This is a genomic window from Bradyrhizobium sp. Leo78 (genome assembly GCF_059512425.1).
This window is the reverse complement of the sequence record NZ_JCAMOT010000053.1, coordinates 1-43849: the sequence shown is the minus strand read 5'-3', so window position 1 is coordinate 43849 and position 43849 is coordinate 1. Positions and strand designations below refer to the sequence as shown.

At 59.1% G+C, this 43849-nt stretch carries 40 protein-coding genes; 21 read left to right on the top strand and 19 right to left on the bottom strand.

Annotation, left to right across the window (positions count from 1 at the left end):
* Both AC5ZG1_RS38345 and rfbA read right to left on the bottom strand, forming a co-directional pair.
* Window positions 1-383, bottom strand: a 383-nt coding sequence (locus AC5ZG1_RS38345) for a GDP-mannose 4,6-dehydratase (RefSeq protein WP_496135991.1), incomplete at its 3' end; no start/stop codon positions are given.
* A 12-nt stretch (window positions 384-395) separates the two neighbouring features.
* Window positions 396-1271, bottom strand: coding sequence for a glucose-1-phosphate thymidylyltransferase RfbA (rfbA, locus tag AC5ZG1_RS38340; protein WP_130229139.1), 876 nt, complete (start codon window positions 1269-1271; stop codon window positions 396-398).
* 308 nt (window positions 1272-1579) lie between these two features.
* Here rfbA and AC5ZG1_RS38335 point away from each other — a divergent pair, with 308 nt between their 5' ends.
* Window positions 1580-1813, top strand: a complete 234-nt coding sequence (locus AC5ZG1_RS38335; protein WP_456642950.1) for a hypothetical protein — start codon at window positions 1580-1582, stop codon at window positions 1811-1813.
* Window positions 1814-1823: 10 nt separating this feature from the next.
* Here AC5ZG1_RS38335 and AC5ZG1_RS38330 read toward each other — a convergent pair whose 3' ends face one another.
* Window positions 1824-2903, bottom strand: coding sequence for a hypothetical protein (locus tag AC5ZG1_RS38330; RefSeq protein WP_456642949.1), 1080 nt, complete (start codon window positions 2901-2903; stop codon window positions 1824-1826).
* A 796-nt stretch (window positions 2904-3699) separates the two neighbouring features.
* Here AC5ZG1_RS38330 and AC5ZG1_RS38325 point away from each other — a divergent pair.
* Together AC5ZG1_RS38325 and AC5ZG1_RS38320 are read left to right on the top strand one after the other, a co-directional pair.
* Complete coding sequence (locus AC5ZG1_RS38325; RefSeq protein WP_456642948.1) at window positions 3700-4083, top strand: hypothetical protein; 384 nt, start codon at window positions 3700-3702, stop codon at window positions 4081-4083.
* 180 nt (window positions 4084-4263) lie between these two features.
* On the top strand, window positions 4264-4698 hold the full coding sequence (locus tag AC5ZG1_RS38320) for a hypothetical protein (protein WP_456643048.1): 435 nt from the start codon (window positions 4264-4266) through the stop codon (window positions 4696-4698).
* Between the two features lie 83 nt (window positions 4699-4781).
* On the opposite strand, the gene AC5ZG1_RS38315 is transcribed toward AC5ZG1_RS38320, so the two are convergent.
* A complete protein-coding gene (locus tag AC5ZG1_RS38315; RefSeq protein ID WP_496135990.1) occupies window positions 4782-5648 on the bottom strand; it encodes a VOC family protein in 867 nt (288 codons plus the stop codon).
* Between the two features lie 862 nt (window positions 5649-6510).
* Here AC5ZG1_RS38315 and AC5ZG1_RS38310 point away from each other — a divergent pair.
* From AC5ZG1_RS38310 to AC5ZG1_RS38295, 4 genes are all read left to right on the top strand, one after another.
* Window positions 6511-8757 (top strand): TOMM precursor leader peptide-binding protein, encoded by a 2247-nt coding sequence (locus tag AC5ZG1_RS38310; RefSeq protein WP_496135989.1) that lies wholly within the window; start codon window positions 6511-6513, stop codon window positions 8755-8757.
* Between the two features lie 94 nt (window positions 8758-8851).
* A complete protein-coding gene (locus tag AC5ZG1_RS38305; RefSeq protein ID WP_496135994.1) occupies window positions 8852-10225 on the top strand; it encodes a SagB/ThcOx family dehydrogenase in 1374 nt (457 codons plus the stop codon).
* Between the two features lie 140 nt (window positions 10226-10365).
* Window positions 10366-10995, top strand: a complete 630-nt coding sequence (locus tag AC5ZG1_RS38300; RefSeq protein WP_496135988.1) for a DUF1326 domain-containing protein — start codon at window positions 10366-10368, stop codon at window positions 10993-10995.
* 49 nt (window positions 10996-11044) lie between these two features.
* On the top strand, window positions 11045-11866 hold the full coding sequence (locus tag AC5ZG1_RS38295; protein WP_496135987.1) for a DUF2182 domain-containing protein: 822 nt from the start codon (window positions 11045-11047) through the stop codon (window positions 11864-11866).
* A 31-nt stretch (window positions 11867-11897) separates the two neighbouring features.
* Here the strand turns inward: AC5ZG1_RS38295 and AC5ZG1_RS38290 are convergent, their stop codons facing one another.
* Entirely contained in the window at window positions 11898-12209 is a 312-nt protein-coding gene (locus AC5ZG1_RS38290) for a hypothetical protein (protein WP_496135986.1), read from the bottom strand.
* Window positions 12210-12617: 408 nt separating this feature from the next.
* On the opposite strand from AC5ZG1_RS38290, the gene AC5ZG1_RS38285 reads away from it, so the two are divergent.
* Window positions 12618-12950 carry a hypothetical protein gene (locus AC5ZG1_RS38285; RefSeq protein WP_496135985.1) on the top strand — a complete coding sequence of 111 codons (333 nt, stop codon included), beginning with the start codon at window positions 12618-12620 and terminating at the stop codon, window positions 12948-12950.
* A gap of 383 nt (window positions 12951-13333) precedes the next feature.
* On the opposite strand, the gene AC5ZG1_RS38280 is transcribed toward AC5ZG1_RS38285, so the two are convergent.
* Together AC5ZG1_RS38280 and AC5ZG1_RS38275 are read right to left on the bottom strand one after the other, a co-directional pair.
* The gene (locus tag AC5ZG1_RS38280) at window positions 13334-13963 is read right to left on the bottom strand and encodes a hypothetical protein (protein ID WP_496135984.1); all 630 of its coding nucleotides are present in this window, start codon (window positions 13961-13963) and stop codon (window positions 13334-13336) included.
* 97 nt (window positions 13964-14060) lie between these two features.
* Complete coding sequence (locus tag AC5ZG1_RS38275; protein WP_464349686.1) at window positions 14061-14798, bottom strand: metallophosphoesterase family protein; 738 nt, start codon at window positions 14796-14798, stop codon at window positions 14061-14063.
* 268 nt (window positions 14799-15066) lie between these two features.
* Between AC5ZG1_RS38275 and AC5ZG1_RS38270 the strand changes: the two genes are divergently transcribed.
* Window positions 15067-15684: a transglutaminase-like cysteine peptidase gene (locus AC5ZG1_RS38270; RefSeq protein ID WP_496135983.1), complete on the top strand. Its 618-nt coding sequence runs from the start codon at window positions 15067-15069 to the stop codon at window positions 15682-15684.
* A 7-nt stretch (window positions 15685-15691) separates the two neighbouring features.
* Here AC5ZG1_RS38270 and AC5ZG1_RS38265 read toward each other — a convergent pair whose 3' ends face one another.
* From AC5ZG1_RS38265 to AC5ZG1_RS38255, 3 genes are all read right to left on the bottom strand, one after another.
* Window positions 15692-16876 (bottom strand): hypothetical protein, encoded by a 1185-nt coding sequence (locus AC5ZG1_RS38265; RefSeq protein ID WP_496135982.1) that lies wholly within the window; start codon window positions 16874-16876, stop codon window positions 15692-15694.
* 195 nt (window positions 16877-17071) lie between these two features.
* Complete coding sequence (locus AC5ZG1_RS38260; protein ID WP_496135981.1) at window positions 17072-17347, bottom strand: hypothetical protein; 276 nt, start codon at window positions 17345-17347, stop codon at window positions 17072-17074.
* Window positions 17348-17420: 73 nt separating this feature from the next.
* On the bottom strand, window positions 17421-17966 hold the full coding sequence (locus AC5ZG1_RS38255; protein WP_496135980.1) for a hypothetical protein: 546 nt from the start codon (window positions 17964-17966) through the stop codon (window positions 17421-17423).
* Window positions 17967-18279: 313 nt separating this feature from the next.
* Between AC5ZG1_RS38255 and AC5ZG1_RS38250 the strand changes: the two genes are divergently transcribed.
* The 9 genes from AC5ZG1_RS38250 to AC5ZG1_RS38210 all read left to right on the top strand — a co-directional run bounded on the left by AC5ZG1_RS38250 (window position 18280) and on the right by AC5ZG1_RS38210 (window position 29122).
* Window positions 18280-19479, top strand: coding sequence for a polysaccharide biosynthesis/export family protein (locus tag AC5ZG1_RS38250; RefSeq protein WP_028168372.1), 1200 nt, complete (start codon window positions 18280-18282; stop codon window positions 19477-19479).
* A 100-nt stretch (window positions 19480-19579) separates the two neighbouring features.
* On the top strand, window positions 19580-20182 hold the full coding sequence (locus AC5ZG1_RS38245) for a hypothetical protein (protein ID WP_496135979.1): 603 nt from the start codon (window positions 19580-19582) through the stop codon (window positions 20180-20182).
* A gap of 22 nt (window positions 20183-20204) precedes the next feature.
* Window positions 20205-21683, top strand: a complete 1479-nt coding sequence (locus AC5ZG1_RS38240) for an O-antigen ligase family protein (RefSeq protein WP_496135978.1) — start codon at window positions 20205-20207, stop codon at window positions 21681-21683.
* 120 nt (window positions 21684-21803) lie between these two features.
* Entirely contained in the window at window positions 21804-22424 is a 621-nt protein-coding gene (locus AC5ZG1_RS38235) for a hypothetical protein (RefSeq protein WP_496135977.1), read from the top strand.
* 328 nt (window positions 22425-22752) lie between these two features.
* On the top strand, window positions 22753-25059 hold the full coding sequence (locus AC5ZG1_RS38230; protein ID WP_496135976.1) for a polysaccharide biosynthesis tyrosine autokinase: 2307 nt from the start codon (window positions 22753-22755) through the stop codon (window positions 25057-25059).
* Window positions 25060-25192: 133 nt separating this feature from the next.
* Window positions 25193-25831, top strand: a complete 639-nt coding sequence (locus tag AC5ZG1_RS38225) for a hypothetical protein (RefSeq protein ID WP_496135975.1) — start codon at window positions 25193-25195, stop codon at window positions 25829-25831.
* A 427-nt stretch (window positions 25832-26258) separates the two neighbouring features.
* Window positions 26259-27119 (top strand): glycosyltransferase family 2 protein, encoded by an 861-nt coding sequence (locus tag AC5ZG1_RS38220; RefSeq protein WP_496135974.1) that lies wholly within the window; start codon window positions 26259-26261, stop codon window positions 27117-27119.
* 38 nt (window positions 27120-27157) lie between these two features.
* A complete protein-coding gene (locus tag AC5ZG1_RS38215) occupies window positions 27158-27811 on the top strand; it encodes an acyltransferase (protein WP_496135973.1) in 654 nt (217 codons plus the stop codon).
* On the top strand, window positions 27812-29122 hold the full coding sequence (locus tag AC5ZG1_RS38210; RefSeq protein WP_496135972.1) for a hypothetical protein: 1311 nt from the start codon (window positions 27812-27814) through the stop codon (window positions 29120-29122). It begins immediately after the preceding gene.
* Between the two features lie 52 nt (window positions 29123-29174).
* Here the strand turns inward: AC5ZG1_RS38210 and AC5ZG1_RS38205 are convergent, their stop codons facing one another.
* The 7 genes from AC5ZG1_RS38205 to AC5ZG1_RS38175 all read right to left on the bottom strand — a co-directional run bounded on the left by AC5ZG1_RS38205 (window position 29175) and on the right by AC5ZG1_RS38175 (window position 36452).
* A complete protein-coding gene (locus AC5ZG1_RS38205; protein ID WP_496135993.1) occupies window positions 29175-30557 on the bottom strand; it encodes a glycosyl hydrolase family 28-related protein in 1383 nt (460 codons plus the stop codon).
* A gap of 72 nt (window positions 30558-30629) precedes the next feature.
* On the bottom strand, window positions 30630-31268 hold the full coding sequence (locus AC5ZG1_RS38200; protein ID WP_496135971.1) for a glycosyltransferase family 4 protein: 639 nt from the start codon (window positions 31266-31268) through the stop codon (window positions 30630-30632).
* A 531-nt stretch (window positions 31269-31799) separates the two neighbouring features.
* Window positions 31800-32522, bottom strand: coding sequence for an FkbM family methyltransferase (locus AC5ZG1_RS38195; protein WP_496135970.1), 723 nt, complete (start codon window positions 32520-32522; stop codon window positions 31800-31802).
* 42 nt (window positions 32523-32564) lie between these two features.
* The gene (locus tag AC5ZG1_RS38190) at window positions 32565-33293 is read right to left on the bottom strand and encodes a class I SAM-dependent methyltransferase (protein WP_496135969.1); all 729 of its coding nucleotides are present in this window, start codon (window positions 33291-33293) and stop codon (window positions 32565-32567) included.
* The gene (locus AC5ZG1_RS38185; protein ID WP_496135968.1) at window positions 33271-34755 is read right to left on the bottom strand and encodes an oligosaccharide flippase family protein; all 1485 of its coding nucleotides are present in this window, start codon (window positions 34753-34755) and stop codon (window positions 33271-33273) included. The genes AC5ZG1_RS38190 and AC5ZG1_RS38185 overlap by 23 nt, the downstream gene beginning before the upstream one ends.
* Window positions 34756-34818: 63 nt before the next feature.
* Window positions 34819-35070 carry a sugar transferase gene (locus tag AC5ZG1_RS38180; RefSeq protein ID WP_496135967.1) on the bottom strand — a complete coding sequence of 84 codons (252 nt, stop codon included), beginning with the start codon at window positions 35068-35070 and terminating at the stop codon, window positions 34819-34821.
* Between the two features lie 14 nt (window positions 35071-35084).
* Window positions 35085-36452: an undecaprenyl-phosphate glucose phosphotransferase gene (locus tag AC5ZG1_RS38175; protein WP_496135966.1), complete on the bottom strand. Its 1368-nt coding sequence runs from the start codon at window positions 36450-36452 to the stop codon at window positions 35085-35087.
* A gap of 316 nt (window positions 36453-36768) precedes the next feature.
* On the opposite strand from AC5ZG1_RS38175, the gene AC5ZG1_RS38170 reads away from it, so the two are divergent.
* From AC5ZG1_RS38170 to AC5ZG1_RS38160, 3 genes are all read left to right on the top strand, one after another.
* Window positions 36769-37860 carry an ABC transporter substrate-binding protein gene (locus tag AC5ZG1_RS38170; protein WP_496135965.1) on the top strand — a complete coding sequence of 364 codons (1092 nt, stop codon included), beginning with the start codon at window positions 36769-36771 and terminating at the stop codon, window positions 37858-37860.
* Between the two features lie 715 nt (window positions 37861-38575).
* Window positions 38576-39553, top strand: a complete 978-nt coding sequence (locus AC5ZG1_RS38165) for a GDP-L-fucose synthase family protein (RefSeq protein ID WP_496135992.1) — start codon at window positions 38576-38578, stop codon at window positions 39551-39553.
* Between the two features lie 65 nt (window positions 39554-39618).
* Window positions 39619-40938, top strand: coding sequence for a WcaI family glycosyltransferase (locus AC5ZG1_RS38160; RefSeq protein ID WP_456642940.1), 1320 nt, complete (start codon window positions 39619-39621; stop codon window positions 40936-40938).
* A 73-nt stretch (window positions 40939-41011) separates the two neighbouring features.
* On the opposite strand, the gene gmd is transcribed toward AC5ZG1_RS38160, so the two are convergent.
* Window positions 41012-42103 carry a GDP-mannose 4,6-dehydratase gene (gmd, locus tag AC5ZG1_RS38155; RefSeq protein ID WP_028168355.1) on the bottom strand — a complete coding sequence of 364 codons (1092 nt, stop codon included), beginning with the start codon at window positions 42101-42103 and terminating at the stop codon, window positions 41012-41014.
* A 260-nt stretch (window positions 42104-42363) separates the two neighbouring features.
* Window positions 42364-43368, bottom strand: a complete 1005-nt coding sequence (gene galE / locus AC5ZG1_RS38150) for a UDP-glucose 4-epimerase GalE (RefSeq protein WP_496135964.1) — start codon at window positions 43366-43368, stop codon at window positions 42364-42366.
* Window positions 43369-43849 lie beyond the last annotated feature (481 nt).

Genomic DNA, 43849 nt, shown 5'->3' with positions numbered 1-43849 from the left:
CGCTTCTCGGGCGAGAGCGTGCGCCAATGGCGCAGCGCTTCCTGCAGGATGGTGAAGGTGCCGACGATGTTGGTCTGGATGAATTCGCCGGGGCCATCGATCGAGCGGTCGACATGGCTCTCGGCGGCAAGGTTCATCACCGCGTCGGGCTGGTATTTCTCGAACAGGCGGCGGAGCCCCGCGCCATCGCAAATGCATTGCTTCTCGAAGCTATAGTTCAGGTTCTGAGCGGCGCCGGGCAGCGAATTGGGGTTCGCCGCGTAAGTGAGCTTGTCGATATTGACGACGCGGGCATGGGTGTCACGCAAGAGATGACGCACGACGGCGGAGCCAATAAAACCTGCGCCGCCGGTGACAAAAATAGTCGAGCCCTTGAAACGCATGATGAGCTGCCTCTAATGCTCAAACGAACGATAAACCGACATTAAATATTCGCCGTAGCTGCTCTTGGCGGTCTTCTGCGCCACCCTGGCGAAGGCCTGGAGCGAGATGTAACCCTGGCGCAGCGCGATCTCCTCGGGGCAGGCGATGCGCAGGCCCTGGCGCTGTTCGAGGATCTGGACGAAATAGCTGGCATCGACGAGGGATGCGTGCGTGCCGGTGTCGAGCCAGGCAAAGCCGCGGCCGAGCACCTCGACGTAGAGATCGCCGCGATCGAGATAGGCGTTGTTGACGTCGGTGATCTCGATCTCGCCGCGCGCCGATGGCCTGACCTTGGCGGCGATGTCGACAACGTCGTTGTCGTAGAAGTACAGCCCGGTGACGGCGACGTTGGATTTCGGCTGCTTCGGTTTCTCCTCGATCGAGAGTGCGCGGCCTCTATTGTCGAGCTCAATCACGCCGTATTGCTCGGGCGTCTTCACGACATAGCCGAACACTGTGGCGCCCTTCTTGCGCTGCGAGGCCGCGGACAGCATCTCCGGCAGACCGTGGCCGTAGAAGATGTTGTCGCCCAGGATCAATGCGACGGGGTCGGTGCCGATGAACTCCCGGCCGACGATGAAGGCGTCTGCAAGTCCCCGCGGCGTCTCCTGCGTGGCGTAGGAAAAACGGACGCCGATCTCGCTGCCGTCGCCGAGCAGCCGCTGAAACAGCGGCTTGTCCTGCGGAGTGGAGATGATCAGGATGTCGCGGATGCCGCCCAGCATCAGCGTCGACAGCGGATAATAGATCATCGGCTTGTCGAAGACGGGCAAGAGCTGCTTTGAGACCACCGTCGTCGCCGGGTAGAGGCGCGATCCCGTCCCGCCGGCGAGGATAATGCCCTTCATGATCAATCCCGATTTAAATATAAAGCGGGTTATAAATAATCCGATCTCATTATAAAAATAAAGCTGGATATAATATTAATATTTATTGCCCCGATTAATCATGCGGTATTATAATACGGGCGCTCATCGAGCGCGGCTTCCCGCCGTGCCAACCTGGCGCGTTTGCGTGGTGATTTCGGAGTTGATATGCCACTCGTGGGACGTGGCGCTGGACCAGGAACGCGCTGACCGTTGACCAGATTTCAACCGGTCCCGGACCGGTAAGACACGTGGGTTGCGCTATGATGGCCAGGGCTAATCTCGTCGGCTTGATCACCGCTTTTGTTGTCTTGTGCGCATGCAATACGAAGGCGCATGCGATTTCCGTCGAGGTGGCGCGGGCCTGCGATGCCCTGGTGGCCAAGACGTTTCCTCCGCGCCAGATCGGCAATCCGGCCGCCGGCAGCGCCAAGGGGACGGGCAAGGATCAGCGGGAATTCTTCAACAAGTGCGTCGCGAACGGCGGCAAAATGGACGCCGAGCCTGCGAAGGACACGAAATAACCAATCCCTTTCAGCGCTTGGAGGGCTTTTGCTCGCGCGTCGGGCAGGGCGAATAGAAGGCGCCGTTCGCGGCGTTGACGCGCTCGACGCATTGATTGGGATCGGTCACCTGTCCCGACACCGAAAAGTCATATCCGACGCCTTTGACGACCAGGACGTATCGGCCCGGTGAAAGCACCAGGCCCTCGTTCTCCGGTTGTATCAGCAGCATCTTGGGCTGGTCCTCGACGGGGCCGATCTTGAACGGAAAGGACGCGCTGCGAATAACCCAGGAGTCGCCGCCTGGCGTCATCTTCGCCGTGCCGGTGCTGTCGACACCCATCGTCCGCGAGACTTTGGCGACGACGCGGACTTCGACCGGGCCGGCGGAATCCGGCCCCAACTCCGGCCTGAACGTAATGAATTTGACATCTCCGCTCGGAACGCTGGTTTGGGGTGGGATCGGGATCGCGGCCGAAATGGCAACCCGGCGGTCCGGGACCTTGCCCGGCAGCAGCTTCAACTCCTGCAGTTGCCCATCGCTCAGGACAAAAACGCCGAACGTGCTGGGAAGCGGAAACCTGGGCTCCGCCGCGGGGGCAGGGGGAGCGGCCGGTGCCTCGGCCACCGCCTGCGGACGCTCGATTGGCGCGGCTTCGCGCGGCGCGGGTGGCGAGCTCTGGAACGCAGTGACAAGTGATCGCGCCGATTGCCAGTAGAAGACGGCTGCGCCAGCGATTGCGAGAACGAGGAAGAGCGCTGCCAGCCAGATGGCTGTACCGAATACACCCGATCGTTTTGATTGCTTGAAAGGAGAGGGCGCCGCCGTCGGGCGCGGCGCTCTTGCCGGGGGCGCCGCTTCGGCCGCCAAGGACGGTGGAGGGGGCGGCGGCACGATGTCCTGGCTTCGCTCGGCGAAGATGCGTTCGACCTCGCCGATTGCGCTTTCGAGCATCTCCATGGTCTGCCGCGAATACCTGGCGTCGCCATGTCCGAATTGCTCGAGCAGCCGGATGCGGGCCAGTTCATAGACCAGCTCGCGCATTTGCGTCGGATCATTGGCGACGGACTGCACCCGCGCGGAGAGAATGCGAATGAACTCCGTCCTCATCGCCGAATTTTGTGCAGTGTCAGACGGGTCGCCGGAAGCAGTCATTGCAATTGATCAAACATCTTCCCTCTGCCTAGCAGCAAGAGCGCGGACCTCAAAGGCCGATGCATGATCTGTGGATGCCGCCACCGCTCGCCCGAGAGCGGATGGCCATAAGGCGCTTGCTTTTGCCGGAAAACCTGCAACATTCCGGGTAGTCATTCTTTAGTTGGTACTTGATATGCGCGGCGTCCTGCCAATTCTGGGTCTTTCAGTCGTTTTGATGCAACCGGCGCTGGCGCAGGGCATCAAGGATCCACCGAACTACCCAATGTCGGCTTCGCAGCGCGCGCAGAAGGCGCAGACAAGTCAGAGCGCGTCACGGCCTACGACGATTCGCAACGTTGCAACCGGCAGCCTGCCCGCGGGCATGGCCGTGCAGCGCGTGTATCGGGACGGCAAACTTGTCGCACTCCCGCGATATTAGATTCGGGAACCGCAGGCGGGCTTAAGCGTTTCTCGTCGCTCAGGAGGCAAGGCGATGAAGGGCGTATTGTTGTTCGCGGTTGTACTGATTGTCCCATGCGCCGCTGCGGCGCAGGGGGTGAGAGACCCGTCGACCCCGAATGCGAACTCGGTCATCGTCGTAAATCCGCCCCAGCAGCCCGCGCGTCCGACCGCGACGCCCAACGTGCCGACGTACATACCATCGCCACCGCTTGGGGTACGGCGTGCGTTTCCCGCTCGAACAGGCGCTCGGGGAAGCGGCAGCCGGTATTAAGCGCACTTATCTCCGGTTGCGCGCGGTGGCAGCAAAATGAACGGATTGAAGACGGCGGCCACCATTGTTCTTGCGCTCAGCATCCTCGATGGCGCAAGCCTCTCCCGGGCTCAGGAAGATATCGCGGCCAGCGTCACGGATGATGGTCCGCCGCCTGAAATATCCCGCAACGCGTGGCGGCAGAGGATCGAGGACGCGAAAAGAAGGGCGCGGGAAGTCGCGCGCGAGAGGCGGGAGCACCCCGAGCTCTACATGCCGATTCCCGAAGATCCCGACCTCATCGCCACCGAGCGCGTGCTCAACGACGAAAGCCTGCAGACCGGCGACATCGTCTCAACCAACAAGGGACTATTTGTCTTCCGCGGCCGCATCGACCAGCCGCGGCGCCAGGAAGATTTCGTCCCTTTGTCCGCGCGATGAGCCCGGTGGCTGCGACCGGGTTGGCTGGCTAGCCCGGGTTTTGCCGGCCGGTGTGGCCTGCGCATAAAGAACCCAAAGCGGGTGCTTGACGCGGGCCCGGACAACTCGCACATCCGAGCGAACCGTCCAACGGACGCCATCAATGCCCGCGATTTTGCGCTGCAAATCGGTCAGAAAATTATGGCCCCACGCCCGAGCACCCGCATCGCCCGAAAAGCCCGCCACAAGGCTGAGGCGGATTTTGCCACCTGGCTCATGATGGCCAAGCTCGGTAGCTTCGATGACTTACCTCCAAATGCGCAAGCGTTCCTGCTTGACTATCGAGCCAGGCTTGAGCGGATGAGCGAGGCCGAGTCGAAGGTGGTGGCAGTTCGCGAAGTCTACGCCAGCTACTATGGCGAGATGGGCGGCCTTGGCCCGGCGCCAGAACTGGAAGCCCTCGTGACGTCAGTAGATAACGGCGCCGTGCGGTCGCAGGGACAGCGTAAGCCGCAGCCCGCTCGGCTGGCCGCGTCGGCCCCCAACAGGCCAGCCGTCCGAAAATCCGTGCCGGCCCTGCTGATTTTCGCAGCCATGGTGGCTTTGATCGTCGCCTACAAATTTCTGATGAATTAGAGCGTTTTCGAGCGAAGCATGCCCTCGGACTTGATCCGAGGGTGGACACCGGTTCGCGCGAAGAAAACGCGTCAAAAAACAATCTAACGCTTCGGCTTGGGAAGTACCATCCTGCCCTGGGAAACAACGCCACCCCACTTGGCGGACCAAGCGACTTCCGAGGCGGAGGGTCGCTCGGCGACGTGCCCCCGAGCACCCTGCAGCGCAAACAGCGCGCCCTGGGGATCGACACATCGCGCGATCCAGCAGCCATCGGGCAATTCGATCGGCCCCTGGAGAACCCGGCCTCCGCCAGCATTCACGCGCTTGGCAGCCGCGCCGATGTCGTCGACATTGAAGTAGTAGAGCCAAAACGGTTGCGACACGCTCGGAAGCTTGGTGAGCATGCCGCCGATCGTCTGCCCGGCCGCCGAAAACAATTGATACAAATCTGCGGGGTCGGTTTCAGCGTTGGCTTTCCGCCAGCCAAAGAGCGCGCCGTAAAAATCAAAGATCTTGTTCCGGTCTTCGGCCAGCAACTCGTGCCAGCCCACGCGCCCGAGCTCGTCCAACGCGACGGGTTGCCGTTGGCCATATGTCAGCCCAGTGACCAGCGCAAAAGTCGCCTTTTGCGGATCGGCGACCACTGAAATTCGGCCGATATTGCTGCCCGTTGGCGGTAGCAAGACTGCGCCTCCAAGACGCCCGATCTGTGTGGTTGTCGCATCGATGTCATCGACTGCGACGTAGCCGACCCATCTCGGCGTTGCCCCCAATCGCCGCCCTTCCTCCGGCAGCTCCATAAGCCCGCCAACCGGAACGTCGCCGGCGCTGAGCACCGTGTAGGCCAGTTCCGGAAGCGACGCATCCTTCACACCCCAGCCGACGACCTCGCCATAAAAGGCACCTGCTGCCGCGAGGTCCGTGGTCAGGAGTTCATACCAGGCGAAGCGTCCGAGTTGATTGATCAAGCCAATTCCTCCGCTCACGCCTGGCGACGATTGCGCACTGCATCAAGTCGCGCTCTTTGCAATCCGCGTTACGGCGCGGACCTCGTTGCGATGGACGAAAATGCACCGGCTTCGTTCATGAAGATGAATGCTATCTGAACGAGTGTCGTTACATTTTCGTGTGTGCATCAATCTTGCCTGCCTTATTTGCTCGGCGTAGGATCACTCCAACGAAGATCCTTCTTGCAACATCGGAGGATGCGACCATGGCGCGGGTGAAGCAAGCTTCGAAAAAGAGGCGAGTAACCAAAACCGCCGTACCGGCGTTGGGAGTCGCTGGACTAACTTTTTCGCTAGCCGGGAGCGCATCGGCAGCAGCCGTACCGACGGGCGACGTTCAACAGAGGCCGAATTTCTCACCTGGCATGGTGATCACGCTCGGTGAAGAGGAGCTGGCCGACGTCAGCCTCGCCACCTTCCATCTCTTCGACAACGAAAACCTCGGCAGCGGCGTGCAGCTAGCCCAGCGCGGATGCGGTGGCTGTCGTGGATGTGGTGGCTTCCGGGGATGCGGTGGCTTCCGCGGATGCGGTGGTTGTCGCGGCTGCGGAGGCTGTGGATGCAGAGCCTGCCGATGCGGCGTCGGGTGTGGTGGCTGTGGCATTGGTTGGATAGGCATAGGAGTGCCGTGGGTCGCATGCGCAGGTTGCTGTGCATCCTGGGGCCGGTGCCGCTGGTGCTAGGCTGCGGCACGTACTGATTGTGTACCGACAAGCCAGGAATTCATTGGCCGGGCTCGCGATCGACCCGGCCATTTCTGTTTTCGTTGCAACACTTGCGGGCGATCTGAAATGGCAAATAACAAGATCCGCGTGCTGACCCGATGACAGCCAATCGCAAGACTCCTGTTACGAAGCAGACCCGCAAAGACATCCTGCAGTTCGCGCCAAACTTCACCGCCTATGTCCTGCCTCCCGATGCGGTTTGCCTCTATTCCGAGGATCGCAAGTTCTTCCTGCACGGCGAACTCTATTGTGCGCTGGCCACGGCGATCGGAAAAAATGGAAAGGCTGCGCCAGAGCTCATCCGCCAGCTTTCGAAGAGCTTCCCGCCCGACAAGATCGAGGAGGCGATCAAGCGGCTGATCGAGCGCCGATATGTCGTGACGGCAGCATCGCACGGATTCGCAGGCGCCGTCGCTGGATATTGGGCGAGCCTCGGCCTGCCTCTCGAACTCGCGGAGCAGAATCTCCGCAATTGCCCGGTGCAGGTGGAATCGATCGATGTCAAAGGCGCGAGCGAACTTACCGCTGCCTTGAGCAAACTCGGCGTTCGCTTCGCCAAGCGTTCGCCTAAGCTCGTGATCACGCTCGTAAGCGACTATCTTGACCGGCGATTGGCTGAGATGAACCGCGAGCGCGTGTCTGACAAGACGCCCTGGCTGCTGGTGCAGCCGTCGGGCGTGTTTCCACTGGTGGGACCCGTGTTCAAACCGGGCGAGAGCGCCTGCTGGACTTGTCTGTTTGATCGCATGATACGCAATCGGGAGATCAAGGGGTTTCTCGACCGCGGACAGGCGCGTGCGGTCGCCGTATCGCCTCTGGTCAGCGACACCATCGGGCAGACCGCCATCCACTTTGCTGCCGTCGAAATTGCGAAGGCGATTGCCTCCGGCTTTCGCACAGATCTGCGCGATCACATTGCAAGCTTCGATCTCACTGGTGCGGTCGTCGCCAAGCACTATGTCGCGCGGCGCCCGCAATGTCCCACCTGCGGCAACAAGAAGCTGCAGAATCCGCGCCGGGCTGCGACGCCGATCGAGATTGCCGAGGGCACAAAGCTCATCATGACCAGCGGCGGATACCGCACCGTGACGTCGCGAACCACGGTGGCGCGGTTCCGCAAGCATGTAAGCCCGCTGACCGGAGTGGTGACGCGGCTCGAGCGGATCGAGGCTGATCTGCCGATGAACACCAATTTCTACGCCTATCACAATTTCTCTGCGCCGGCCCAAAGCCTCGATCAGCTCAGGTCGGGACTGAGCGGCGGCAGCTTCGGCAAGGGCTCCACGGCCGAGCAGGGCGAGGCCAGCGCGTTGATGGAAGCAATCGAGCGCTACTCGGGCATTTTCCAGGGCGACGAGATCACGACGGAGCGCCGCTTTATCGATTTCGCTCCCGGCGACGCCGTTCTTCCCAACGACGTCCAGCTTTTCAGCGAAACACAGTTTCAAAACAGACATGCCCCGTCACCGGACGATTCACATCCGGTCCCTGAGCCGCTCGATCCCTCGACCAAGACCGAGTGGTCGCCGGTCTGGTCGTTGCGCGACAAGCGCTTCAAATATCTTCCGACCGGCCTCTTGTACTTCTTCTATGGCGGCTTCCATACCGATTCCAACGGATGCGCGGCCGGCAACACCCGCGAGGAAGCCATTGTCCAAGGCTTCCTCGAACTGGTCGAGCGCGATGCCTATGCCATCTGGTGGTACAACCGGGTGCAGCGCGCCGAGGTCAACCTCAAGCAATTCGACGATTCCTATGTGCAGGATCTGCAAGCGCAGTTCGCTGACGCCGGGCGCAGGCTCTGGGTGCTCGACATCACCAGCGATCTCGGCATTCCCGCTTACGTGGCGATCACGCACTGGATGCAGAACGGACACGAAAATATCGAGTTCGGCTCCGGCGCGCATTTCGATTGCCGCATAGCTTTGCTGCGTTCGCTCACCGAGCTGACCCAGTTCATGTCAATCGGCATGATGGGCGGCGGAAGCGGCGAGAAGCCGACGCTTGACGGTGTCACGCCGCTGCGCCTGGAGGATTATCCGTTCCTGATCCCCAGCGACGATCCGATCGTCCCGCCGGCGCCGAGCCTTAAGGTTCACGACAATACGCGCGACCAGGTCAATGCCTGCGTCGAGATCGCCACCAGCGCCGGATACGATTTCCTCGTGCTCGACCAAACGCGGCCCGATGTCGAGGTCCCCGTCGTCAGAGTGCTCGTTCCAGGCTTGCGGCATTTCTATCGCCGCTTCGCACCGGGCCGGCTTTACGATGTTCCGGTGAAGCTTGGACTATTGGATCGCCCGCGACAGGAAAGCGAACTCACGCCGTTCCTACCACACACCTGAGGCTCGGTCTTTCGTGCGCGCTCCCCGGAAAAAGCCAGCCAGGAAGATCGCGCCAGTCATTGCTATCAGATTGAACGGTCGTTTTTCCCTTCAGATGCAGGCGGACGGAAGCATCGCCGCCGCCCTGGGCGACTACTCGGTCAGTCTGGGACCATTCAGCGCGGCCGCGATGGATCGCGCGGGACATCTGGCTGCCGGCCTGCCGCTCGCTTCCTTTGCCGGCAAGAGCGCCGTCGCCAGGGAAGTCGACATCCTGGTGCATCGACTGGCGCGGCACGGGCTTGTCGAATACCGCCTGTACTCTCCGCGTGACGAGCAGGATCTCGTGGTCATCGAGCCGCAGGTCCCTGAATACTGGCCGCAATGCGCAAAGCTGGGCGATCGTGACATCGTCGTGTTGTCGCGCTTTGCCTATCTGCGCCGGCGCGGCAATGAGATGGTGCTGGAATCGCCGCGCGCCGGCGCGCTGTTTCGGATCGGCGATCCCGCCATCGCCGCGACGATCGCTGCACTGTCTCGACCGCAAAAGATCAGCAAGCTTCGGCGCGAGGCGGCCTTCTTCAACCTCGATCTGCTCGGACTGCTGCTCGACAGCCAGATCCTGCTCAAGCTCGACGCGAAGAGCGGCGACGGCCTTCGGTTGAATGAAGGCGACGGCAATCTCGTTCTGTGGGACTTTCACGATCTCCTGTTTCACACGCGGAGTACAGAGGGCCGGCATGCCAATCCAGTTGGCGGCACCTTCGCCTATGCGGGCGCAGTTGCACCGCTGCCGGCGGTGCGTCCACCTTGGTCCGGCAAGACCATCGACCTGCGCAAATTCTCCACCCCGGGGCCGGTCTCACCCTTCGCGAAGCTGTTGCGCGAACGCCATTCGATACGGGATTTCGACGACGAGCACCCGATCACGCTCGCCGAACTCGCGCAGTTTCTCGACGCTACAGCCCGCGTGCTGTCGGAATGGAAAAGCGATGCGAATTCTGGCGTTCCTGAAGTGACCTACAGCACAAGGCCCTATCCGTCCGCGGGCAGCGCCTACGAGCTGGAATTATACCTCGCGGTGTCAAACTGCGAGGGGCTCGACCGCGGACTTTACCACTACGACGCGGGTGGCCACGCACTGGTCGCGATCGGCGCCTCCGCCCAGCAACTCCATGCGCTCTCGACGGCGGCCGAGTTTGCCATGGACGCGGCCGGTGCGCCGCAGGTCCTGATCACGATCGCCGCGCGCTTTGGGCGGATTTCCTGGAAATACAGCTCGATCGCATATTCGCTGATCCTGAAGGACGTTGGCACCCTGATCCAGACGTTCTACCTGGCGGCGACCGATATGGGACTTGGCGGCTGCGCCATCGGTACGATCAACATCGATCTGTTTGCAAAAATGACGGAGCTCGAATTTCATGTAGAGAGCCCGGTCGGCCAATTCGCACTCGGACGCGGCAGGAAACCGCTGGCCGCAAGCTAGAGAGGCAGTGGAAGGAAGCGAACTCCTTCTTGAGCCGGGAGTGGAATCGGCTTGCGGTTCCTCTCCGCGCAGCGTAATTTTCAACCATACGTAGATCATTCGGAAGCAATCTGTCGGGTTCGGCCTAGCGGGAGAGAGCGATGGCGGACGTCCCATGGCACCTTTCCGGTGACTATTTCGAGAATTGCAGTTGCAGCCTCGTGTGTCCGTGCCTTGTGTCAGCGGCTCCCCCGTTGACCTCGCGACCGACCGAGGGCTTTTGTAATGTACCGCTGATCTTCCACGTCGAGAGTGGCCGCTATGGCGACATCGCGCTCGATGGACTCAATGTTCTGGTTATCCTCCACGCACCTGGGGTCATGGCAGACGGAGACTGGTCGGTGGCCGCCTATATCGATGAGCGCGCCGACGATGAGCAGACCGAGGCCCTGGCTGCGATCTTCACCGGTGCCGCCGGCGGTCCTATGGCCGCGTTCACACCGCTGATCAGCAAGAACCTTGGGGTGAAGAAAGCCCCGATCACATTCCGGATCGACGGCAAGACGCGGTCCGCGGAAATCCCTGATATTCTGCACATGTCCGTCGATCCGTTGCCGACCATGCATCCGAGCGGGGAAATGTGGGCGAACATCGGCCATCCGGTCAGCCCCGACAGGATGGTGTTGGCGGTTGGCGCCTCCGGCAATACGTTCACCGATCATGGCATGCGCTGGGACAATTCCGGCAAGAACGGCCTCTATGCGCCGATCAGCTGGTCGAACCAGCCGTGATGCAGCGCCTGACACGGCGCTTCGACAAGACCGGACGCACTCCTCGCAAATGATCGACAGCCGCCTGGAAACGGTGCTGCGGCGCGATCGCTGGATCGTCGGCGGCGCGATCGGGATCATTGCCGCGCTGGCATGGGGCTACGTGCTCTGGCTCGCCAACGACATGGACATGGGTGGCATGGACATGACCGGCTTCCGCATGATCCCGGCCGGGATCGGAATCATGTTGCCGGCCAACGAGCCATGGCGAGCGGTCGAGTTCGCGTATGTGTTCCTGATGTGGGCGGTGATGATGGTCGGAATGATGGCACCCTCGGCAGCTCCCATGATCCTGATGTACGCCCGCGTCGGTCGACAGTGGAAAGCGCAGGGCAAGCCGTTCGCTGCGACCGGTTGGTTTGCGGCCGGCTATCTCCTCGCCTGGAGCGGCTTTTCGCTGGCAGCAACCTTTCTCCAATGGGTGATCGAGCGGATAGCCCTGCTGGATTCCCGGATGGTGATCGCCAGCAACCTTTTCGGCGCAATCGTGCTGATCGCGGCGGGAGTCTATCAATGGACACCGCTCAAGGACGTCTGTCTTGCTCAATGCCAGTCGCCGTTTCTGTTCTTGATGCGCCACGGCGGCTTTCGCGACGACCCGCGAGGCTGCCTGCTGCTGGGGCTTCGGCACGGAGGTTATTGTGTCGGCTGCTGCTGGGTCTTGATGGCGCTTTTGTTCGTAGGCGGGGTGATGAACGTGCTTTGGATTGCGCTCCTGGCACTGCTTGTCCTTTTGGAGAAACTTACGCCGGTCGGACGATGGATCGCGCGTGCTGCCGGCATTGCATGTGTGGCCGCGGGCGCTTGGCTGCTGGTGTCCTTGCCGCAGTGATGAGCAGTTCGACCTTAAAACTAATTCTTTCTCACACCAATCGCCGAGCGCCGCCGTTGGCCAGGCCATGTGCGGACAACCGTCTCTTCATAAAGAGGGGCTTCGCGTCAGGTCGATCCGTGCGGTAAAAACCCGCTATTTTGAAACAAAAATTGATCGAATGCTCCAAGAAGAGCGAGGATATTTCCCAGAAATGGCTTGATTTATCCGTTCGGTAGTTCGTGCCGGTATTTATTTGTTTGATGAGTAACCAGCCATGACTGATCAACAATTGAAGGCAATTGGCGAAGCCCAACTCATTTTGGAAGAAGACTTTCGGTCGTACCCCAAGGATGATGTCCATATCCTTGGAATACTCGAACGCCCCGACTTGATCGTTGCCGTAAGCCGATTGCGGCAACGAAGCGGTTGGGTGCGCTTATGAGACAGCCGCTACAATCGTTAGCTTTGACCGCTTGCATTTCTGTGCTCCCGTTGATCGGGATGTCAAATGCACAGGCAACGCAACAATGCAGCGCCGCGATGCCATCAAATCCGCGAGGGCAGTGGTGGTCCTATCGTCTCATCGACGGAAGAAAATGCTGGTATGCGGGCAAGCCCATGCTTTCGAAATCGTTGCTCGCGTGGCCCAAGGAGGCATCTGCCGCACCGCGTTCTCCAGAAGCTGACGGCGTCCTCATAGCGACTGGAGATCCAATAGACGCACAAGCGGTGCCACTGAAAGACTCTGACACCTTCGAAGCGCGATGGCGTGCCCGGATATCTATTTGCGGCGCATGCAACTGACCAACAAGGACACGCCGCGGCGAAGATCGAGCACGAATTCGAGCTGCGCGTTCGGTTATTGCGTCCAAGATACTGGGGGGAGCGAAAAGAGGCCGCCAACTCCTGCAGCCCCTTTCTTTGGCCTGAGGTGAAAGTCACCGCCAATGGTGATGATGCCGCCAGCCATGGTGGTGGCCGCGGTACCAACCGTGGTGATGGCCCCTATGCCAACCGTAGTGATGGCCCCGGTGCCAACCGTAGTGATGGCCGCGACCGCCGTGATGGCCCCACCCATGCCCGTGCCCATGACCGCCTCTGACCTGAATGACCGCCTCATCGGCTCCGCCCAGCGTATAGGGTGTTGCTGCGGGCATAGCCGACGCCGACATAGTTGGCGCAAGCGCAAAAGCACAGCCGGTAAGTCCGATGATCAGAAGCCGTTTCATTTTGGTGCCTTCTCCTTTGTGGCAAATGCTTCTGCAGACTAAGAGCTCTGTTTTGAATGTTGACTGAACGGTGCATTAAACGCCCGTTCAGCACCGTTGCGACTGACTTGCGGGATCGCAATTGGGTCATCTGTTCTTGCTTCGACCAATGTCCTTGACGGGTCACCCGGCTCACACCCGGCAGGGCTCGGATCGAGCTAAATGGGTTCTGCTCAAGAAGCCGACATGTCAGCGTTCATGAGCACCCTGCACGAGTCTAGTAACGCCGCAGCAGGTTGCCGAACTTCGGATCCAGGGCCTGCGCGGATTCCATCAGCAGGGTTTTGCCGGGCGGTGTGGCCTGCACATAGGCTGCGATGAGCGGGGCTTCGAAACGGGAGCGGTTCGAAAGCACGGAGCGAATATCCGACAAGGCGAGCAGGCGCATCTCTTCATCCGATGCGGCCGAATTCGACGTGACGGCCTGAAGTCTCATGAACGCCACATCGGACGACACTGGTCCCGTAAGATAGGACGCCTTCAGCGCGGGAAGGGCGGTGCCATCGGTCCGCGCTTTCAACGTTGCAAGCGTCAACCAAAGCACCGGCCTGATCGGCGAAACTTTCAGCGCGGCCGCGACGGCGCCCTGAGCGGCCTGACTGTCCTCCGCCCGGGTGGCAGGATCGAGTGCGGGTTGATTCAGAACCTGCGCTGCCTTCGCGATCGCATGATCAGCGAGAAAATCCCCGTCGAGTGGAAACAGCGCGGCGAGGATGGTGGAGGCAAAGCCTGTTGTCGCGGCCTCGCCGTGAAGTCTGCCCGTCAACAAGTCGTCTGCACGAAGCTTCGACCGACTTAGGTCCGCACAGAAGCTGAAGGCGGCATAGGCGATCAGTATCACCGCCATGCACGTTCCCGTCGCGCGGAGCCAGGTCATTTGATTCATCGGCTGACTTTGTGGATGGGCACCGTTCGTCGGTGCCGGATAAAGCCCAATTGAAACTTCAAATCGCGAGCAGACTATCACCCTGTATCGTCAGCAGCGTCAAGTTGCCGGTCGCATATGCGCCCGTATCGATGTTGATGCGGTTCGGCCGAACGTCCGGCGCGCTGACGGGCGTGTGTCCGTGAACGATATATTTGCCGAAACGCTCCTCGGAATTGAGAAACTCCTCCCTGATCCAGAGCAGATCCTGATCCTGCTGCTTGTCGAGCGCAACGCCGGGGCGAACGCCGGCGTGCACGAAGAAGAAGTCCCCGCAGGTGAACGACGTCGGCAACTGCTCGATGAACGCAAGGTGCTCGGGCGGCAAGGCACGCTTCAATCCTTCGATGAGCTCGACCTGCTGTTCCGTCGTCGGGTTCATGGTCGGCGTCACGCCATAGGACATTAGCGTCAAGAGGCCGCCGTAATGGCGCCACTCCTGGAGCTTGGCCGGGTCCTTCAGGACGTCGAGCAGGAAGACCTCGTGGTTCCCCTTGAGGCAAACCGTTTCGTGACTTTGGCTGCGCTGGATCAGGATATCGAGCACGGCCCGCGATTGCGGCCCGCGATCGACGTAATCGCCAAGGAAGACCTGGATGGCGCGCTCCGGCGCCGAACGGTCGAGATCAACGTCAATTACGGTTAAGAGCGATTGAAGAAGATCGGCGCGTCCGTGGACATCTCCGATCGCATAGACGCGGACGCCATCGGGAAGCCGGGGCTTGATGTTCTTGCGAAAGCGTCGGGTCAGACCCATCCTTAAGCCAACTCGCCTGCCTCCGGAGCTGAAGCTCCAGATTCTTGTTTTGACGCGTTTTCTTCATCGCGAACCGACGTCCGTTTCGCTCGAAAACGCTAGAGCCGATCAACCCTGCCACGGCTCTTAGCAGAGCCCATTTCGGACCGATATCGTTAATTGTTTCAGAAAGAGTTGCTTCGGTTTTGACTAAAGGGCCGCGCAGCGAATGAGCTGTATCTCAAGAGGTCTTTTGTAGCTTCCCCGCAACGAGAACGGGGGGCGCAAAATGCGCGGAGTTGCAAAGATATTGGCGGTTGCCGCCGCCATCTTCACGATCGGGCTGCAGCACGGGGCGAAGGCCGGCTTTGTCGGCACGCCAATGGCGCTGCGGGGGGCTATCCAATACATCAAGTTCGATGCGCCGACATTGCCGCCGATGGCGTTCACGATGTTTTGCCTCAAATATGCCGGCGAGTGCAAACCGCGCCGCATGGTGTTCCGAGGCGGACGGCTGAAGCTCACCGCCGAGCGTTGGGCCGATCTCAAGGAGGTCAACCATTCGGTGAACACCGGGATTCGGCCACAGGCCGATCTGGAGGGGCTGGCCGGCGAGAAATGGCTGCTGCATCCGGCAAGCGGGGACTGCAACGACTATGCGGTGACCAAGCGCCACGAGCTGATCGCAAGGGGGTGGCCGGCCCGTGCCGTTCTGCTCAGCGAGGTGGTGACGACCTGGGGCGAGCATCACCTGGTCGTCGTCGTGCGCACGTTCAGCGGCGACCTGGTCCTCGACAATCTGACCCAGAACATCTCGCCCTGGTCGCGCAAGCCCTACCGCTGGGTGCGCATCCAGATGCCCAAGAACCCCAACTATTGGGCATCCCTGGGCGATCGCAACGCCTGAACTCAGCTCACCGTGCGGCCTGGCTGACGCTTTGCGAAAGGCCAAGCCCCACGATCGCTGCAAGACAGACGATGGCCCCGGTACGTAGCAGGCCGGGACCGGCAAATCCCTGCACAACGGCGAAGCAAAGGCTGGCGGCCGCCGCCGCCGAAAAGAAGGAGTCGCGGCCACGCCGCAGCGCCCCTGAGACAAGGCGCGTCAGCAGGGAAAGCACGATCGCGATTGCGAGTGCCAAGCCGATCCAGCCCGTTTCCACGAATAGTGCGATGGCTGCGGAGGGGACCGCAAGCGGTGCCGTTGCATCGCCGGATTGATAGATCCGGCCGATGGACTGGAAGGCTCCGGCGCCGGCACCGAACCAGCGCGTATCGGCAAGCAGGCGGTCGAGGACCGCGCGCGCTTGTTCTGGTTGGATCGGCAGAAGCCGCAGCAACGGCGATCCAGAGCCTTTTTCGAAGATCCAGGTCAGAACGAGGGCCGCGCCAATGGCTGCGACCACGCAAATCGCGCTGGCAGCCAGGGCCGACAGGTCCAGCCTGCGAATGACCAGGATGAGCAGAAACAGCGCGACGCCGAGCGCGCAGGCAACCGCGCTGTTGGTGTCGGAATATCCCAGGATGACGGCGCCGTTGATCAGCAGGCCCGCGAGCCCCAGCATGCCGATAGCAACGGAACGGATGATTGCGTGACGCGTTTCGGCGCGCTCCGCGGCCAATTGCATGACGGCGAGATTGAGCGCCACGCCAAGGCCGCTCAAGCTGGTCGCGAAATCCCAGCCATCCGGACCGATGCTCGCTCCCTGCAGCCGATGATCGACGATTTTCAGCACGGCCACGAGAGCTGTCAGGGTGCTCAACACGAGCAGGACGAGCTCGGCCCGCCGCCGATCCCTGCTAAGGACGATCGTCACCCCGATCAGCGCGACGCAAGCGAGCGCCAGAAGGAATGCGCCGAGCGTTCCGCTGAAGTCGGCCGTGACGTATCCGAAGGGGATTCCCTGCAGGGCATCATACGTAGTGGTCCAGATCGGATGAGCGAGTGACAACCCGATTGGCATCAATTGCGCGCCAATGCAGAGCGGAATGGCGATCAACACCCAGCGCAGGTTCGCCGTCGCGCGCAGCAAATGCTCCCGATCCGCCTTGCTCACGCTCATCGATGCCGCCAGCAGGCACACGCCTACAGCGGCCATTCCGAGCTCGGTGACGAAGCCGGAGTTGGAAGTTTCAAGAACGGTGGTGAAAACGAGCGCGAAGAGGAGGGCGAAAAAAGCGACGGACAATCGGACTGCTCGGAAAATGCCTGAACCGAGTCGCCACCATATCTCCCGTCGGCTTCATTTCAAAGAAGCGGTCGTGACAATTGGATCCGCAAGCGCGGCGGGGGATCAGCGGGCGGTCTTGAGCGGACGAGCCACAGCGCGCGTCGCCCGCGCCGCCGCGAGGGCGAAGCGCGTGAATGATCCGAACAGATATCCACCGTGAAGGGCAAGTGAGCCGATCGCACAGCCTGTGAGACTTTCGACCAGCGTCAAGGAAAGGATCGGGGCAAGCAGGAGCGCAATTGCGCCGGTCGCAATCGTCAGAGGCAGAAGCACGAACACCTTGAAGCGCAAGCCGAAGACGGCGCCAAAGAGAAAGCTGAAGATTGCAACCTGAGCCATACGCACACACTCCTGTTCGGAGTGTCGGCTCCAGACCTTAAAACGCGCTTAAGTCGGATATGCAGATTGCAGCTTACTGGCTGCAGCTTGCAAGCAGCGTGCTGTAGGCTTCGCGGAGCCCGTTGAGAGCAACGATACCTTTGATTTCGTTGGTATTTTCCTTGACGGTCACCGCCAGCGAAGGCGTGGTCTGCCATTTGCCGCCGGCCAGCACGCCAGCTTCTTCGGGCAGAAGCACCGCTGCCCCTGCGGCGGCCATCGTGGCCTCGAAGCTCTGGGAGAATCCCGCCGAGGCAAGCGTCACCCGGGGACGGCTGCGCGGTGGAAATGGCCGGATCAGCGCCACCAGCACCTCGATCTTGCCCTTCGGCGCACAGCGGATGATCAGGCCGGCAAAATCCGGATCGGACTGCAGCGCGTCGGCCGTCTTCATGATGGCAACAAAGCTCTCGTCCGCCTTGATCCCCTGGGCCCGGGTGAACTTCCAGTTCGACATATTGGCCACAGGTATCGGGGTCATCCGGCAGACCCGCGCTGAGCCTTCGGTGCGGCAGACCGAGTTCTCATAAGTTAATTTGTTCGCCGGAGCGGGGGGAACTTGTCCGAGCGCCAGCAGCAAAACCAAGGCTGGAAGCATGTGATGGCGCTCCGAAGTGGTCAATCAACGCAGGCTTAGCAAACCCTCGAAGATCGGGAAACTCACCCCTACCGAATCCGCCATCCTCGGGATACTGCCCAGCTAAAGGGCAGGTCCGCTGTCATAAATGTTGCATATTTGATCAGGGATACCGCTGAAGGTCCCCCATAGTTGCGTCGGCGCCACACTCGCGGTTCCAAATCGCCGTTAACCATCTGTTCAGGGCCGGAACGTCTTGTCGCAGTGCGAACGGCGCCGTAGGACTCGCCCGTATTGGGGAAGTTGGGGCGATTCAATGTATTTGTTTGCCAAGGGCTCATTTCTGAGCACGTCTGTCTTGTTGCTTGCTGTGGGACTTGCTGGTTGCTCGACTAACCCGGGTTCCGGGCCGCTCACCGATGATGTTCTTTCGCAGACGACGGAGAATGGGCCGCAATACGAACTCATTCCGATCAATACGACCACGGTGAAGATCCTTCACACCCACGAGCCGAAGGGCCTCGCGGGTGCCTTCACCGACCAGCGGCCGCCGGCGAGCATCGTGTTCGGCATTGGCGATGTCGTCAGCGTCACGATCTTCGAAGCCGCCGCGGGTGGTCTTTTCATCCCGGCGGAAGCAGGTGTGCGTCCGGGTAACTTCGTGACCATTCCCGATCAATCGGTCGACAATGACGGCTTCATCACCGTGCCCTATGCCGGTCAGATCAGGGCAGCCGGCCGTACCGCCGTCGAAATCCAGCGGGCAATCATCGAGCGGATCGGCAATCGCGCGATCGAGCCGCAGGCCGTCGTCGCGATGGCGAGCCAGCGCACGCAGCTCATCAGCGTGCTCGGAGAGGTCAACACGCCGGCGCGCTATCCGGCGAGCGCCGCCGGCGCCAAGGACAAGGTGCTCGACGCGATCACCCGCGCGGGCGGCATCAAGGGCCAGGGCTTCGAGACCTGGGTGATGTTGGAGCGCGGTGGCAAGCGCGCGACGGTGCCGTTCGAGAATCTCGTGATGGCGCCGGAGAACAATATCTACGTTCGTCCCGACGACAGCATCTATGTCTACCGCGAACAGCAGAAGTTCCTGGCGTTCGGCGCGAGCGGTCAGAGCGGCGAATTCAATTTCGACGCCTGGCGCATCAATCTTGGGGAAGCGGTTGGCAAGGCGGGCGGTCTGCTCGACTCGCAGGCCGATCCGGCCGCGGTGTTCCTGTATCGTCGCGAGCCTCGGAACGTGGCGGCTCAGCTCGGCATCGACATCAGCAAGTATACCTCGGACACGATCCCGGTCATCTTCAGCGTGAACTTCCGCGATCCCGGTGGCTTCTTCCTCGCCACCAAGGTGATGATGAAGAACCAGGATATCCTCTACGTCTCGAACTCGCGTAACGTCGAAGTTGCCAAGTTCCTGACCTTCCTGCGGGTGGTCATGGCGACCGGCGGCGATGCGGTTAACCTCTCGAACGACGCGCTGATCTTCCGCAACAACATCAAGCTCGCGCCGTAACTCACCTCGGCCACGCAAACAAAATGGCACCGTGACTTTGTCTCGGTGCCATTTTGCGTTTATGAGCAAACTTCGTGTTGCTCACATCTGAAGAGGCCACATGCTGTTGGTTCGGCTCGGGCGGGGTAGCCTTGCTGCTGCGGCGGCGGCGTGCGTGGTGATCGGCCTGCTGGCAAGCGAAGGCCGGGCCCGGTCTGAGACGCTGGGCGTTCGCCACCGGATCGATGTCGTCGTCTCCGCCGAGCCGAATGCTCCTGTGATGGAGCGGCTGCGCGGCTCGAAGGGGGCGCTTTCCTTTACAGTGCGTCTGTCAGCGAACTCCCAGGAATCGCGCTATTTTGGCATGCTTTCACCGTCCTTTTCCGATATCGTCATTCCAGAAAACGCAGGCGCACCGCTGGTTGCGCAAACCAAGATCTGGGAGGAGGAGACCTGCCATCAGCGACGGGGTTTGCCGAAAGTCACGGTCACACAGATCAAGGCGAATTTTGGCGACGACAAGAACGGCATCGAGGTCTCGTCCATCAATCGTCACATCGGACTCCGAGTGCCCGCTGACGAGCTCACGCCGGGCATCAAACTGGGGCAGGGCAGCGACGAGAGCGGCTCCTTCTATGCGGTGCGTGCACAAACGAGGGACAGCCGGCTGAACGTCGACCTGAAGATTTATCCGTTCGACTGCTTCTTGAGAAACTTGAAATAATGAGATTCGCGCGAAGAGGCTCATGCGGCTAGGCAGGCTCAATATCCGGTGGTCGAGAAACCTGCTTTCCACCAGCATCCTGATTTTTGTCGTTGCCGGCGCACCGTTTCCGTTCGGCTCCACCAACGACCTCTCCATTGCCTTTTGGTGCCTTTGCCTCGGTCTCGCGCTGGCGCTCGCCTCCACCCGCGCGCTGCGAAGCGAGCATGCACGGATCATCGCCGGTATCGGGGTGATTATTGCGGGATACGCATTCGTGCTGCACGAGCAGCTTTCCGATCACCCCTGGCTTGCGCCATTTCACCCGATCTGGAAACAGGCCTCCGACCTGCTCGGCACGCCGATTGCGCCATCCGCTTCCATCGTCAAGAACGAAGCCTTCTTTGCGCTTGGCGCGCCGCTCGCGAACGTCCTGGCGCTGCTGCTTGGTCTGATCATCGGAGCGGAGCGTGAGCGGGCGCGGCTTATCCTGTGGGTGATCGCAGCCTCGGGCGCGATCTACGCGCTCTACGGCGTGTTGTCGTTCCTGATCGAGCCAACCATGATCCTGTGGCGCGACAAGACGGCCTATCTCGGCAGCGTCACCGGGACCTTCATCAACCGCAACACCGCGGCCGCTTATTTCGGGTCCTGTGCGGTGATCTGGATGCTGCTGATCCTCGAGAAGATCCGGCGGCGGATGTCGGAGCGGCGCCTGATCTGGGTGCGCCTTTCAAGAGACCTGGCCGACATCCCGCCACGCGAGATCATCCCGCAGGCGCTGGCGCTTCTGATCTGCCTGATGGCGATGTTCATGACGACCTCACGCGCGGGCGTCGGCCTGTCGCTGCTGGCGATGATCGTCTCGTTCACCGTATTCTTGCGGAAGGATCTGCCAGCGCGCACCGGCATATGGATTTCGCTCGGGTCCGGTATCGTCGTCGCGCTGGGCCTGTTGCAATTGCTCGGCGGACGGGTCTCCAGCCGGTTTGACTCGCAGGGGCTGGTGGATGAGGGGCGGGTGGAGGCATGGAAGTCGACGCTGCGCATCATCGCCGACAATCCCTGGTTCGGCACCGGGATGGGCACTTTTCAATGGGCCTTCCCGCCGTATCGCAGCCCGAACATCTCGATTCGCGGCGTCTGGGATGCCGCGCATTCGACTCCGCTCGAGCTTGCTTCCGAGGTCGGTATTCCGCTGACACTGCTGGTGGCGGCTGGCTGGATCGTGATGTTCGTCGTTCTCGCCAAGGGCATCTTCAGCCGGCGGCGGGATGTCATCATTCCGCTTGCGGCAGCAGCCACCGCCTGCCTCTCGCTATTGCATTCGATGCTCGACTTTACTCTGCAGGTCCCCGGCTACAGCATTCCGTTCTTTGCGCTTTTTGGCGCTGGGCTAGCGCAATCGTTTCGCTCCGGCGAGGCCGCGATCAAGCCGAGCAAGATGCAGGAGGGCAGCGACGACGCAGCCGGGCAGCGGCAGCCGCGTACCCTTGAAGTTCATAAAACTGTCTATTTTTGAAGCGCTTGCCGCTTAACGAAGTTTTTAGAATGGGTGGACAGCGGGAACCGGTTCCGCTACGTTGCACCGCGCATAGCGATATTCTCGCGCTCAGGGGCGGCTGATTTCAGGAGGAATTATATGAGCGTTCTTAAGTTCGCGCTGCGGGTCGCCGCGGCGGCGGCAATCGTCGCGACCATTTCATCGGCAGCCAGCGCGGCCGTTTATCCGCCGCGGCAGCAGCTTTCGGCGCAGATCATTTCGGAATTCAAGGGTTCGCCGACGAGCCTGTTGCAGCAGCATCCGCAAGCCGGCGCGGCGATGATTTCGCGGGTGCGCGACCTCGCGGCGTCCGATCCCACGACGCTTCCGGTGCTGATCGGGCTCCTGAAGGATTCGGCGACCAGCAAGGATCAGGTCAAGGCCATCGTAGCGGGTCTGGCGCAGGTGGCGCGGCTTGCCGCTCGCAACGATCAGGCCTTCGCCGACGAGATTCAGCGGGCGATCGCTGGCACCAACAACCAGGACGTGATCGCCGCCTATCAGGCCGCGACCGGTGACGTCGCGATCGCGGCGGCCGGCGGTGGTGGCGCAGGCGGCGGTGGCACCGGCGCCGGCGGGCCGACCGGTAATTTCGGTGCCGCGTTCGGCGGCAACAATGGCGGCGGTGGAACGTTCGGCGGACTGCATTATGCGAACTCCGGCTCGAACTTCAGCGGCTCGGTCGGCGGCACGACCAGCAGCGTCAGCCCGCGCCGCTGAGCGCGTTCAGCTCAGTCGACGCATCTCAATCGGCTTTCGAGAGCGGCGCCAATGCGCCGCTCTTCCGTATTTGGACGGGGTGTCAAACGCGCGTCATGGTCGCGCGCGAGCGCCGTTAAGCTTCACGCGAAATCTCGTGTGTGGAGTGCGACTGCACCGCATCAATTAAGTTCATCCCGGTCCTGCGCCATGCTATTCTGCCGCACGGCATCGCGCTTTGGGGCACGGTATTTCCCTCGCTCGCGCGGGCCGCGGGGCGATCCAACATTAAAAATCCAGATCCGTTATCCCTCGATACTTGAACGCTGGTTGATTTCAGGAATTGCAGATGCTGCAGGTGAATAAGCCGACCTCGGAAATCAACCGCGAATATGTCGAAATCGAAAGCTCCCCGTCGCAGACGCTGACCTCCTATCTGGAGGTGATCAGGCGGCAGTTTCCGACCATGGTGGCGATCGTCTCGGCGTGCCTGATCCTCGCGCTGCTCTATCTGTTCACCGCCGCGCCGCAATTCACCTCGACTGCCTCGATGGTGATCGACACCCGCAAGGTGCAGCTGTTCCAGCAGCAATCCGTGCTCGGCGACATCGCGGTGGACTCGGCGACCGTGGAGACCCAGGTCGAGATCCTGAAATCCGAGAACATCAGCCTTGCGGTGATACGCGACCTGCACCTGATCGACGATCCCGAATTCACCGGCGGCGGCGGCGGCCTCATCGGCACCGTGATCGGCGCGGTCGGCAGCCTGTTCTCGGGCGGCGACGCGCCGTCCGAATTCGAACAGACGCGCAAGGCGCTGGAGCGGTTCGAGAAGAACCGCACCATCAAGCGGCTCGGCCTCACCTATGTGATGGAGATCGGCTTCACCTCGCTCGATCCGGCGAAGGCGGCGAAGATCGCCAATGCGATCGCGGACGCCTATATCGTCGACCAGCTCGAGGCGAAGTACCAGGCGACCCGCCGTGCCAGCGTCTGGCTGCAGGACCGTATCAAGGAATTGCGCACGCAGGCCTCCGCCGCGCAGCGCGCCGTGGTCGATTTCAAGACCGCCAACAATATCGTCGACACCGGCGGGCGGCTGATGAACGAGCAGCAGCTCGCCGAGGTCAACAGCCAGTTGATCCTGGCGCATGCGGCGACCGCGGAAGCCAAGGCGCGGCTCGACCGCATGAACGACATGCTCAAGCAGGATATTCCGGACGCCAACGTCGCCGATGCCCTGAAGAACGACACCATCGTCAAGCTCCGCGCGCAATATGTCGACATGGCCTCGAAGGAATCGATCTGGTCGACCAAATATGGCAGCGAGCATCTCGCCGCGGTCAACCTGCGCAACCAGATGGCCGAGATCAAGAAGAACATCCAGGACGAGCTCAAGCGCATCCAGGAATCCTACAAGAGCGACTACGACATCGCCGTGACGCGCGAGGAGGCGATCAAGACCAGCCTCGCCAATGTCGTCTCCGAATCCCAGCTCACCAACCAGGCGCAGATCCAGCTCCGCGAGCTCGAGAGCAACGCGCAGTCCTACCAGGCGATGTATGACAATTTCCTGCAGCGCTACATGGAATCGGTGCAGCAGCAATCCTTCCCGATCACCGAGGCGCGCGTGATCAGCGCGGCGACCGCGCCCTTGAAGAAGAGTTCTCCGAAGACGCTGATCATCCTCGCCGCAGCGCTGATGGGTGGCTTGATGCTGAGCTTCGGTGCGGCGATGGCGCGCGAGCTCACCGACAAGGTGTTCCGCACCACCTCGCAGGTGGAGGAGGTGCTGGGCACGAACTGCATCGCGATCCTGCCCTCGCTGGCGCCGCCGGCCGGCCTGCCGTCGAAGCTCCCGGACGGCCTGCAGTCGAGGCTCCCCGCCGGCCTGCAGTCGAAGCTAGCCGGCAAGCTCGCAAAGCCGAAGAACAACCCGGAGCCGGACCTGCTCCGCTATGTCGTGGAGAATCCGCTGTCGCGCTTCGCCGAGGCCGTCCGGACGCTGAAAGTTGCGGTCGATCTCAATTCGATCGTGCGCGAGAACCGCGTGCTCGCGGTGACCTCGACGCTGCCGAACGAAGGCAAGAGCACGCTCTCGACCAACCTCGCGCAATTGATGGCGCATAGCGGCGCGCGCGTGCTCCTGGTCGATTGCGACCTGCGCAACCCCTCGCTGTCGCGCGCGCTGGTGCCATCTGCGCAAGCCGGCCTCGTCGACGTCGTCGCGCAGAAGGTGCAGCTCGAGGACGCGCTGACGATCGACCCCGTCACCAGGCTCGCGATCCTGCCCGCCGGCACAACGTCAAAACTCCTGCACACCAACGAGATACTCGCCTCCAAGCCGATGCACGCGCTGATAACCCTGCTGCGCTCGAAGTTCGACTACGTGGTCCTCGATATGCCGCCGATGGCCCCCGTGGTCGACGTCCGCGTGACGTCGTCGTTCGTGGATTCCTATGTGTTCGTCGTCGAGTGGGGCAGGACCAATATCGATGTCGTCAGCCACAATTTGCGCGGCTCGCCGGAAATCCAGAACAAGCTGCTGGGCGTGGTGCTGAACAAGGCCGACACCAAGATGCTGGCGCGGTATGAATCCTACCACGGCCGCTATTATTATCAGAAATATTACGCGCGCTATGGGTATGTGGAATAGGATTCGTTTGCCTAGATCTCACTCAGTGCGTCGAGCCTCCTTGCGAAGTGTCTTCGTAGTATTGGGTGTTGTGGCAGTACTCTGGTCACTGGCCACTGTGCCTTTGTTTCGGCGGACGGCTTCGGCAAGGGATGTGACGGCACAGATATTGGCGGATTATCGTTTCAAACCCGGTAAGTTGGACGAAATCCTGGCGCGCATCGAAGTGCGGCCAAATCTAATTACAGTGCCATCAGAGCTGACTCGGGCGATTGCTCTCATCGCTCTGCGAACCAGCGAGGAATCGATAGAGCGGATGAGCTCAGAGGAGTTCGACCGAAATATTCGGACCGTTGAAGACAAGCTGAAGACGACCCTAGCCTTGAATCCAAGCGATTCTTTTGGATGGCTAATGCTCTACTCCGTTAAGATAGCAGGCAATGGATTTGATCCGAAGAATGTTGAATATCTCGATCAATCTTATGCCACTGGTCCTCTCGAGGGATGGGTTTCACTTCGCCGCAACCGGTTGGCGTTAGGCATCTTTGCATTTCTTGACCCTGGAATACAGAACTTGGTGGTTTCTGAGTTTTCAGAGTTGGTTGACTCGGACTTCATCGATGACTCTGCAAGTAGTTTGAGTGGGGTTGGTTGGAATAGTCGGGAGCGCTTATTGGCTGGCCTTGCATCGGTAGACATAACCAGTCGACAAAGGCTTGCGAAGCGGCTTTCAGCGGACGGCATTAAGGTCGCCATACCGGGCATCGAAATGGACGAAAGGCCTTGGCGGTGACGTCAGTTTTTCATGCGCTTGGCGGGCGAGGCTGCTGTCTCGTTTTTCTTCTTTTTCTTGTATCGATCGCGCCAGCTCGGTCTCAAACTAGCGCAACAACCTCGAATACACCGAGACTCACAATGCAGGGACCGGCGGACCAGCGCGATGGAACTATCATTCGAGACGCACTGGGGCGTCCATGTCTAGATGTTGAGGCCGCTGCTCGCACGCATATCGTGAACCCCGACGTGCTCGACCACGTCGTGAGTATCAAGAACAACTGCCCTCGGTTGATCAAGGTGAAAGTCTGTTATTTCAACTCTGATAACTGCCGGTCCTTCGATCTGCTAGCCTATAAGAGAATGGACACTATCCTCGGCACGATGACCGGGGTTAGGACCTTCAGATACTCTGTTTTTCAAAAGTAGCGTTCAGCCAGGATCACATGCGCGAGCGAGTTACTGTCGTGATCCCCACGTACAATTCCCAACAGACGATTTCTGCGGCCTTGGAGTCGGTATTCGCGCAAGACTGCGACACGGCGTCGACAATCATCGTAGTTGATGATGCTTCGGTTGACGATACTCTGACAGTGGTCCGTAGCACGATACAGAGGGCACCCTCGCATTGCGCTGTTAGGATCTTGACTAGCCCGGTGAATTTGGGAGGAGCGGTAGCCCGTAATCGAGGGATTGAGGGCGCACCAACAGAGATGGTCGCGCTCTTGGATGCCGACGATGAGTGGAAGCCGGATCATCTATCTGCATCCGTCGAGTTCCTAAGAAATAGGGGCCTTGATTTTGTGTTCAGCTCACCGGAGGCTTCAAAGAAAAATCCGGCCTATAAGACAGGGACATCGCCCCTCGAGTTTATCTTTGTGCGAGGCGGGATTGCTCAAACGAGCAGCTTTGTTTTTCGTAAATCGTCTACATTGCGCTTCGATGAAAGACTTCGGAAGCATCAAGATTTCGATTTCTTGATGAGCGCTTTCTCGATGGGGCTAGCTATTGGTCAGTTGGATCGGGTTACCAGTTTTTACAACGACACGAAGGAAAAAAGGGCGAGAGTTAGCAAGCAGCGTCGACCCACCAGCTCAAGGCAATTCTTGTTAAAGTGGCGTCGTCAAATGTCTGCGGATTCGCGTTTGTGTTTCCTGATCTGGTTTCACTACTATAATCGGGGCCGCATTAGCTTCCGTACCGCGTGGTGGGCATTGAGGCGAGTAATTCGATCCAATATCAGCGCGGTTCTTAAAGCTCGGCTTGGAGTAAGCATCATGAGGGCGCTCTCGAGTCGACCGATATAGCGCTTCGAGATCGGTTCTGGATGGACGTGGGTGGGGGCATGCGACTACTTGTGCAAGTATTGGCTTGGCTGCTTCCATGGCGCTTACGGCGTCTCATCCTTGTTCATGTCCTTGGTTATGAAATTAGTCCCACGGCGCGCGTCGGCTTTTCGTTGATCGGCGCGAACCGTGTTTTCATCGGTGATCAGGCTAGAATTGGTCACGCAACTCTAGTCAAAAGTCTATCCGAGTTTCGCATCGGAAATTCCGTCGTCATTGGTAACTTCAACATTATTGGAGGCTGCCATGGAACGAAGCTGTATCCTCACTCCCAACAGAACTGCGTCTTTGTCATGGAAGACGGCGCAGCCCTAACGCACGAACATCGAATCGACTGCGCCAATCGCGTAACCATCGGCGCGTTTTCAACGATAGCGGGACGAGGTTCGCAAATCTGGACGCACGGAATCGATCCGCGCGAGTCTAAGCAACTGACGGCCGAAGTAAGTGTCGGGAAGTTTGTTCTTGTTAGCACCCGAGTAATAATCTTGAGGGGCTCAATTTTGGAGGACAAGTGCATCGTTGCCGCCGGAGCTGTAGTAAACGGCTTAGTGAACTCGTTGACGTTGGTTGGCGGGATGCCGGCACGAACAATAAGAACCCTCAGCGGCTCCGAGAAGTATTTTACTAGAGCGACGCCGGAGGTCGAGTAGATGTCAACGGACTTTCCGCTGCTGCTAATCATCTCGATCATCTTGGCCGGGATGATTTGCTTCTTGGCAACAAGATGGGTTTCGCGGTCTCCACGAAATCGATATTGGCCGCTCGACATTTATCTACTCAACTGTGCTTTCTTCCTGTTGCTGGATTTTCAGTTCTTGTTTGGTTCCCAGTACAAGAGCTTTCGAATTGGCGAGCAGACGTTGAATTGTAGCGATTCAATGTTGGCCAATATGCAGATCGGCAATTTGATTGTGTTCTGCATGTATGCTGGTCTGATGGAATTGTTCATCAGCCGGAAGTCGAGTGCTTTCGTCTTGCAAGAAGATGGACGAGACCAACGGGCAGCGATTGCTTTGTTCTTGACCATCGCTGCTCCAATCTGCGGGTATCTTATTTGGCAAGTTCGCGAGATTGGTTTCTCGACGTTTCTGGAAACGGTTGGTGCCCGTCAATACAAGAATGATGCAGCCTTCGTGATCTTGAATGCTTCTCCGTTTGTGTTGGTCGCGTCTCTCTATGTGATATTTAAATCAAAATCATTGTGGGCGAGCTTAGGAGCGGTGTTTGTATTTGCTATCGTAGCGGTACTGTCGGGAGGGCGCGGCAATATCGTTTCGGCGTTCTTACTGTTTGTTTGTGCGCTACTTGCCAGGGGAAGGGCACCAAATCCGATTCGGATGTTTGTGTTTGGTCTGGTGCCGTTGGTTCTTTTTCTGCAGGTGTACACGGCTTATGTGCGATATGCAGGATTCCAAGGTCGGGCTGGCCAGGACGTCTGGTTCGAATCAGTTGTTGAATCTGAAAGCTTTGCCATTTGGAAAAGTGTGTATGCCGTCGCGGAAACTGGCTTTGAACTGCCCTATCCATTCTATGGATTGACGGCTTCGTTCTTTTTTCCTGTTCCCCGATCACTTGCTCCGTTTAAGCCGGAACCGCCAAGCTCCGCGTTCACCAAAGTCATGAGTCCTGTCCGTTTCGAGAACACGGGGTCTGAAATTACGCTGTCCGGACCAGGAATGCTGATGGCCGAATTTGGTCCCGCTTTCGGTGCGCTTGTTTTTGGCTTGGTTGTTGCCTCGATCTCCGCATTTCAATACCGGCTCTCAATGAGCCCGGCGCGGCAGATAGAAGCTTATGTTGTATATTTCTATGTCTTCGCGTTTTGGAGATCTGACATGTTCACGGCGTCCCGCATTCTGTGGACTTTCCTAATTGGAACTGCGATGTTTCTTTTGCTGAGGATTTTTGTTCTTCCACGTAGATCTTCCGCGCCGCGCCTTCTGCGCAGGCACGGTTTCTAGCGCATTCATGGTTGGTCTGAGGAGGACAAAAAGGCGCAAGTTAGAAGCATTGCTAACGTGCCGCTCTGTTTCGCAGAAGTTGGATCGAATGGGGCTGAGAACTTCTATTCTCGACCGTGGCCGGAATTGCACTGTCACGTATCGTACAACTGCTGGCTTGATCGAGGATGCTAAGTGAAGTGCCTGTCAGTTCGCACTCACTAATTACATTGCGCTGACCGCCAAGTCTGGCAGCTACTCCGCGCGTTAGCCCGCGAATGCTTACCTTATCAACTTCGTTGTCGGTAACGAGTCCCGTGTTTCGGGATTCGAAGACGATACCGGCCTGTGCTGCGGAGCTCGAAAACGAGACATTTCGAATCGAATTATGTGACACTGTTGCTGCACCAGTGTCGAAGGATACGATTGCTCCACGTGCTCCTTCGCAGGAAATGTTGCCGTTCTCGATTGAGCAATGCGAAGATGGTCCAAGCCTCACAACTGCGCCGGTCTTGCTGAATAACTTCGCGTCGATCGAGAAGTTCATGATCCTGCAGTTTCTTGACGATTCTTGTATGGCTACGATCTGGTGATTGGGTGTAGGCGGATCATTTGTCATCCGAGCGGTAAGATTATCGACGACCACGTTCAGTGAATTACAAGATAGTTCTACAGCGAATCGATCAAACTTTGCGTTGATGTTGGTCCAGCGGCAGTCCTGAAAGAGATTTCCGTATACGCCCGCACGGGCTTCAATCCAAAGCTGGCTAAACTCACATCCCCGTGCGGCACTATCACCTATCCAAAAACCGTACGATCGTATAGCCAAATTTCGAACGGCAGAATCAATGGATACGAAGCAGCGGCTTGGTGGTCCGATTGGACGCCAGTCAGTCTGATCATCGGCTGGAGCCATGACCGCGGTTGCTTCGAGTTCTAGACTTCGATCGAGATAAACGCGGTCGTGCTCGATTTCTACGATCAGGCAAATGATTGTTATAGTAGAAATCGAAACATCGGCTCTGGTGAGATCAAAATCGGCCGATCGAACGAAAACCGTCTGACCTTTCGAATAGCGACCAGAGCGATTGTCTACAAAAACGACTGCATTATTGTGCTTATCTAGGGTGATCGGATCGAATGCGATGTCGTTCAGAAATTGAGGATGGTAGTTTCCGGGGAGAATAACCGCCTGATCCATGAATGTCAGGCTATGCTCCCTGTCGTTAAAAAGTAGACTTGCGGGACCTTCCCCCACTAGGGCCACCCGGGACTTCAGGAGTAGGGGTCTAGTCAGCCGCCAATACTCGCCCTTAACTCGATCCCTAGCTGGGATTCGGATAGTGCCACCTCTGATCGATACTGTATCAATAGCACTCTGAATGGCATTCGTGTCATCGTGACGACCGTTGCCAACGGCTCCAAATTTTCGCACGTCGGTTGGGGACTCTCCCATCAAGGACGAACTGAAGGATAGGAGGCCTCCGGCTGCGAGCAGTTGTCGGCGATTAATCAAGTAAGGCACTCGTCAAGCTGATTCGAAAAGCTGAATAACGGTGTTCCATTGCGCTTGTGAGCGACTTCTGAGGCCGAGAAAGTGCTCCCGGGTTGCGCTTCTAGTCCTGTCGAACGCGTGATCGCTAGCAAAGAAGCGGCTAAGAACAGCTATGACATCGTCCAATTCATCGGCTTCGATTAGGCTGCTTGGGCTGTTCGCAAGCAAATCAGCAATACATCCACGGCATGACGATATCACGGGGATACCCGCCGCCATCGCTTCCAGAAGCACAAAGGGCTCTGCTTCATTCTTGTATCGTGTTGGAAAGACGAAAACGTCAATGTTGGAGTAGAAATCCTCCTTCGCGGCGCCGTACACTGGTCCGACGTAGTCAATTGGCAAGCCCTGGTTCTTGGCGGAGTTGTAAAGCTCGCGGCAATGGTCATCGCCCCATGGACCCGCCACAAGAGCCTTGATAGGTAACCCTCTCGAAACCGCAGCACGAACAATTGCTATGAAGCGGTCGAAGCCTTTTTCAAGAGTGATGTTGCTGAGAAAGCCCAAAGTAGTCGGAGTTCCAGCCTTTGCTACGATAGCGGGTGCTGGATCAAGGAGGGAAAGATTCGACAACACAACAAAACGACGGACAGTAGAGTACCGTTCTGTCAATCGCTTCCCCATTTCGTCACAAAGCACTAGATGGACAGACGTTGAGCCAGCCGCAAGAGTGACTAACGCAGTTAGGAATGAGTATCGGTTTATGTACGCGAAACTGTGATGATGTATTATTATTGGCAGGCGCCGTAGCCTAGCTACCATAATAACGACTAGGTCGAGCGCCTGTCTTATTCCTCCCGAAAGTCCCAGATAGCAAACAGTGCGGCAAGATCTTCTTCCAGGTGTCAGAAGCAGGTAGAGACCCCACACGATGCGTTTGAGATAGTCTCGAGCACGAGACAGGCGCGATGAACCCCGACCAGGAGCTAGGTCAACCTTCACAGCTTCAAAACCTTGATGCTTAAGGGCTTGCTCCATTCTCGAATTGGCGAGTGAGAACCCATGCAACGGCGGTGGGAAGGGGCCGAACATGAGGACCCGTCGCCTCCGCGCGTTAAGCTGCGAAGGCGTCGCCTGCTCCAAAGAGAGACTATTGCTGTTATCTTGAATCAACCGGATAGCTTTCGTCACTATGCGCTGGGTCTAGCGGGCGCTATCGGGAGATCGACTAAATAGAAAGTCGGCTTGAATTGGGCTGCTGCGAACGTGCTGATTGAAGACGCCTCGAAGATGAAAACCTCTATTGAGCAGGTAAGATATAATCTCGCTTGCAAGAGCTTGGCCCTTGTACATTTCCTTGTAGGAGCATTCGACATATATCTCATCGAAGGACGGTAAGAGTGCGCTGCATCCCTCAAGGACCTTCATCTCGAAACCCTGAACATCCAACTTTAGGAGGGCGGGGGAATGAATATCCTGAGCGGAGAGTACGCTGTCCAGCGGTTGTATCTTCACAATTTGATGGTCGGAAACAGTGGTCCCAAATATCGACCGCTGGTTTTCGGTCGGCTCTAAGAGCGAGGAAGAATCGTCTTCGCTCGTTATGAACATCTCGCGCTCAGCGTGTTCTGCCCCGATTGCCACATTGTGCAATCTGGTCAAACGATCTTCTGAAAAGATCTGCCGAAAGACCTTTGCACACGACCCTATAGGCTCGAAGCTCTGAATTTGCGCAGTGGGAAACAATTGTCGCATCAGAAGTGCGAACTGGCCTCGGTTCGCTCCTATGTCAACTATGGTTGCGTACTTCGAGCTCGCGAACACTTTGCGGTGCTCGATACTCGCTGCCACTCCATGCGCGAGGGCTTTTCTGCCCGAAGAGCTGGTGAGGGCACTAACAAGCTTGGCGGCGCGTAGAACGATCATCGAATACTCCGGAAGGCTCCTCTAGAGTGACTTGGGAAGCTGCTAGTAGAACGCGGCACCTGAAAGTCTCCCGTGCGCGAAGATTCTTTGCTGCTTTGCAGCCATTATCTGTCCGATCTGACACCTGATACCTCGCGCATTGATCGCTTTCTCAAGGTGTTGGCAGAGAATATCTTCCCCGGGGCGTTCCGCATCGTCTACGACGATCAGAAAGCCGTCCGCGCTTAGCAATGGAACTAGCTGCAAGGCGGCAAACCTCGCGTATCTAACATCCCTTCGGCCTGCCGGCGGGCCGTCTACAATTAAGAGGTCAATGCCGCTTGGCGGTGCTGCTCCAGTAAGATTGTAACCTTTGAATGCGTAGGGGCCGAGGGTCTGTTCCTCCAGCGCAACCAATCGCACCTCGTGCTTTACTTTTGCTTGCACGGCATCGCGCCAAAAGGGGTCGCTTTCGATCGTAAGAATGTTCGTATTCGTGCTCTGTGCGGATGAAACTTGATCGAGCAGTAGAGTAGATTGCCCGGCTCCTAGCTCCACAATTTGTTGAAATGGGAACTCTCGCAGAGCACGCAGCAAAGCGTAAAGCAAACCATAATTGGCTGCAGCGCCTACCGCGTAGTAGTTATTTGCCAAACCGAGCGAACGGATATCGCGGTCAAATATGGCTTGATACACTGCTTCTTGGGAGGGGTTTATGCCAGTTCGAGCGGATATCCTGAGGCTTGTGTTTGCTAGAAGGGAAAGCGCTTTACTTACCAAATTGATTGCCATCAGTAAGTTTCCCTTCTCGCCCGATGAGTGAATGCAGGAGGGTTCGCGATTCTGGGATTGCCAGGGTTGTCGAACTCCATGCTATCAATAGCACGGCCACGGTGACAGAAAGACGCGTGATCTCATTCTCGACACCTACATGATCCAACAATAACATCGATATGGATGTCATCGAGACCGTACAGACTGCAACGATGATCCCAGGAACGGCTGCCCTCAGTTGATCTGAGACTGACATGGGTCCCTTTCTCGCGGTCAACCAGACGATGATGGGAGCAGCCGCCAGCAGTGTTGCGGCGGAAAATCCTGCGGCTGCCGCGGTAGGACCTAGCAAACCCCCTAATACCGCGCCCCCGCCGCGGATAAATAGCTCAGCTACGCTCCATATCCTTAGTTCGCGAACTCTTCCTTGGCTTGTCATGAATTGCCCGAACGGCGCTATGAATCCCAATGCGAGAAACGCGGGGGAGAACCAACTAAGTATGCCAGCAACCTCGATCCAGGGCGGTCCGAGCAGAATGAAAATGAGGTCGTGAGAGATAAGCGGTAGCGTCAGTCCGACCGAGAAAAAGATCAGGCCAGACAAGGTCAGGATGTTACTGTATTCCCGCCTCACCAGAGTGTTGCTTTGCGCAATTCTGCAGAGGAGAGGGAATTGAACTTGAAGGTAAGGGCCAAGGAGGAATGAGTTCGGAAGAGAGTATAACGACTGAGCGCGGGAGAAGAGGCCGGCCGCCGTGCTTCCACTCCAAAAACCCAAGAACGCTCCGGCGACGTTATTCGATAGGAAGTTTAAGGCCGAAAAAGTAGCGACATTGGCTCCAAAGCCCACGAGTTGCAGGTGGTGCCTCAAATGCACTCTTAGCCGGGGGAACCAGCCGCCAAGGGCTACATAACTAACGGATGTAAATGCCGCTTGGATCGCGCTGCCTATCACGAGCGAGAACGCGTTTCTATACAGGTATGCTAAGACTGCGGTGCTGATCCAACCAATCAACAGTCCGCCCACTTCAGAAACAAAGATGGACCGGAAATGTAATTCTCGTCGCAGAACTGCTGCGTGTTGAGCGCTGAGGCCCAATAGCAGAAAACTGATAGCTCCGATCGCGAGGATAGGAGTCAGGCGAGGTTCTCGGTAAACATGCGCGATCGGTCCGGCGCAGATTAGGAAGACCATTACGAGAAGAACGGTACCGAAGGCGTTGAACCAAAAGAGAGCATCGCGTTGATCGTCTTCCAGTCTAGGTAGCTGTATAGCAGTGGATGGCAGGCCAAAATCTCGAAAAACAGAAAAAAGAGTGGAAAAAAATAGAGCTATCGCAATCAAGCCAAACTCGCCTGGTTCGATCAGCCGAGAAAGCACGGCAATTTGGCTAACGTTAAGAAGAAAAGAAATCACTCGCTGTGCGAATACAAGGCGAGTTGCTGACCGAGCTCGGCCTTTATATTCAGTAGGATTCATTGAGTGTGCTCGCGATTCTAAGATCGTCGCCGACCGAAGAAGATCGCTTGTTGCGGCCTGATATCAGTATGCCCTTGGTCTAAGGGTGAGAAGCGCGGTTCGTGCTAAGATTGAGACGTCCAGTCTCAAGCTCCAATTATTGATATACCACAAGTCCAACTCCGCCCGCTTTTCCATCATCCCCACCGTCCTCGTCTCGCCCCGATACCCAGGCTTCACGGGGTGACGGAAGGCGTGATTGCTACTTTGCATGGGGTTGTTTTCGACATTTTGATTGGACGGTCGCGAAAGCGCCCGGTTCGGACCTAGTCCCATCCCGCTTTAGCTCGTTAGTGGGCTGTCGGCCGTGTAAAAGTAACCATTAGCGTCCCCAGCAGGATCCGCAGATCCAACCACACCGTCCAATTATTGATGTACCACAGATCATACTCCACCCGCTTTTCCATCAGCTCCACCGTCCTCGTCTCGCCCCGATAGCCGTTCACCTGGGCCCAGCCTGTAATGCCCGGCTTGACGTGGTGGCGGAAGGCGTAGTTGCCGATGATTTGCTCGTATTCGGAGTTGTGGGCGGCGGCGTGGGGGCGGGGGCCGACCAGGGACATGTCGCCCTTCAGCACGTTGAAGAGCTGCGGCAGCTCGTCGATCGAGGTCCTCCGCAGCCATTTGCCGATCGGCGTCACGCGCGGGTCGTTCTTGGTCGCCTGGCGGATCGTCGGGCCGTCCTCCAGCACGCGCATGGTGCGGAATTTGAAGATGCGGAAGGCCCGGCCGCCGAAGCCGTTGCGGGTCTGGCGGAAGAACACCGGCCCACGCGAGGTGCATTTGATCAAGAGCGCGGTGAACAGCATGATCGGCGCGAATACGATCAAGGCGAGCGAGGCGCCGATCAGGTCGAGCGCGCGCTTGACCGCGCGCTCCTTCCAGCTCAAGGGCGCCCGGCGCAGCTCCGCCGTCCAGGCGCTGCCGCTGTGCACCTGCGGGTATTTCAGGAAGCGCGAGACGTTGGCGTCGGGCACCAGGTGCACCGGGATCGGCAGGATCTTCAGCCCGTCCAACAGGCTGTCGATCGCGTGCTGGCGGCTCCAGTTCATCAGCAGGAATACATGCTCGATCCGCTCTTCGCGCGCGTAGGCGACGAGTTCGTCGAAGCGCGGGCCGATCGAGGACATCAGAAGCGGCGAGGCCAGCTCGCTGGTGCGGATCTCGAACACGCGCATCAGCCGGTAGCCGTGCTGGCACAATTCCAGCATCGCCGCCGAGGTCGCCTGCAGCCCCTGCTCGGCGATCACGACCACGCGGCTGTTGGCGAACGCGCCTTCGCGCAGCGCCCGCCGTGTCCAGCGCGCCGCCACCGTCTTCCAGAGCGACAGCGCGATCAGCCCGACCAGATAGAACGAGATCGTCGTGCCGCGGGAAAACTCCTCGCTCACCTTCATCGTGAAGGCGATCGCCAGCAGCGCGGCAAATACGCCGGTCCAGGTCGTCAGCGTGATCCGAAGCTGCCGCGGCAGGTCGGTGATCGCCGTCAGCTCATAGCCCTTCTGCACCGTGACGAGCAGGCCGAAATTGATCGCCACCATCAGGCTGGCAGCGGCGTAGATGTCGGTCTTGCCGAGCGTCGATTGCATGAAAAGGTGATATGCTACCGTGCAGCCGACGCCGCAGACGAAGATCAACAGCCCATCCGCCAGCGTCACCAGCCATTCCACCAGTGCCGGCCGCAGCCAGCTCCGCCCGGACCATTCCGGGAGCTGGCCGTTAACTTGTGCAGGCTGGAGAGGTGGGCCCCCCGTGGGTAAGGAGGCCGGACGCGTCGCCAATATCGTCATAAAAATTATCCGCCAGCCAAAACAAAATTGATGAAAATACTTGCTCAGCCGGGCCTCAGCGTATCAATCCAAACGTGAACGAAAACAAGGGATACCGAACGGTAACCTTACTCAATATGCTGGCATTGTATCCCATTTGCATCTCACCCCTGCGCGCGTTGCGAAAATCTCGCGGAGTCTCCCATTGAGCAGGACGTCCAGGCGCCCGCGCAAGGCCGCGCGACGCAGATATCGCCGGGCCTGGCTGGCGGTCGCCGCGCTCGTCATCCTCAGTGTCGCCTATCTGGCGTTCAAGCGCGACGACATTGCTCCTGCGCGCACCACAACGCCTGCGCGCAATGAGACAACGATCTTCCTCGACGGCCGTTTCGGTGCGCGCTTCGCCGGCGAGATGCTTGCCAAGCAGCAGGGATTGTTCGCCCAGGACGGTCATACGATCACGGTCGCGGAGAAAGCCACCGCGGATTTTGTCGAGATGGTCGCACGCGAGCATGCCATCGGTGTGACAACCGGGCAGAAGTTCCTGCTGGCGGCCTGGCGCGGCGTGCCCGTCACGGCATTCGCCGCCAGCTTCCTCGACACCTCCGTCGTGATCCTCACCCTCGAGAGCTCCGGGCTGCGGCGTCCCGCCGACCTCATCGGCAAGCGGGTCGGTGTCCTCAGGGGAGGCGAGGGCGAGGTGATTTTCGACGCCATGATGGCGCAGCTCGGCCTGCCGCGCAGCCAGATCACCAAGGTCGCTGACCGCGACAATCTGGAGGCTCTGCGCGCAGGCGAGGTCGATGCTGTCATCACCGACATCGGCGCGCGGCCGCTGCCCTCCGACGCCGCCATGCCCCGCCTCAACATCATCAGGCCGCAGGAATATGCCATCCACGTGCCGGGCCAGGTCTATTTTGCCAGCTCCGATCTCGTCCACGATCGCCCCTCCATCGTCGGCCAGGCCCTGCGCGCCATCATCCGCGGTTGGCAGCTCGCCTATGGTGACTATGCACGCAGCGTGCCGCTGATCGTGGGATTCGATCCCGCCCGCCTGCGGGCGGAGCGCGTGACCTTCGACCTTCAGCAGCAGCGCGATCTCGTCTCGCCGACAGGGATGCGAATCGCGGAATATGACGAAAGCCGCTGGCGAACGCTGCGTGACATTTTGATGTTCGCAAAGCTGGGGGAGGAGACGGTACCGCTGTCGCAAGCGGTAAATTACGGCTTCGTCCGCGACGTCTACCGCCGGTCGCCCGATCTCGAAGGCCCCGGGGCGTGGCCCGGCAACCCCTGAGCACCGCAACCGATGCCGATAAACCACAGCCGCGCGCAGATCGTCGTGGTCAAGTTGCGCTCGCTGCGTGGCGTTGATAAAGCTAATGCCATTGGGGCTTTATTTTCGCGATTTCTCGCTTCCCCGTCACTGCCAGCAACGGCGGGGCTTTGGGATGCGCTGTTGGGGCTAGGGGGTTTTGATGCTCAAGACATTCGCTGGGGTTATTGGGTTGACGTTTGGCGTTGCCGTGATGGCAAGTTCGGCCACGGCCGCCGTTCAGATGCCGGCAACGGCAGCCATGCTTCGAGCAGACACTGGCGTGCAGGCCGTCACCTTCTGGGGGCAACCTTATCCTTACGGCTACGTGCCGTGGCGTCGTTGTCCACGCGTCCGCATTGAAACGCCGTACGGATGGTATTGGGATCGTGTCTGCGTTGCTCCCGGCACAACAGTCCTTCGGCGCGCGTACTAAATCACCGCACGAAGCTGCTTCACCGGCGCGATAGCTAAATCGCTGCTGCCTTCTTGCGCCGTGTGTTGCCACAAGTTTGTGCGGCTCTCTGCATTCACCATGAACTATGGTGAGGTTGGGCGTGGGGCTGTCTAATGGTGAAGCTTGTGTTAGCAAGTTCGCGCGCTTGGGGCTGCAAGCGCGCAGCGTGTGTTGGGCTTTTTTTGAAATGAGTTTTGATTGTCTGTTTTTCCGCGCGGGGCACGCGGAAGGGGGCGCATGATGGCGCCCTTTCATTACGATCTTGCAGATAAACGAATCTTTGTCGCAGGACACCGAGGTATGGTCGGCTCAGCGATCGTACGTCGGCTCTCAACCGAGAATTGCACGGTCCTGACAGCGGACCGAAGCGCGCTCGATCTGGCCAAGGAAGAGACGACGCTTCGCTGGTTTGAGGCAAACCGGCCTGATGTCGTGGTGCATGCCGCCGCGAAAGTCGGCGGCATCGGCGCCAACAACAATTTCCCGGTCGACTTTCTCTGCGACAACCTCTCGGTCGAATTGAACGTGGTGCGTGCGAGTCACGCGGTCGGGGTTCAGCGCCTGTTGTTTTTGGGGTCGTCCTGCATCTATCCCAAGCACGCAGCGCAGCCGATCAGAGAGGACCAACTGCTGGCGGGCCCGCTTGAGCCTACCAATGAGTGGTACGCGATCGCCAAGATCGCCGGCCTCAAGATGTGCCAAGCCTATCGCCGTCAATACGGCGATGATTTCATCTCGGCCATGCCGACCAATCTCTATGGCAAGGGCGACAATTATCATCCGGATCACAGCCACGTTCCGGCGGCGCTGATCCGCCGCTTTCATGAAGCCAAGCTCGCGGGAGCGCCGACGGTTACCGTGTGGGGCACCGGCACGCCGCTCCGCGAATTCCTCAACGTCGATGATCTGGCGGATGCCTGCGCCTTCCTTCTGAAGCGATATTCGCAGGACATGCCGATCAATGTCGGCAGCGGGGACGAACTCTCGATCGCCGATTTCGCGGCTCTGGTCGCCGAGGTCGTCGGCTATCAGGGCAAATTCGTCTTCGACGTCAGCAAGCCCAACGGCACCCCGCGCAAGCTGCTTGATAGCTCGCGTATCCGCGAACTCGGTTGGCGCCCGCAGATTTCGATGCGTGCCGGCCTCGCCGCGGCCTACGCCGATTTTCTCCGCGGATACGGCCGCAATCTCGCGCTTAGTCCCAGTACTTCAAACTGAACGGGAGTGCAGTATCTCGTCTAAAAACTAAGAAACTTAACATCTTTGATTTTGGTCTGCATTTAATGCGCATACTTCTGGTGGGCATCAACTACGCGCCCGATCTTGTCGGTGTCGCGAAATACAACACTGAGCTCTGCGAAAGTCTCGTGGCCGAAGGCCACGACGTCCGAGTGATCACCGCACCGCCTTATTATCCAGCGTGGCGAATTCCTCGGGGCTTCAGATCCTGGTATTTCCGGTCGAGAAAGCTGAATGGCGTGCAGGTGATCCGTACGCCAATCTACGTGCCTGCTCGTCCGTCGGGGGCCAAGCGGCTCGTTCACCATGCGTCTTTTGCATTGGCGAGTGCGATCCCTCTGGTGCGGACGGCGCTCTCGTGGCGACCCGACATCATGCTTTCGGTGGCGCCGTCGCTGACATCAGCGGCCCTCGTCGCCGCCGCCGCGCGCCTGACCGGGGCGAAATCCTGGCTTCATGTGCAGGACTTTGAGGTGGACGCGGCCTTTGATCTCGGTCTTTTGCAGAACCAAAGGCTCCGTCGGCTGATGCTGCGCGCGGAAGCGAGAATCCTGAAATCCTTCGACCGCGTCTCCACAATCTCACCGCAGATGTTGCGACGTCTCAAAGAGAAGGGAATTCCGCAGGAGAAGGTGAGGGAGGTCCGAAACTGGATCGACACCGGCGCAATCACTCCGGGCCCCGCAACGGTCAATTTCCGGACTGAGCTCGAGATTGGAGAAGACGACGTCGTCGCCCTCTACTCGGGAACGATGTCGAATAAGCAGGGACTCGACCTCGTCGTGGAGGCGGCTTCTGTTCTCGAACAAAGTCACCCCAACGTTCATTTCATTCTCGCCGGCGAGGGGCCTCACAAGCCGAGACTCCTGGAGATGTCACAGGGGCGCGGCAACATCCATTTTCTCGGCGTGCAGCCCAACGATCGTTTTGCCGCGTTGATGGCGAGCGCCGATATTCACCTGATTCCGCAGCGGGCAGAGGCGGCAGATCTGGTGCTGCCTTCCAAGCTCGGAGCCATCTTCTCTTCCGGGCGCCCGGTCGTCGCCATGGCGGGATCGGGTACCGGGCTGGCCGATGAAGTGGAAGGCGCCGGTTTGGTCGTCCCGCCGGGTGATGCGAATGCGCTGGCGGAGGCTGTCCGAACGCTCGGCGAAGATGAGCCGCTTCGAAATGTCCTGGGCAAGCAGGGCAGGACGCGCGCGCTTGAACGTTGGAACAGGGAGAGCATCATCTATCAGTGGCTGAGGGAGATGCTCTCCATCGATGATGATGGCGCCAGGCCGCACAGCAGCGGTGGGACGCAGCTCCAGCCGGAAGCGCTGTTGCTTCCCGTCAAGGAGCAGGTGCGTCTGACGGGCAAATAAGCTGGTCAAGCGCTCGAGCGGTTGGATGACCAATGCGCTCGAGCAATCGCCGCAAGCGGATCCCGCTCTGCGGCTATTCGTGCCGCGCGTAGTAGCGGAAGCCGTGCTGCTTGATCAGTTCGTCCCGCTTGGCGGATTCAAGATCTTCCTGCATCATTTCCTTGACCAGCGCCTCGAACGAGGTCTTCGGCTCCCAGCCGAGCTTGTGCTTTGCCTTGGAGGGATCGCCGAGCAGGGTCGCGACTTCCGACGGCCGGAAATAGCGGGGGTCCACCGAAACGATGCATTTGCCGGTCGCCTCGTCATAACCTTTCTCGTGAACGCCGCTGCCTTCCCATCGGACCTTGATTCCGATCTCGGCCGCGGCGTGGTTGACGAAATCCCTCACTGAATACTGCTTGCCGGTGGCGATCACGAAGTCATCCGGCTTGTCCTGCTGCAGCATCATCCACTGCATCTCGACATAGTCGCGCGCGTGACCCCAGTCGCGTAGCGCGTCCATGTTGCCGAGGTAGAGGCGGTCCTGCAGCCCGAGATGGATCCGCGCCAGCGCCCGCGTGATCTTGCGCGTCACGAATGTCTCGCCGCGGACCGGGGACTCGTGATTGAACAGGATGCCGTTGCAGGCGTACATTCCATACGCTTCACGGTAGTTGACCGTGATCCAGTACGCATAGAGCTTGGCGACGGCGTAGGGCGAGCGGGGGTAAAAGGGCGTCGTCTCCTTCTGCGGGATTTCCTGCACAAGCCCGTACAATTCCGAAGTCGAGGCCTGGTAGAAGCGTGTCTTGTTCTCCAGGCCGACAATGCGGATGGCCTCGAGCAGGCGCAGCGTGCCCAGCGCGTCGGAATTTGCGGTGTATTCGGGTTCCTCGAATGAAACGGCGACATGGCTCTGCGCTGCGAGATTGTAGATCTCGTCCGGCTGGACCTGGCCGACGATACGGACCAGACTGGAAGAGTCCGTGAGGTCGCCATAATGCAAACGGAATGGCGGATTGGCCTCGTGGGGATCGAGATAAATGTGGTCAATTCGATCGGTGTTGAAAAGCGAAGCCCGGCGCTTGATGCCGTGGACCTCGTATCCTTTTTCCAGGAGCAGTTCTGCCAGATAGGCACCGTCCTGACCGGTAACGCCGGTGATTAAAGCTCGTTTCTTCGTCATGGATAAGCCCCCGCACTGAAATTTCAGCCCGCTTCATAACGCAATAATTCTGCCAGAACAGATATTCTGGCAGAATTATTGCGCGATCGGCCAACAGGATTAATCGTGAAGGTATGCCCCTTAGTAAAAATAGCACGCGATAAGGCGCTCTGCCTCAAAAGGCGGCGCTGCGCGCAATGAGAATCCGCAACCATGTTTGATCATGGCCTGCGCGCGGGACGGGATATCACCGTGCGCAGCGGCGTCTTCAATCGTCACGATCAGCAATATCCATTGGGGTTGTTGCTCTGCCAGCGCCAATGATCCGCGCACATCGTCTCGAGCGATCTGGCCGCTTTCCATCCTATCAGTTGGGACGCGGTTTCCGTGGCGGCGTAGTAGGCATCGATGTCACCCGCCCGACGCGGCTTGATGTCATATGGGATGGGCCGGCCACTCGCTTTTTCGAAGGCGCGAACGACTTCGAGCACGCTGCTGCCGGTACCCGTTCCGAGATTGACCGAAAAGCATTTCGGACTGTCCAACGCCTTCAGCGCAGACAGGTGTCCGAGCGCGAGGTCCATGACATGGATATAGTCGCGAACGCCTGTTCCATCAGGCGTGTCGTAGTCGGCGCCCCATATGTTCAATCGCTCGCGTCGTCCGATTGCAACCTGAGCCACGAAGGGGACCAGATTATTGGGGACGCCGCGGGGATCCTCGCCGATCAATCCGCTCTCGTGCGCCCCGACTGGATTGAAGTAGCGCAATATGGCGATCCCCCAGCTTGGGTCGCTGACATATTGGTCGCGGAGCATGTCCTCGATGATGAGCTTGGTCCGCCCATAGGGGTTCACGGGATTGAGGGGATGGTCTTCGGTATAGGGCAGAAATTTCGGGGTGCCGTAGACCGTGGCCGATGAGCTGAACACGATGTTCTTGACGCCCGACCGCTGCATCGCGCGCAGCAGCCGGTGAGATCCGATAACGTTCTGATCGTAATATTCGAGCGGCTGCGCAACGGAATCCTGAACGGATTTCAGACCGGCAAAATGCATGACGGCCGTGCAGTTGTATTGCGTCAGCACCTGCTCGATCGCGCGTTCGTCGCGAATGTCGCCTTCAACGGCAATCAGCGCTTTGCCGCAAATCTGCTGGACGCGCTGCAGGGCAATCGGACTGCTGTTGGAGAAATTGTCGAATACGACGACATCTTCGCCCGCAGCCAGCAAGGCCACGCAAGCATGCGAGCCGATATAGCCGGCCCCGCCGGTCACAAGGATCATCGTCATTCTCCGCTAGATTGGGTCCTCAAGGAGCGTTGGCGCAAAGAGTCTCTACAATCTAGAGCTGTTGAAAGCAAAGGTGCGATGCGAGGGGTAGACAGCGGGATAGAGGCCGGCATGTCAAGATCGATCGGAAAGAATTTCGCTCGGTCATCGAGGACGTTGCCGGGCGCCTTCCCGATGGATGGCGGCCGACTGCGGAGCGGCCGCGTAAGTCGTCACTCCACTGTCATCGCCCGCGAACGCGGACGATCCAGTATTCCAGAGAGGTTCGTCTTCGATTGAGACGCCGCGGAGTACTGGATGCCCGCATGCGCGAGGCATGACGACGGTGGGCATGGCGAACAGCTCAATCAGATCTTCTGATTGTACTCGCCGACCTCCGGATGCGTGCGCAGCACGCGATCCACGGTCTCGAACATGTCGCGCATGCGCTGCTCGCTGACCGGGCTTTCGACCACCACCACGAGCTCCGGCTTGT

Coding starts and splice junctions, on each gene's coding strand:
- AC5ZG1_RS38160 (WP_456642940.1), top strand. CDS start 39,619: ATGCGCATACTTCTGGTGGGCATCAACTACGCGCCCGATCTTGTCGGT.
- AC5ZG1_RS38320 (WP_456643048.1), top strand. CDS start 4,264: ATGGCCCCACGCCCGAGCACCCGCATCGCCCGAAAAGCCCGCCACAAG.
- AC5ZG1_RS38240 (WP_496135978.1), top strand. CDS start 20,205: ATGCGGCTAGGCAGGCTCAATATCCGGTGGTCGAGAAACCTGCTTTCC.
- AC5ZG1_RS38295 (WP_496135987.1), top strand. CDS start 11,045: ATGATCGACAGCCGCCTGGAAACGGTGCTGCGGCGCGATCGCTGGATC.
- AC5ZG1_RS38245 (WP_496135979.1), top strand. CDS start 19,580: ATGCTGTTGGTTCGGCTCGGGCGGGGTAGCCTTGCTGCTGCGGCGGCG.
- AC5ZG1_RS38250 (WP_028168372.1), top strand. CDS start 18,280: ATGTATTTGTTTGCCAAGGGCTCATTTCTGAGCACGTCTGTCTTGTTG.
- AC5ZG1_RS38310 (WP_496135989.1), top strand. CDS start 6,511: ATGACAGCCAATCGCAAGACTCCTGTTACGAAGCAGACCCGCAAAGAC.
- AC5ZG1_RS38215 (WP_496135973.1), top strand. CDS start 27,158: ATGCGACTACTTGTGCAAGTATTGGCTTGGCTGCTTCCATGGCGCTTA.
- AC5ZG1_RS38275 (WP_464349686.1), bottom strand. CDS start 14,798: ATGGGTCTGACCCGACGCTTTCGCAAGAACATCAAGCCCCGGCTTCCC.
- AC5ZG1_RS38290 (WP_496135986.1), bottom strand. CDS start 12,209: ATGGACATCATCCTTGGGGTACGACCGAAAGTCTTCTTCCAAAATGAG.
- AC5ZG1_RS38205 (WP_496135993.1), bottom strand. CDS start 30,557: ATGGGAGAGTCCCCAACCGACGTGCGAAAATTTGGAGCCGTTGGCAAC.
- AC5ZG1_RS38270 (WP_496135983.1), top strand. CDS start 15,067: ATGCGCGGAGTTGCAAAGATATTGGCGGTTGCCGCCGCCATCTTCACG.
- AC5ZG1_RS38230 (WP_496135976.1), top strand. CDS start 22,753: ATGCTGCAGGTGAATAAGCCGACCTCGGAAATCAACCGCGAATATGTC.
- AC5ZG1_RS38260 (WP_496135981.1), bottom strand. CDS start 17,347: ATGGCTCAGGTTGCAATCTTCAGCTTTCTCTTTGGCGCCGTCTTCGGC.
- AC5ZG1_RS38305 (WP_496135994.1), top strand. CDS start 8,852: ATGCAGGCGGACGGAAGCATCGCCGCCGCCCTGGGCGACTACTCGGTC.
- AC5ZG1_RS38190 (WP_496135969.1), bottom strand. CDS start 33,293: ATGGCAATCAATTTGGTAAGTAAAGCGCTTTCCCTTCTAGCAAACACA.
- AC5ZG1_RS38210 (WP_496135972.1), top strand. CDS start 27,812: ATGTCAACGGACTTTCCGCTGCTGCTAATCATCTCGATCATCTTGGCC.
- AC5ZG1_RS38235 (WP_496135977.1), top strand. CDS start 21,804: ATGAGCGTTCTTAAGTTCGCGCTGCGGGTCGCCGCGGCGGCGGCAATC.
- AC5ZG1_RS38265 (WP_496135982.1), bottom strand. CDS start 16,876: ATGGCCGCTGTAGGCGTGTGCCTGCTGGCGGCATCGATGAGCGTGAGC.
- AC5ZG1_RS38280 (WP_496135984.1), bottom strand. CDS start 13,963: ATGGCGGTGATACTGATCGCCTATGCCGCCTTCAGCTTCTGTGCGGAC.
- gmd (WP_028168355.1), bottom strand. CDS start 42,103: ATGACGAAGAAACGAGCTTTAATCACCGGCGTTACCGGTCAGGACGGT.
- AC5ZG1_RS38185 (WP_496135968.1), bottom strand. CDS start 34,755: ATGAATCCTACTGAATATAAAGGCCGAGCTCGGTCAGCAACTCGCCTT.
- AC5ZG1_RS38195 (WP_496135970.1), bottom strand. CDS start 32,522: ATGATCGTTCTACGCGCCGCCAAGCTTGTTAGTGCCCTCACCAGCTCT.
- AC5ZG1_RS38180 (WP_496135967.1), bottom strand. CDS start 35,070: ATGGGACTAGGTCCGAACCGGGCGCTTTCGCGACCGTCCAATCAAAAT.
- AC5ZG1_RS38220 (WP_496135974.1), top strand. CDS start 26,259: ATGCGCGAGCGAGTTACTGTCGTGATCCCCACGTACAATTCCCAACAG.
- AC5ZG1_RS38165 (WP_496135992.1), top strand. CDS start 38,576: ATGGCGCCCTTTCATTACGATCTTGCAGATAAACGAATCTTTGTCGCA.
- AC5ZG1_RS38325 (WP_456642948.1), top strand. CDS start 3,700: ATGAACGGATTGAAGACGGCGGCCACCATTGTTCTTGCGCTCAGCATC.
- galE (WP_496135964.1), bottom strand. CDS start 43,368: ATGATCCTTGTGACCGGCGGGGCCGGCTATATCGGCTCGCATGCTTGC.
- AC5ZG1_RS38300 (WP_496135988.1), top strand. CDS start 10,366: ATGGCGGACGTCCCATGGCACCTTTCCGGTGACTATTTCGAGAATTGC.
- AC5ZG1_RS38330 (WP_456642949.1), bottom strand. CDS start 2,903: ATGAGGACGGAGTTCATTCGCATTCTCTCCGCGCGGGTGCAGTCCGTC.
- rfbA (WP_130229139.1), bottom strand. CDS start 1,271: ATGAAGGGCATTATCCTCGCCGGCGGGACGGGATCGCGCCTCTACCCG.